This window comes from Cryptosporangium japonicum (assembly GCF_039524755.1).
Lineage (GTDB): Bacteria > Actinomycetota > Actinomycetes > Mycobacteriales > Cryptosporangiaceae > Cryptosporangium > Cryptosporangium japonicum.
Window position 1 is genome coordinate 86,709 of record NZ_BAAAGX010000001.1, and the last position, 52,277, is coordinate 138,985.

Below are 52,277 nucleotides of genomic sequence, written 5' to 3' on the forward strand. Positions count from 1 at the left end.
GATCTCGCGCTGGCTCGGCAGCGTCGTCCTGGGCGGGCCGCCCACCAGCCCACTACCGGACGCCGGCGGCGTCCATGCCGCGTAGTTCCTTCTTGAGTTCGCCGATCTCGTCGCGGAGGCGGGCCGCGAGTTCGAACTGCAGCTCGCGCGCGGCCGCCAGCATCTGGTCGTTGAGCTGCTGGATGAGGTCGGCCAGCTCGGCCCGCGCCATGCCCTCGCGGTGCGCACCGACGCCGACCGTGGTGGCCTTCGACTTCAGCCCCGGCACCGGCGACTTGCCCCGCGACTGCTGCCGGCCGGAGCCGCCGATCAGCTCGCCGGACTCGTTCTCGGCCGCCTCGCGGTAGATGTCGTCGAGGATGTCGACGATCTTCTTGCGCAGCGGCTGCGGGTCGACGCCCCGCTCGGTGTTGTAGGCGATCTGCTTCTCGCGGCGCCGGTTGGTCTCCTCGATCGCGCGCGCCATCGACGGCGTGATCTGGTCGGCGTACATGTGCACCTGCCCGGACACGTTTCGGGCGGCCCGGCCGATGGTCTGCACGAGCGAGGTCTCGCTGCGCAGGAACCCTTCCTTGTCGGCATCCAGGATGGACACCAGGCTGACCTCGGGCAGGTCGAGCCCTTCACGCAGCAGGTTGATGCCGACCAGCACGTCGAAATCGCCCTTGCGCAGTTCACGCAGCAACTCGACCCGGCGCAGCGTGTCGACCTCGGAGTGCAGGTAGCGCACCCGGATGCCGAGCTCGAGCAGGTAGTCGGTGAGGTCTTCGGCCATCTTCTTGGTCAGCGTGGTGACCAGCACCCGCTCGTCGCGCTCGGCACGCAGCCGGATCTCGTGCACCAGGTCGTCGATCTGGCCCTTGGTCGGCTTGACCAGCACTTCCGGGTCGACGAGGCCGGTCGGCCGGATGATCTGCTCGACGAACTCGCCCTTCGCGCGGCCCATCTCGTACTTGCCCGGCGTCGCCGAGAGGTAGACGGTCTGGCCCACCCGGTCCTGGAATTCCTCCCAGCGCAGCGGCCGGTTGTCCATGGCGCTGGGCAGGCGGAACCCGAAGTCGACGAGGGTGCGCTTGCGTGACATGTCGCCCTCGTACATGCCGCCGATCTGCGGCACGGTACCGTGCGACTCGTCGATGACCAGCAGGAAGTCTTCCGGGAAGTAGTCGATCAGGCAGAAGCCGGGCGAGCCGGGCTCCCGTCCGTCCATATGGCGGGAGTAGTTCTCGATGCCCGAGCAGAAACCGACCTGGCGCATCATCTCGATGTCGTAGGTGGTGCGCATGCGCAGCCGCTGCGCCTCCAGCAGCTTGTTCTGCCGCTCGAGCTCGGCGAGCCGCTCCTCCAGCTCGGCCTCGATGCCGCGGATCGCCCGCTCCATGCGCTCCGGACCGGCCACGTAGTGGGTGGCCGGGAAGACGTGCAGCTCGGTCTCCTCGTTGACGACCTCGCCGGTGAGCGGGTTGAGGTGGTAGAGCTTCTCGATCTCGTCGCCGAACATCTCGATGCGCACCGCGAGCTCGTCGTAGGCCGGGATGACCTCGACCGTGTCGCCGCGGACCCGGAACGTGCCCCGGGTGAAGTTCAGGTCGTTGCGCGTGTACTGCACGTCGACCAGCCACCGGAGCAGCTTCTCCCGCTCGATCTCCTGCCCGACCTTCAGCGGGATCGACCGGTCGATGTACTCCTGCGGGGTACCGAGGCCGTAGATGCAGGACACGGTGGCGACCACGATCGTGTCGCGCCGGGTGAGCAGCGACATCGTGGCCGAGTGACGCAGCCGCTCGACCTCCTCGTTGATCGAGGAGTCCTTCTCGATGTACGTATCGGTCTGCGGGACGTACGCCTCGGGCTGGTAGTAGTCGTAGTACGAGACGAAGTACTCGACCGCGTTGTTCGGCAACAGTTCCCGGAACTCATTCGCCAGCTGCGCCGCGAGCGTCTTGTTCGGCGCGATCACCAGCGCCGGCCGCTGCAGCCGCTCGATCAGCCACGCCGTGGTGGCGGACTTACCGGTACCGGTGGCCCCGAGCAGCACGACGTCGTTCTCGCCGGCCTTGACGCGCCGCTCGAGCTCGTCGATGGCGGCCGGCTGGTCACCCGCGGGGTCGTACTCGCTGACCACCTCGAACCGGCCGGGACGCCGGACGATGGCCGTGGTCGCGCCGTGGGCGACGTCGTCGTCACGCAGGCCTTCGGGCGCGTTCGGACCGGCGGAGGGGCGGGCTGACGGGCTCATGGTTCAACGGTACGTCGGGGGTCCGACAATTAAGTCCGGGCGGCGCGGCGGGCGTCGCGGGCCTTTTCCCAGTGCTGCAGGATCTCTTCCATCTCCGACTGGATGAACGCGTAGAACGCACGCATCTCGTCCAGCCGGTGCCCCGCGACACTGTCCTCCCCCACCGTCTCCACCCCGTCACCGGCCAGGTCGATGATCTCCTGGGCCATGACGCGGTACTTATGCATCACGGTGTCGTACCAGCCGTTGTCGGCGATCCGGAAGTGGTCCCGCCTGCTCCCGGGCGCCGGCACGCGCTCGACCATGCCGATCGTCGTCAGGGTCTTCACCGCACCGGAGATGGCTCCGGCGCTGGCCTGGAGGGACTCGGCGAGCTCGGGCATCGTCGTGGTGGGCGATTCGGCCACCATCAGCGCGGCGTAGACGCGGGCCACCATGCGCTGCATGCCGAAGTTCGTCAGCACCAGCGCGAAGCGTTCGCGGTAGTCCGCCAGCCGCGGGTCAATGACCGGTTCCGTCACCCGTTGCTCCTTTCAACCGGTTCTCATCGTGCCATGCCGTTGTGTATCTCGCCAATGTTCACAAAGTTGTGAAAGCTCGATACCGTCAGAACTATGCTGACGAACGCGATTGAACTGGCCGGGGTGGTCAAGCGCTTCGGGTCGGTCCGGGCCCTCGACGGGCTCGATCTGTCGGTGCGGGCCGGTGAGGTGCACGGCTTCCTCGGGCCGAACGGCGCGGGCAAGACCACGACGATCCGGGTGCTGCTCGGCCTGTTGCGTGCCGACGCGGGCGAGGCCCAGCTGCTCGGCGGCGACCCGTGGAGAGACGCGGTGGCCCTGCACCGGCGCCTGGCCTACGTCCCCGGTGACGTCAACCTGTGGCCGACGCTCACCGGCGGCGAGGTGATCGACCTGCTCGGCCGGGTGCGCGGGGGGCTCGACCCGCGGCGACGCCGGGACCTGCTCGAACGGTTCGAGCTCGATCCCCGCAAGAAGGCCAGGACCTACTCGAAGGGCAACCGGCAGAAGGTGGCGCTGGTCGCGGCCCTCGCGTCCGACGTCGAACTGCTGATTTTGGACGAACCGACGTCCGGCCTCGATCCGCTGATGGAGGCGGCTTTCCAGGAGAGCATCCGCGAGGAGCGGCGCACCGTGCTGCTCTCCAGCCACATCCTGGCCGAGGCCGAGAAACTCTGCGACCGGGTGAGCATCATCCGCTCGGGCCGGGTCGTGGAGACCGGCACGCTCGCCGAGCTGCGCCACCTCACCCGCACGTCGATCGACGCCGAGCTCGAGCGGGTGCCGGACGGGCTCGCCGACCTGCCCGGGCTGCACGACGTCACGATCTCCGGCACCCGGTTCGCCGGCCAGGTCGACCAGCAGTCGCTCGGCCCGCTGCTGGCCCGGCTCGAACCGTTCGGGATCCGGAGCCTCACCAGCCAGCCGCCCACGCTCGAGGAACTCTTCCTGCGGCACTACGCCGGGACGGTCGCGTCATGACCGCGGTGCTCGCCACTCGGACCCGCACGCCGGCGGCGGCGAAGGGCGGTGAATTCACCGGCACGGCGAGCCTCTTGCGCCTGGCGCTGCGCCGCGACCGGGTGCGCGCCACCGCGTGGGTGCTCGGCGTCGCCGTCTTCGTCTACAGCCAGGCCGCGCCGCTCAAGAACCTCTACCCCACCCAGGCCGACCTGGACGACCTGGCCCGCGCGTACGGCAGCGGGGTGAACCCCGGCCTGGTCGCGATCACCGGTCCCCCACGCGCGCTGAACACCTACGGCGGGGCGACGGCCTGGCAGGTGCTCACGTTCGCCGCGGTGCTGCTGGCGCTGATGAGCTACCTCCTCGTGCTGCGGCACACCCGCGCCGAGGAGGAGACCGGCCGGTCCGACCTGCTCGACGCCGCTCCGGTGGGCCGGTACGCCCGGCTGGCCGCCGCCCTTCTCCACGTCGGGCTGCTCAACGCGCTGATCCTGGTGCTCGGGCTCGCGGCGCTGCTGAGCGTCGGCGGCATCCCGTTCGGCGGCTCGCTCGCGCTGATGGCCGCCTGCGTCTCGGTGGGGCTGGTGTTCGCCGCGGTCGGCGCGGTCGCCGCGCAGCTCACCGAACACGCCCGGTCCGCCGGGGGGATCGCCGGCGCGGTCCTGGGCGCGGCCTTCCTGCTCCGCGCGGCCGGCGACTCGGCCGCGGTCAACGGTTCGTCCGGACGGTGGCTCTCCTGGTTGTCGCCGATCGGGTGGGCCGAGGAGGTGCGGCCGTACGCGGGCGACCGGTGGGCGGTGCTGCTCGTTCCGGCCGTCGCCGTCGGGCTGCTGCTGGTCGCCGTCGGTGTGCTGCGCGCCCGGCGGGACGCGGGGGCCGGCGTCGTCCGGTCGCGACCGGGTCCGGCGGGCGCGCCATCCACGTTGAGCGGTCCGCTCGGGCTGGCGTGGCGGCTCCAGCGCGGCAGCATCCTCGGCTGGGCGATCGGCGCCGCGATCGGCGGTGCGGTGTTCGGCGGCCTCGCGCAGGACATGGTCACCGCGGCGAACGACGACCCGAACACCGCGGAGATGCTGCGCGAGTACACCGGGGCCGGTGGCAGCCTGGCCGACGTCTACCTCGGGATGATCTACCTGGTGATGGGCATGGTGGTCGCGGGTTACGCGGTGGCCGCGGCGCTGCGTCTGCGGACCGAGGAGGAGTCGCACCGGGCCGAGCCGGTGCTCGCGACCGCGGTCAGCCGGGTGCGGTGGGCCGGCGCGCACGTGGTCTGGGTGGTGGTCGGATCGGCGGTGATCCTGGCGTCGTCCGGGCTGCTGGCCGGACTCGCCCACGGGTTGCGCACCGACGCGGTCGGCACCGAGGTGTCCCGGCAGCTCGGTGCGGCGCTCGCGCAGTTGCCCGCGGTGCTGGTACTGGCCGCGGTCGCCGTGGCGCTGTTCGGAGTGGCGCCGCGGTTCACGCTGCTCAGCTGGGCGGTGCTGCTGCTGGCGATCGTGATCGGACAGTTCGGGGAGATCCTGCGGCTCCCGTCGGCGGTCATGGATCTTTCGCCGTTCACCCACCTGCCGAAACTGCCGGGTGCCGACGTCACGGCGACGCCGTACCTGGGGCTGCTGACGCTGTCGGCGGCTCTCACGGCGGCCGGCCTGGCCGGTTTCCGCCGCCGCGACCTCGGCTGACGAGCCCACCCGACCGGCGCCGCGGCCCGATCGGCGGCGGTCAGGTGCCGGGGACGAGACGCAGGCGGGCCGGGTTGCCCGGGTCGGCGGAGCGGGCGGAGGTGGCATCCGGGCCCACGATCCAGCCGGATCCGGCCAGCGCACCGGCCACCGATCGCACCTCGTCGGCGTCGGCGAGGAAGGCTTGGAGCTCGGACCCGTCGGACTCGACGCGCAGGTCGGGGCGGTGCAGCCAGCTGCGCAGCCGGGCCGCGGCGCGGGCGACGTCGGCGTCGGTCACCGTTCCCGGGGTGACCGGCGCGGGCACCCCGTTGGCGATCCCGGCCGCGTACGGCACGAGCCGGTCCGCCCAGAGCGCGTCCACGGCCGCACGCAGCTCCGCCAGCGCACCGGAGTTGTCCAGCAGGACGTCGGCGGCGGCGATCCGCTGCTCGTCGGTGGCCTGCGCGGCGATCCGGGCCCGTGCGTCCTCGACCGGCATGCCGCGCAGCTCGGTGAGGCGGTGCAGCCGGATCTCCTCCGCGGCCATCACCACGACCACGAGGTGGAAGCCCGCCCCCGAGCCGCCTTCGACGATCAGTGGGATGTCGTGCACGACGATCCCGTCGGGCGGCGCGGCGGCCGCACGCTCGGCGGTCAGCGCACCGATCCGCGGGTGCAGGATGCCGTTGAGCCGCAGCCGGGCCGCCTCGTCGGCGAAGACGATCTTGCCGAGCTTCGGCCGGTCCAGCGAGCCGTCCGCGGCCAGCACGTCGGGGCCGAACGCCTCCACGACCGCGGCCAGGCCCGGCGTGCCCGGTTCGACCACCTCACGGGCGAGCCGGTCGGCGTCGACGACGACCGCACCCAACTCGGCCAGCCGCGCCGACACCGCGCTCTTGCCCGCCCCGATCCCACCGGTCAACCCGATTCTCAGCACGAATCCATGTTCTCATCCGAGCGGTCCGCCCCCGCCCCTGTTCAGCAGAATGAGTTAACTTTCTTGAAACCATGGTGCAGGAATTTCGTCACATCATCGCTGGCCGAACAGTTGACTGCGAAGTGTCCATTCGCTGTCCGAACGACCAATAATGCCATCACAGCCATACGACGAGCGGACATTTCGGAGCACTACTCAATCCGCCGCCGCCAGTTCCGGACGCGGATAAAGCTGCGGATCAAATCCATTCGGTCGGGAAAGTCGCCGATCGGTCGAATGTGGTCACGGTGAAGTTCATGCACAGCACCAACGAGCCGGTCCAACCGGTCAGACGTTCAGTTTTCGCATCTCAGAAATCCCACACACTCCGCAAATAGGGCCGGGCGGGTCGTTCGTACATCTCTTTTTCAGAGCAGTTGATCGCCCTCCCGAGTCACGACGTCGGCGTTGATCCACGATTCTTGACCCCTTTAAGGCTGCCCTCAGGAAGCGTTCCGCTTCGTGTATGGTTCGTAGCCGTCGGTGGCGATGCAAAGCCGGCCCGACGACGTCGTTACGACGAAAACAGGCTTCACACTGTAATCGCCGAGAATCTGCAGAAAGCGTGCAGGCGGGACAGGGGCGTCTCCCGCACCACCGCGTACAGGTGCAGTCATTGACTCTTTCCCTGGGGGGAACGTGTTAACACCCGAACGGGCGCCGCGTCAGCGCCCGTCGATTTCCGTGGTCATTCCGACTCGGAACGAAGCACGGAACATCGGTCCGGTACTCGCCGCTCTGCCATCCGGCCTGGAGGAGGTGATCGTCGTCGACGGGAACTCCGTCGACGGCACCGTCGAGGCCGCCCGCCGTGTACGACCGGACATCCGCGTCGTGAGCCAGGGGAGGCGCGGCAAGGGCAACGCCCTCGCTGCGGGGTTCGCGGCCGCGACCTGCGACTACATCGTGATGATAGATGCCGACGGCTCGATGGACCCAGCCGAGATCCCGTCCTTCGTGGAGCATCTCGATCGCGGGGCTCACTACGTCAAGGGCACCCGCTTCGCCGCCGGCGGCGGAAGCACGGACATCAGCCGGCTGCGCCAACTCGGTAACTGGGGCCTCAACACCCTCACGAACGTGCTGTTCGGCACCGCCTACACCGACCTGTGCTACGGCTACAACGCCTTCCGTCGGGAGTGCGTCGCCGTGTTCGACCTCCCACCCGCCCACGAGCAGGGCCAGACGCGCTGGGGAGACGGCTTCGAAATCGAAACACTCATCAACATCCGGGTGGCCCGGGCTCGGCTGCGCATCGCCGAAGTGCCGAGCTTCGAATCGGAGCGGTGCCACGGCGAGAGCAACCTCCGCACGTTCCCGGACGGTCTGCGGGTTCTCCGAACCATCCTGCGGGAACGCGTACGGCGGCGCGCGCTGCCCGCCCTCGAGGAGGCGTCAACCGCGTTGCTGCCGACAATACGCCCGGCCGAGCCGCGCACCGACACGCTCGCCTCATGACGGTCGAACAACCTACGTTCGGCGTCGTCATCTGCGCTTACACCCTGGCCCGATGGGGCGCGGTACGCGCCGCGATCGCGTCGGTCCGCGACCAGCTCCAGACCGGCGACCGGCTCTTCGTCGTCGTGGATCACAACCCTGAGCTGCTCGCCCGCCTCCGTACCGAGCTGGCGCCCGGTCCGGACCTGGTGGTCGTCCCGAACGGGGAGGCCCGTGGACTCTCCGGCGCACGCAACACCGGGCTGCGCGCCAGCAATCACACCGTCGTCGCGTTCCTCGACGATGACGCGATCGCGCGTCCGGGCTGGCTGGAGATCCTGCGTGAGGCCTTCACCGACGAGGAGGCGGTGACCGTGGTCGGCACCACGGTCGAGCCGAACTGGGAGGGCGGCCGTCCGCCCCGGTGGTTCCCGGCCGAGTTCGGTTGGGTGGTCGGGTGCGGATACCGCGGTCTGCCGGTCGACCGCACTCCGATCCGCAACCCGATCGGGGCGGCGATGGCGATTCGCCGCTCGGCGTTCGCCGTCGCCGGGGAGTTCTCCGAGCTCGTCGGGCGCGTCGGCGCACTACCGGTCGGCTGCGAAGAGACCGAGTTCTGTATCCGGGTCGCACGGACGATCCCCGGCTCGGTGGTCCTGCACGAGCCGAGCGGCACCGTGGACCACCTCGTCCCCCGGTCACGCCAGACCCTGCGGTACTTCGTCCGCCGCTGCTTCCACGAGGGACGCTCCAAGTGGGCGGTGACACGGCTGGGCGGAGCGCGAGCTGGTCTGTCGGCGGAGCGCCGATACGTCCGTGTCGTCCTGCCCTCCGCCGTGGCCCGGGGGCTCGGTTCCGGGCTCCGCCGCGGCGACGTCCACGCGTTGCTCCGGTCGGTCGTCGTCCTGCTGGGGCTGGGCGTCACCGCGACCGGATTCGCGACCGCCGCGGTCAGCGGCCGACGGGCTTAAGGAGATAGCGGTGCTCGAGTTCAGCGTTGTCATCCCGACGTTCAATCGCCGCGACCTGCTCGTCGACACCCTGACCGCGCTCGGCGAAACGGAACGTCCGTGGCCCTGCGAGCTGATCGTCGTCGTCGACGGGTCCACCGACGGAAGCACGGAGGCCGCCCGTGCGCTCTCGCTTCCCCTGCCGCTCCGGGTGATCGAGCAGCCGAACTCGGGAGCGGCGTCCGCCCGCAACCGCGGGGCCGAGGCGGCCCGGGGTCGATACCTGCTCTTCCTCGACGACGACATGATCGCCGACGGGCGCTTGCTGGTCGAGCACGCCGCCGTCCTGGCCGGTGGAGCGGACGCCGTCGTCGGAACCATCCCCATCCACCCGGACGCGCCGGCCTCGCTGCTCCGGGAAGGGGTCGAGCGGTGGGCGCGGCTGCGTCACGAACGCCTCTCCCGCACCGGCGGGCAGCTCACCCTGCCCGACCTGATCACCGGGCAGCTCTCCGTCCGCGCCGAGGCGTTCCGGCGGATCAGCGGCTTCGACACCGAGTTCACGGCGGGCGGCACGTTCGGCGCCGAGGACACCGACTTCCTCTACCGGTTGCTCAACGAGGGCCTGGTGGCCCGGTACGCCCCGGGAGCCGTCTCCCACCAGCGGTACGTGGTCACGCCCGAGCACAACCTCCGGCAGTGGCGCCAGGCCGGTCGCGCCGACGCCGCCCTGACCCGCAAACACTCGGGGCTCGCGCCGATGGTCGCGCGTGCGCACGGCAGCCGTACGGTCAAGGGCGCCGTTCTGCGCCGAACAGCCGGGCGCTTACCCGGGGCACTGGAGCGGGCCGCCACCCGCGCGGTGCTGGCGCGCGCGTCCGCCGCGCGCACCGACCTGGCGACGCAGTGGGCGTTCACCCTGCTGCGCGACGCCCAGTACTGGCAGGGAGTCCGCGAGGGCGGTGGGATGACCGACGCGCCCGGCAGCCCGAGAGTACTGGCCTACCATGCCGTCGACGACGTCACCGACCCGCGGTTGCGTCAGTACTCGGTGACGCCAGACCAGTTCGAGCAGCAACTGGACGCGCTGGGTTCGGCCGGGTTCGCGTTCATCGGTCCGCAGGATCTGCTCCGTAAACTCGACGGCGAGCCGGTACCGGAGCGATCGGTGCTGGTCAGCTTCGACGACGGCTACGTGAGCAACTACGACCACGCCGCGCCGGTGCTCGAGAAGCACGGAATTCCCGCGATCCTGTTCGCCGTGACCGGCGAACTCGGGCGGTGGAACGCCTGGGACACCGCGTCCGGTGCGACGCGGCTCCCGCTGATGACCGCGCGACAGCTCACCGAGCTGACCGATCTCGGGTGGGAGATCGGTACCCACACCCGGGCGCACGCCCACCTGTCGCTGCTGCGGCCCGCCGCGCTCGCCGGAGAGCTGGTCCGGCCGCGCGACGACCTGGCTTCGCTCGGATTACCCCGGCCGCGGCTGCTGGCCTATCCGTACGGCGAGCACAACCTCCGGGTGCGTCGGGCGGCAGCACGAGCCGGATATGCGGCGGCGTTCGCGCTGAGCGGTGCACGCACCACCATGGACCGCGGCAACCGGTACGCGATCCCGCGGATCGAGGTCACCCGCGACCTGTCCCCGGAGGCGCTGGTGCGGCTCGCCCTCGATCCGCCGCGCCGGCGCTGGCAAGACGTCCGGCGCGAAGTCCGTGGTCTCGGCCGCGCCGCCGCCACCTCGGTCCTCCCCGAAAGGCGTTCCCGCCGTGCCTGCTGATCTCGACACCCGCGTCGGTACCGGGCAGTTCGAGCTGTCCGATCCGGTGCTCACGATCCCGCCGTCCTACCGCCGCGTCCGTCTGCTCGTGCGCTTCCACGGCGAGGTGCTCGGCTACCTGGAGGAAGAGGCGCCGGCCGGGGGCCTGGACGCCGCCGACGTCCGTGCGCGCTGCGTCGAGCGATACCGCACCCGGATCACCGAGCACCTGCGCGCCGAGGGCCTGCCGCCGCTCGGCGACGGGTTCCCGGCCGCCACGACGGCCTGCCCGACCCGCCCGACGACGCACCCGGGGGTCACGCTCGTCGTCTGTACCCGTGACCGCGCGTCGGCCCTCGGCGACTGCCTCGCCGGGCTCCGCGCGCTCGACTACCCGCACCTCGAGATCGTGATCGTCGACAACGCGCCCTCCGACGACTCCACCCGGCTGGTCGTGGCCGACCTGGCCGGGGACGATCCACGTTTCCGCTACGTGGTCGAGCCCCGGCCCGGGCTCTCCCGCGCGCGCAACCGCGGAGCCAGGGAGGCGACCGGCGAGATCATCGTCTACACCGACGACGACGTGACGGTCGAGCCGGACTGGATCACCGCGGTCGTCCGCGGGTTCGAGCGCGCGCCCGGCGTCGGGTGCGTGACCGGGCTGGTCGCCACCGCGGCGATCGAAGGCCCGGCCGAGCGTTACTTCGACGCGCGCGTGACGTGGGCCAAGAACTGCGTACCCAAGCTGTACGACCTCGACCGGCACCGGGACACCAATCCCCTCTACCCCTACTCCCCCGGCATCTTCGGCACCGGAGCGAACTTCGCGTTCCGCGCCCGGGCGCTGCGCCACGTCGGTTACTTCGACGAGGCGCTCGGAGCGGGAACCCTGACCCGGGGCGGCGAGGACCTGGACGCATTCGTCGCGGTGCTCCGGACCGGCTGGGTGCTCGCCTACGAGCCCAACGCCGTGGTCTGGCACCACCATCGCGCTGACCCGGAGGCCCTACGGGGACAGATGTACGGGTACGGCACGGGGCTGTCCGCGTTCGTCACCAAGCACCTGCTCGATCGCCGGTCGCTGCTCGACGTCGTACGGCGGCTCGTCCCCGGTGCGCTCCGGCTGGCCACGGCGCTCCGCGCAGCGTCGGACGCGCCCGCGCACGCACCGGCGGAGACCGCGCCCCCCGGGGTGGTACGAGCCGAGATCCGTGGGCTGCTCGCCGGCCCGTTCCTCTACGTGCGTGCCCGCCGGAAGGCACGCACGTGACCGACACGGTGACGGCGCGCTGGACGGACCACCTGGCGGTGCCGCTGTTCCGCAACGCATACGCGTTGGTGGCCTCCGGCGTGCTCACCACGCTGCTCGGCCTGGCGTTCTGGGCGTTGGCGGCCCGCTACTACCCCGCCGCCGAAGTGGGGCGCGCATCGGCCGCGGTCTCGGCGATGACGATGGTGGCCGCGCTCCTCCAGCTGAACCTCAACAGCGGCCTGATGCGGTTCCTGCCGGACGCTGGACACGCCGGCCGGAACCTGCTGCTGCGGGCCTACGGCATCACGACCGTCACCACCACCGTGGGCGCGCTCGTTCTGGTGCTGGTCACCGAAGGGAACTCGTTCCTCGCCGACCTGGGGCCGGACGCGTGGACCTTCCTGCTCCTGTTCGTCCTGGCCGTGCCGGTCTGGTCGCTGTTCGTCATGCAGGACGCCGCACTCATCGGCCTGCGTGCCGCGGTCTACGTCCCGGTGGAGAACCTGATCTTCGCGGTCGCGAAGCTGGGGCTGCTCGTGGTGCTGGCGAGCTGGTCCACCGGCGGGCTGCTGGCCGCCTGGATCCTTCCGGCGGCGGTGCTGATCGTGCCGGTGACCTGGCTGCTGCTCGCTCGTCTGCTCCCGGCGTACGCGGACCGCGTCGGCGTCGTCACCCGCTGGGGTCAGGTTCGCACCTACCTGGCTCAGGACTTCTCCGGATCCTTCCTGGAGACGCTGACCGCGGCCGCGGTACCGATCATCGTCACGTGGCGCCTGGGCTTGGTGGAGAACGCCTATTTCTACACCAGCTGGGTCGTGCTCGTCGGCATCGAGATGGTGCTCAACAGCATTGGCTCGTCCTTGACCGTGGAAGGTGCGCACGACCGTTCGGCGCTGGGCGGCCTGCGCCGCTCCGCCGGAAAGCTGACCGCACTCTTCGTCGGCGTCACGGTGCCGGCCGGTCTGCTCGCCGCACCGTTCCTGCTCGGGATCATCGGCCCCGACTACGCCGAGGAGGGAACCACGCTGTTCCGTCTCCTGCTGCTCGGCATCCCGTTCCGCGCACTTGTCGTGTTGCGCCTGTCCGCCGCCCGCGTCGAGCGTCGCGGCAGCACGATCATGGCCTATCAGGCCACCTACGCGGTCGCGATGTTCGGCGGCTGCTGGATCGGCCTCGCCACCCTCGGCATCGACGCAGTGGGCTGGGTTTTCCTCGTCGTCCAACTAGCACTGGCCGCTGTGGTCCTCGCGCGGCGCGCGTGGCGATCCGGTGGCACGAGGAGGTCCGCGTGAGCGGGTCCGGCTTACCGCCCGGAAACGTCGTCCGCTTGTTTCTCCGGTTCCTCGGGCAGGACATCGCCTGGGGTCTCCGCGACCTGCTGGTCAACACGATCGCGGGCCACCTGCTGGTGCCCCGCGCCGTGCGCTACGTGCTCTATCGCTTGACGGGGATGGACGTCCGCACTCCGAACGTCTACCCGCACTGCCGGTTCCTCGGCGACGGCCGGATCCGGATCGGAGAGCAGTCGTTCGTGAACCGGGAGTGTTACTTCGAAGCCGTCGGCGACATCTCGATCGGAGCGCAGACGGCGGTGGCGATGCAGGTGCTGTTCGTCACCAGTACCCACGAGTTCGATGCCGACGGACGATTCTCGGTGCAGTCGTCGGGCCGGTCGATCGTCGTCGGTGACCGGTGCTGGCTCGGGGCCAGAGTCACGGTCTGCCCCGGGGTGACGATCGGCGACGACGTCGTCGTAGCGGCCGGATCGGTGGTCACCAAGAACCTCGCGCCGGGCGCGCTCTACGCCGGTGTCCCGGCCGTCCGGATCCGCGACCTGCCGCGGGGAAGCCGTTCCGATCCCCCGGCGGCCGGGTCGTCGCGGGTACCGGAGCCGGCCGTCGGGAGCGAGTCGTGAGCATCGTGTTCTTCGCCGCTACCGCACTGGCGCTGACCCTGGTCGCCGTGATCGGGGTGGCCGGGTTACGGGGACGCGCGCACTCGCGGGTGCCGATACCGGCCGGGCACACGACGCGCGGGGCGATCCTGATGGGGTTCGCGACGGTCACCGCGCTCGGCCCGGCCCTGACCGAGCTGCCGACCGCGGTCCGGGCAGTCCCGACCGCCGCGGTCGCACTGCTCGCCCCCGGGCTGGCCCTCCTCGGGTTCGCCAGAATCCGCGACCCGTTCACCGAGGTGGTGCTCTCCCTGGCGATCAGCGTGGCGAGCCTCGTCCTCGCGTCCCAGCTGATGCTTCTCGTCGACACCTGGCGCCCGGTTGCGCTCTTCGCGGTGACCTGCCTGACCGCGGCGCCGGTCCTCGCGTGGCACGGCGCGAACGGCCTCGACCCGGCCGACCGAGCCCCGAGGAACCGCGATGTCATCGTCTAGCCCGGTGCTCGACCGTGCGCCAGTGCTCCCGACGCGTCCGCCGCGATCGTCGACGGTTCGCCACGTCGGGCTCGTGCTGATCGCGCTCACCGCGTGGTTCGGCTCCTTGCCGTTCGTCGACCTCGGCGGTCTGGACGACTACGGCCTGCTGTTCCGGATGCCGCCGACGTTCCTGCTCGCGGTCGGGCTGCTGCTCGCCGGTTTCGCGGTCGCCGCCCGCGAGGACTCCGAGCGGGCCGGCCGGCTGATGCTGATGTACTGCCTCGCGCTCGTCGTGGTGCTGTACGCGACGATCCCGACGCTCTACGACGAGCCCCGGTACGCGTTCGTCTACAAGCACATCGCGGTCATCCACTACATCGAGGAGCACGGGGCGGTCGACCGGGGCGTCGACATCTACCAGAACTGGCCGGGCTTCTTCGCGATGAACGCGGCGTTGTCAGAGATCACCGGGGTCGACGCGCTGCGCTACGCGAACTGGAGCCAGGTGCTCTTCCCGGTCGCGGACCTGCTGGCGTTGCGCTTCCTCTTCGGCGGCTTCACCGACGACCGGCGCCGGATCCACATCGCGCTGCTGTTCTTCCTCGTCGGCGCGTGGGTGGAGTACAGCTACCTGGCGCCGCAGGCACTGGGGCTCTTCGCGACGCTGATGATCCTCGGTCTGGCGGTACGGTGCCTGCGGCCCCATCCGGAGCAGTGGCACCAGCGGCTGCTCGCCGTGGTGAGCCGCCGACGCCCACCCGCACCCCAGCCCTTCCCCGTCCCGGCGTGGGCGGCCGTGGCCCTCATCCTCGCGCTGAGCGTCGTCGTCGTCACCAGCCACCAGCTGACACCGTTCTTCCTGGTCCTGAACCTCGCCCTCCTCGTGCTCGGACGCCGGACCAGCGGCTGGTGGCTCCCGATCGCGATCACCGTCCTGTTCGTGGCCTGGACGGCGTTGAGCTGGGACTACCTGGCTACTCACTTCCCCACGCTGCTCGGTGGCAGTCCGGTGGAGAACGCGCAGCCCACCACGCACTCCAGTCCGGGCGAGCCGTCGGCGGGCGTCCAGTTCGTGGGCACCGCCGCCCGTGGCCTGTCGGCCGTGCTGGCCGTGCTGGCCGCGGCCGGCGCGTGGCGCGAGTTCCGGCGAGGACGCCCGCCCGTGCTGCTGGCGATGCTCGCCGCCACACCGGCGCTGCTGATCTTCGTCCAGTCCTATGGCGGCGAAGGCATCTACCGCATCTACCTGTTCATGACGCCCTGGCTGGCGTTCCTCGCCGCCGCGCTGTTCACCGGCCCGCGGCTACGGACGAGCGCCGCGCGAGCGACGGCGCTACTGGCCGCGGCCTCGGTCTCGGCTCTACTCTTCCTGACCGCCTACTACGGCTTGGAACAGGAGAACCACCTGAGTTCCGACGAAGTCGCGGTCACCCGCTGGTTCGACCGGAACACCCCGTCCGACAGCGTCCTGATGCTGGTCATCTCGAACCACCCCTACCCGATCAGCGGAGACTACGACAAACACCTGGCGCCCTTCGGGCACTACTCGCTCGAGGTGCTCACCGACGACGCCTGGGTCAACCGCCCGCTCGGTACCGCGGACGTGGACCGGCTCCACGAGTACGTGGCCTCCTCCGGACCCACGACGTACCTCCTGCTGAGCCCGGCCCAGATCGCCTACGCGGAGAACCACGGCTACGCCCGTCCGGGCGACCTCCCCCGGTTCTTCGCCGACGTGGTGCGGAGCCCGCGCTTCGAGGTCGTGCACCGCGACGGGGAGAGCTACCTGCTCCGCGCCCGCTAGAACGGAACGCCCCCGTGCCAGACGGAGATCGGGCCGACTCTCATCGACCGGGGGAACGTCGTCGCGGTGGGATCCCCGCCGCCGATCGCGACGTTGAGCAGTAGGTACTGGGGCTTTCCGAACGGCCAGGTGCGCCCGGAGATCCGGGCGTCGTCGGCCCAGAGTGCCATGCGTTCCCGGCGATCGACGTAGAAGCGCACGGTCCGGGAATCGAAGTACACACCGAAGCGATGTGACCGCTGGTCCAACGGCGCGCCCAGGTCGATGGTGCCGCCGGGCTCGTTCCATCCGTACGGCTGGTCCCTGAGCGGATCAGCGGCACTGGCCAGATGGACCGCGCTGTGCGCGACCGTCGGCTGAGCACCGATGGCCTCTAGGACGTCCAGTTCACCGGCGGCCGGCCAGCCGATCCGGTCGATGTCGGCCCCGGCCAGCCAGAACGCCGGCCAGACCCCGGTGCCGACCGGGGCCAGGATCTCCGCCTCGACGTACGAGCGGGCCGGCACCGTGACCCGGTCCTTCGTGGTCAGGCGGGCGCTGCTGTACGCACGCACGACACCGTCGGGTCCGACCGTGCGCTCGCGCCGTGCAGTGATCACGAGGTGGCCGGCGCCGTCGAGCACCGAGTTCTCCGGCTGCTCGGTGTAGCTCTGCAACTCGTCGTTGCCCCAGCCGTGCCCTCCGACCTCGTGCGTCCACTGCCGGGCGTCCGGAGGTGACCCGGCCGGACCGTCGAACGCCACCACCGTGTCCGCCCGACGGCTGACCCGCGCCGGGGCCGGGGCGTCCACTTGGCGGACGCTCGCCCGGGTGACCTGCCAGTGCAACCCGGCCCCCGGGGGAAGCGCCAGGTAGAACCCGGTGCCGGGACCGCCGGGGCTGGTGACGACGAAGGTGCGCGAGAGCCGGTGCCACTGCCGGTCGGAGAAGTCGGCGTAGACGCTGGCGCCGGTCGGACGCTGGGCGTACCGATGGTCGGCCAGCAGCATGCCGATTCGCGCACCGGAGGCGGCGAGGTCACGGACGTACACCTCCATCCGATAGATGCGTCCGACCGTGAAGAACCGCTGGGGGTCGCGGAGCCGCGCCAGGACGAGCGACCAGTCCCCACCCGCGTCCGCTCGGCTGATGTCCACGACCGAATTGCCGTACACCCACTTCCGGCGGAGCTCGACCCGGCCACGATCGGACTCGGCCGACCACGTTTCGAGGCCGCCGGACGCTGTTCCGTCGAGAACGCCCTCGCCGGCGAGGCGCGCCGGTGCGGACGAAACCAGTACGAGCGTGCACGCCGCCAGGACCACGACGCTCGCGGCCGTGGCCACGACACGCCAAGGGCGCCGCGAACGAAGTCGCGGCGCCCTTGGCGTACTGCTCGTGCTACGGCTCAGCTACGGCCGCCGGCCAGCTTCTCGCGGAGCGCGGCGAGCGCCTCGTCGGTCGCGAGCGTTCCCGTCGCGGCCGAGTCGTCGCGGCTGCTGCTGCTCGAGCTGCTGCTGCCGCCGCCACCGGTGGTGGCGGAGTCGGACGAGTACGAGGTCTCCTCGGCAGCGCTCGCCTCGGCCGCGCGGGCCTCGGTGATCTGCTTCTGGTGCGCCTCGAAGCGCGTCTGCGCCTCGGAGTACTGACGCTCCCACTCTTCGCGCTGCTTCTCGTAGCCCTCGAGCCAGTCGTTCGTCTCCGGGTCGAAGCCCTCCGGGTAGACGTAGTTGCCCTGCTCGTCGTACGTGGCCGCCATGCCGTACTGAGTCGGGTCGAACGAGTCGGGGTCGATGGCCCCTTCGTTGGCCTGCTTCAGCGACAGCGAGATCCGGCGACGCTCGAGGTCGATGTCGATGACCTTGACCATGATCTCGTCGCCGACGTTGACGACCTGCTCCGGGATCTCCACGTGGCGCTCGGCCAGCTCGGAGATGTGGACCAGACCCTCGATGCCCTCGTCCACGCGGACGAACGCACCGAACGGCACCAGCTTGGTGACCCGGCCGGGAACGACCTGGCCGATCTGGTGCGTGCGGGCGAACTGACGCCACGGGTCTTCCTGGGTGGCCTTCAGCGACAGCGAGACGCGCTCGCGGTCCAGGTCGACGTCGAGAACCTCGACCTCGACCTCCTGGCCGACCTCGACGACCTCGGACGGGTGGTCGATGTGCTTCCAGGAGAGCTCGGAAACGTGCACCAGACCGTCGACGCCGCCCAGGTCGACGAAGGCACCGAAGTTGACGATCGACGAGACGACGCCCTTGCGGACCTGGCCCTTCTGCAGCTTGTTGAGGAACTCGCTGCGGACCTCGGACTGGGTCTGCTCCAGCCACTGGCGGCGGGAGAGAACCACGTTGTTGCGGTTCTTGTCGAGCTCGATGATCTTGGCTTCGAGCTCACGGCCGACGTACGGCTGCAGGTCGCGGACGCGACGCATCTCCACCAGCGAGGCGGGGAGGAAGCCGCGGAGGCCGATGTCGAGGATGAGACCACCCTTGACGACCTCGATGACGGTGCCGGTGACGACGCCGTCCTCGTCCTTGATCTTCTCGATCGTGCCCCAGGCCCGCTCGTACTGAGCGCGCTTCTTGGAGAGGATCAGACGGCCTTCCTTGTCCTCCTTCTGGAGGACGAGGGCCTCGACGTGGTCACCCACGGAGACGACCTCGGCCGGATCGACGTCGTGCTTGATCGACAACTCGCGCGAGGGGATGACGCCCTCGGTCTTGTAGCCGATGTCGAGCAGAACCTCGTCGCGGTCGACCTTGACGATCGTGCCCTCGACGATGTCGCCGTCGTTGAAGTACTTGATGGTCTCGTCGATAGCGGCGAGGAAGGCCTCTTCCGAACCGATGTCGTTGACCGCTACCTGCGGGGTGGTCGGCTGGGCCTCGGTGCTGCTCGTCATGTGGGCGGTTGCTCCGGATTGGGACAATGGGTCGTGCCGCGCGTCAAGGGCCCGCCGCGTACGCGGGTCGAAACACTCCAGCCACACCCCGGTGCCAATCGGGCGCGACTCGGGCGCACTCAGACCCGATCACGCATACGGCTGCGAGCCTGCTCCCTACTGAGGCACGGTCAGCCCATAACGCGTTCTCAAGCCTACCGTGCAGGCGGGCTTAAGGTCCAACGCGAGGTGCGGTGCACCGTCGCGTGCTGAGCAACAGCCGATCCGCGAGCGCTATTCCGCCTCCCGTAACCGGAATTCCGGGTATCAGGCACCCGCACAACCGACGCGATGCGTCGATCACACTGGGCACGTGCAGAACACAACGGAGACGGACGACGGCCCGGAGAAGTTCACCGCCGTCCAGACGCTCGGCACCACCGGCATCACCCACCGCGCGGTCGGGCCGACGGAGAGCCGGTCGGCCAGCCGGCTCTGGTGGGACGCGGACGCCGACGACTACCAGGCCGCACACGGCGACTTCCTCGGCGACGTCCGGTTCCGCTGGTGCCCCGAGGGCCTCACCGAGGACACGGCCGGGCTGCTCGGCCCGGTCGCCGGCCGGGACGTGCTCGAGGTGGGCTGCGGCGCGGCGTCCTGCTCCCGGTGGCTGGCGACGCAGGGCGCGCGGCCGGTGGCGCTGGACCTCTCGGCGGGCATGCTGCGTCACGCGGCCGAGGCGAACGCCCGGTCCGGGGTGTCGGTGCCGCTGGTGCTGGCCGACGCCGGCGAGCTCCCGTTCCCGGACGCGAGCTTCGACGTGGCCTGCTCCGCGTTCGGCGCGGTGCCGTTCGTCGCCGACTCCGCCGCCGTGATGCGCGAGGTGCACCGGGTGCTGCGGCCCGGCGGCGCCTGGGTCTTCGCCACCACCCACCCGCTGCGGTGGGCGTTCCCGGACGACCCGGGCCCGGAGGGGCTGACCGTCTACCACTCGTACTTCGACCGCACCCCGTACGCCGAGTTCGACGACGACGGCCGGATCACCTACGTCGAACACCACCGGACGCTCGGCGACCGGGTCCGCGAACTGGTCGCGGCCGGGTTCGCGCTGACCGACCTGGTCGAGCCGGAGTGGCCGGACGGCCACCAGGAGGTCTGGGGCCAGTGGAGCCCGCTGCGTGGCGCGCTGGTGCCCGGTACCGCGATTTACGTGTGCCGACGGCTATGACGACGAATGGGTGCCACCCCGGGCCGGGGCGGCACCCATTCGTCTCGGTACGAACCCGTACCGCAAAAACTACGATTTCACCGGAGTCCGGGTGTCGGACGGCTTCGTGGTGCGAAACGACGATTCCGGCTGTCCGCCCCGGCGCAACACCAGGAACAGTCCGACGACGATCAGGATCACGCCCAGAATTCCGATCACGATCGGCGCCACCGTGCTCACGATCGTGATCTGCGAGATCGAATCCTTGGCCAGGCTGACGGCCTCGTTGACCGTCTGGTCGTCGAACGTCAGCGTCGCCGCGAAGAGCGTCACCTTGTCGGCGCCGGCCGCGTCGCGCAGCGTCTGCGACTGCTTCTCCTGGCCCTTGAGGATGATGCCGGTCTTCGGCTCCACCCAGACCGTGCGGGTGTTGGAGTAGTACCGGTCCGCGTTGACCGACGGCTCGGTGCTGCCCACCAGTTCACCCGGCACCTCGAGCGCGCCGATCTTGGTGGCCGGCACCTGCATCTCGTACTTGTACGCCTCGAGGCCGTTGACGTCCTCGCTGGTCACGTACTTGGCCTCGTACGTCTTCTTGGTGGTCGTGTCGAAGTAGTCGTACGACTTCTTCTCCGCGCCGAACGGCCACTTGTAGATCAGGCCCTCGTGCTCGGTGGCCTCGTCGTCGACCGCGGCGTCGAAGCCCGGCTGGGCCTCCGCGGTGCGCCGGTCGAGCCCCACCCGGTCACTGGTGAACGTGATCTGCTTGCCGTCCCTGGCGTCCTGGAGAACGAGGAACGCGTCGAACACGACGACGTCGTCGGTGCTCTTCTCCGGATCGGCTCGAACCGTGCGAGTCGCTTCGACCGGCACGTTCTGCTGCTCGGTGAGAGTGGCAACGTCGAATACGGTTGCGTTGTCGGACGTGGCCACGCTGACCGTGTACTGGTCGAGTGGCGTTTTCACCAGATTCCCGGCCACGTAGGTGGGCAGCAGAATCGCTGCGACCACCAAGAAGCTTCCGAGTGCCAAAACCACGGCACCCACGGTGCGACGCATGAGGTTCCTCCCAGGAGACCTGCACTTCAACGCTGTTTCCCCGAGCGATCCCGGAGAGGTTACCAGTGAGTAAACTCCCCGTGGGCGCAATCGCATGGTTCCCTCGAGGCAGTTTTCCGGCGCCATCTCCGCAGCTCCAGGACGGTGTGTGAGGACATGACGACGTACTCGCCGACGGCTCCGGCGCGCAAGCGCCCGGGGTCAGGGGCCGGCGGGAAACGCGGGTTACGGCCGTGGACGCTCGCCGTCGGGGCGATCATCGCCCTGCAGGGCGTGGTGATCGGCGCACTGGCGCTGAACGGCTACTTCTACCTCGACGACCTGGACATGAGCGCCGAGGCCGCGAAGCACCCCTTCGGCTGGGACTACGTCACGCTCGCCCTCAACGACCACCTGACGCCGGGCCTGCGGACGTTCTACTGGCTCAGCGCCCACCTGGCCCCGTACGACAACACCTCGACGGTGGTGGTGCGGCTGCTCGCCCAGGCGGTCGCCACCGGGCTGATGGGGTACCTGCTGGCGCAGCTGGTGGGCCCGGGGAAGGCGGCGCTGCTCGGGCTCGGGCTGTACGCGTTCTCACCGCTGCTGGTGCCGTCGCTGCTCTCGCTCTCCAGCGGCGTCAACCTGCTGCCGGCGCACATCGGCATCCTGCTGCTGCTCGTGATGCACGTGCGCTACGAGGCCACCCGCGAACTGCGCTACGCGGTGTTCGGTGCGCTCGGCGTCCTGCTCGCGCTGGTGTTCTGGGAGAAAGCCGTGCTCAGCGTGGCGCTCGCGCCGCTGCTGACGCTGCTCTACCTCAACGGCGGCGGGTTCCGGGCGGTGTGGCGTTCCTGGCGGGCCTGGCTGGCGTACGCGACGCCGGTCGTCGTGTTCTTCGCGTTCTTCGTCCTCGGCGACTACGCCAGGTCCGGGTCGACGCCGAAGGTCGGTGACATCTGGAACGTCTTCTGGGACGCGTGGATGCACTCGCTCGCGCCCGCGCTGTTCGGGGGGCCGTGGAACTGGTACTCGGCCGAGATCATCTACTACAGCGCGGCGCACCCCGGCCCGGTGACGACCGTCGCCGGCCAGTTGACCGCGATCGTGCTCAGCGCGGTGGCCGTGCGCCGCAACGGGTACCGCGCGCTCCGGGCCTGGCTGCTGCCGTTCACGGTGCTGCTCGGCACCGCGGTGCTGCTGGCCGCCGGGCGCTTCGAGTACGTCGGCGTGATCCTGGCCCGCAACTTCCACTACCTCTCCGAGCTGACGATCCCGCTGGTGCTCGCCGCCGTCCTGCTGCTCGTGGTGCCGGACCGGGAGGCGGTGGCCGAGCGGGGGCGCTCCGGGCTCTGGCCGGACTCCTCGCCGAACCAGGCGCCGGCATCGGTCGGCATCGGGCTCGTCGCGGTGCTGCTCCTGTACGCGGTCAGCTACGGCATCACGGTCCGCGGGTTCGAGGAGCGCTGGGTGGAGAACCCGATCCGCGACTACCTCACCACCGGGATCCACGATCTCCGGACGAACGCCGCGGACCGGCCGATCGCGATCGTCGACAACACCGCGCCACCGGCCGTCGCGACGCTGTTACAGGTCAACCGCCGGGTCTCCGATATCTTCCGGCCGATCGAACGGGGTTTACCGACCGCCGTCCGATGGGACGATGCATCTCGACCGCTGTACATGTTCGACCAGGGAGGCCACCTGCTCCGGGCCCGTCTCGTGGAGGAGGCCACCAGTGCTGATCAGCCAGGCGTGTTCTGCGCGCATCCGTTACGCGGGGTCGGGTCGGTGACCGTGACGTTGAGCAAACGCATTACTCGTCCGGATTCGTTCGTCCGGTTGGACTATTTGTCGCAGTTACCGTCCACGGTGTCGGTCCGGCTGGCCGACGGGGACCGCACGTTCGCGCCGCGCCGGTTCGCCACCCCGACGCTGACCGCGGGCAAGTACTCCTCGCTGCTGCTCGGCACCCCGGGCAAGGCGTACGACCGGGTCGTGGTCTCCACCACCGATCCGGACGCCTCGATCTGCCTGGCCGCGAAGGCCGGTCACGCGGAGCCCGTCTCATGAGCACCACCAAGGCCGGCGGGCACCTCGACGTCCTGGACGGTGTCCGTGCGCTGGCCGCGTTCGCGGTCGTCGGCACCCACGTCGGTTTCCAGACCGGCCGGGCGGTCGAGGGGTTCTGGGCCCCGTTCCTGGCCCGTCTCGACTTCGGCGTGACGCTGTTCTTCCTGCTGTCGGGCTTCCTGCTCTACCGGCCGTTCGTGGAGGCCGCGCTCGACCTGCGTCCGCGGCCGCAGACCACGGCGTTCCTGTGGCGGCGGTTCGCCCGCATCTTCCCGGCCTACTGGGCCCTGCTCGTGCTGACGATGCTGATCCGGCCGTGGGAGCACGACGTCGGCTTCACGGTGCAGAAGACCACGTGGACCGACTGGATCGAGTACGCGACGCTCACCCACATCTACTTCGGTGACAACCCGCACCAGGCGCTCACGCACATCTGGAGCCTCACCGTCGAGATGTCGTTCTACCTGGCGTTGCCGCTGATCGCGGCGGTGTCGCTCAAGGGCAGGCGGCCGCGGCGGATCATGCGGCGGCAGACGGTGGCGCTCGCGGTGCTGTTCGCGATCGGCCCGCTCTGGGGGCTGGTCATCCACCAGATCCCGTCGATGCGTGACCAGCTCGCGCTGCAGTGGCTGCCCGCCTACCTGGACTGGTTCGCGCTCGGCATGGTGCTGGCCTGCCTGCCCTCGGCGGCGTCGGTCGACGCGTGGCCGCGCCTGCGCCGGCTCGCCGAGGACCTGGCCACCGCGCCCGGCACCTGCTGGATCATCGCCGGCATCCTGTTCGCGCTCTCGATGACGCCGGTCGCGGGGCCGTACACGCTGGAAGCGGCGACCACCTCGCAGTGGCTGGCCAAACACCTGCTCTACGGCGCGACGGCCTTCTTCATGCTCTTACCGCTGGTCTCGCCGGCGCCGCGGACCCACCCGCTGCGGATCGCGCTCACCGACAAGCGGGTGCGGTGGCTCGGAGAGATCAGCTACGGCGTCTTCCTGTTCCACCTCGTGCTGATGTTCACGCTCGTCGACGCGCTGAACCTGGAGCTGTTCCGTGGCGGCTTCAGCACGTTGTTCCCGCTGACGGTGCTGGCGGCGATCGTCGTCGCGGCGATCAGTTACCGGGTGCTGGAGCGGCCGGCGCAGGCCTACGTCCGGCGGCGTACCCGGCGTGGGGCGGCGGACATCCAGGCGTCCGACGCGGTCGTCCCGGCGCCGGAGGCCCCGGCGGCACCGGCCGAGCCGGCCGGGGTGCCGGAGCCGAGCGTGCCGTGGGACTACGACCAGCCGGTCCAGCTCGGCCCCTGGGTGCCGGAGTCGGCCACCGACGAGCGCACCACCGAGCCGATCCCCCACCTGCCCCCGCCGTCGCCGCTGCCCCCGCCGCCGATCGAGTGGCCGACGATCCCGCACGGATCACCGGCCTCCCAGCCGGTCCCCCCGGCCCAGCGGCGACCGTCCGACTGATTCCCGGGCCTACGACGGCTTCCCGGGCCTACCGCGCGCCGCGTAGGCCCGAGAACCCGTCGAGGGCCTAGTCGTCGCCGGTGAGCTTCTCCGGGGCGTCCCCGGGTGACGTCGGGTGCACGGCCACGACGGCCACGATGACGACGGCGGCCAGGCCGAGGGCCTGCACCGGCCACGAGTCGGCCCACGGCTCGTGGTCGCCGGCGAACGGGCGGTACGCGCTCGCGATCCCGGCCGCCACCAGCGCGGCGCCACCCACCAGCGGCAACCACCGCACCAGCACGGCGCCCCAGCGCAGTCTCCGCACGACGAGCCAGAGCACGATCGTGCCGATCAGCCCGGGTAGCCCACCGATCACCGCGGGCAGCACCAGCGGCAACCGCCGGGCGAGCGGCGTCCGCCCGGCCCCGACCGGGGTCAGCGCCTCCGGCGAGCCGGGTTCGGCGGTCGCCGGCGTCGTCCGGCCCAGCGGCCGGCCCCACCGGGCCAGGGCCAGGAGGGCGACGACGGCGAGCAGCCCGGCGAGCAGACCACCCCAGTAGATCCACTTCGGCCGGTAGCTGAGCTCGACCGTGCCCCCGGCGCCGGCCGGGACGATCCACGCCTGCTGCCAGCCGTCGACCCGGATCGGCACCAGCTTCTCCCCGGCGAGCGAGGCGACCCAGCCCTCGTTGAAGTTCTCCGGCACGACGAGCACGCTGGGCCGGTCGGACGGGCCGAGGTCGACGCTGCGCGAGGTCGACCCCCAGTCGCGGACGTCGGCGGTGCGCTGCGCGGAGCGGATGCCGGTGGCACCCAGCGGCGCCATCATCACCGACACCGGCCGGAGGTTGTCGGTGCCGACCAGCTGCAGGCGGTGCTCGCCGGCGCCCAGCGCGAGGTCGGCGCCCGCGCGGCCGCCGTCGGAGCACGGCTCGATCTTGACCGGCCGCTCCTCCAGGAGGTCGCCGACGGTCAGTGGCCGCTGCTTGGCCGCGCCTTCGAGCTGGGTGTCGGCACGCGTGCTGGTGGCCGGGCCGACGACCCGGGTCGGCACGGTGCGGCCGTCGATGCGCAGCGTCGGTCCCTTACCGCAGGGCAGGTCGACGACGGTGTCGGCGGGCACCGACTTCACCGTGTCCTCCGCGCCGACCAGGCGCAGCTCGGCGATGCCCGGCGGCAGGAGTTCCTGGAACCCGTTCGCCGCGTTCGTCGTGGCCACCGGCGCGGTCTCGACCATCGTGACGTCGAACTTGGTGCCGGTCAGCGGCTTGGCGAACCGCACCGAGCCGGTGACGCCGTTGGGGAGCACGGTGCCGAACTGGGTCTGGCCGGTGTCGCTCGTCACCTGGATCGTGCGCGGCGGCGCGGCGGTGGCGGTGCCGTCGAGACGCACCGTCAGCCCGGTGATCCGGCGACGCTCGGGCAGCGTCACGGTGAGCTTCGGCGCCTGGATGCCGGGCGCGGCGATCCAGACCGTGTCCGGGTCGCCGTCGAACACCGCCTGCGGCCGGGTCCTCGGGTCGTTGTACCCGGTGTCCTCGCTGGACGCGATCGCCGCGTCGTCCTCCTCCGGCGCGAGCAGGGCGTCGAGCGCGTCGCCGGAGATCGGTTGCCCGGCGATCGTCACCGCGTAGTCGGCCTGCGCCGGCAGCGTGAACGTCCGGTCGATGCCGGTCGGCTCCTCGGCCGGCGTGGACAGCCCCGGCAGGCAGACCGGGCGCTGGTCGTACGTGAGGCAGTCACCGTGGCCGCTGGTGGCCGCACGGAACACGACGATCGCCGGGTTGGTGCCGGTCACCGGCGGGGTGACCAGGGTGCGTGTCGGCCGGATGCCCGGCACGGTGATCTCGGAGATCGCGACACCACCGGCCTTCGCCGGGTCCCCGTCCACGTCCCGCACGGTGAGGCGGAGCGTGCGGGTCGGCCCGGCCGGGACCTCGATCCGCTGCGCGTCGCCGTTGGGCCGCACGTCCACCGAGCGGCTGCCCTGGTCGGTGGTGACCTCCAGCCGCGTCGGCATCGGTCCGAGCTTCAGCGCGGCGTCGAACTGCACGGTGATCGACGTCAGATCGACGTCGTGGTCGAAGTGCAGTTCGAGCCACTGACCGACGGCTCCGGGTGAACCGGTCGCCCAGCTGCTGCGCGGGTCACCGTCGACCGCGAACCAGGGCGCGTGGGCCGCGTCGTGCGAGACCGCCGCGTCGACGTCGGACCCGGAGGACGACGCCCGGAACCCCGACACGCCGCTGTAGCGGGCGACGGTGAGCAGCGAGGGGTCGTCGCTGTTGAGGTAGTCGTGGGCGGACCGGTCGGCGATGAACGGCTCGTCCTTGGTCATCGTCGCCGAGACGTTGTGTCTGACCTCGCCGAAGTTGACCTCGCGTCGGCGGAGCGTGTCGGTGACGACCGGCGTGCCGACCCCGTCGCCGAGCCGCCGGTCGTCGCCGGCCAGCACCGAGGGCCGGCCGACCTGGAGGCCCTGTTCGGCGAGCGAGAGCGTCGCCTCGGGGCCGCCGGCCATCCGCAGGACGTTCTCCAGCGGCACGCTGCGTACCGTCGCCGGGACGCCGGTGACCCGGTAGATCTCCACCGCGCGGTACGCGGCGACCTTCGGGTCGTAGAGCTTGCGGTCGACCAGGTCACCGGCCACCGTCAGCTCCGGCCCGAACGTCTTCACCCGCTCCAGGCCGGGGGAACCGTCGAGCGCCTCGTGCACGAGTTCGGGCCGGGTGGCGCGCCCGCGGCGCCAGTCCAGGTCGTTGCGGACGACGACGTACCCGATGCCGGCGCCGGCCAGCGCGGTGGCCAGGCCCGCGGACGGCTGTCCGTCGGCCAGCAGCTGGTCGAACGCGTCGAGCAGCCGGATGTTGCCGGCCGAGCTCAGCGGCACGCCGTCGCGCACCAGCCAGCCACTCTCGGCCAGCGGCTGGAGGACGTCGTCGTTGGTGCGCCCCCAGTAGTAGAGGCCGAACGGGGCGCCGGGAACGACCAGCCCCCGGCTCTCGCCCGCGTTCTCGGCGAGCCAGTCGGCGGTCTCGGCCCAGTACGTCGGGTACTCGACCGGCCGGGACCGGTTGACCAGGTCGCCGCTGACCGCGGGCACGGCGCTCACCAGCAGCATCGCCGCCACCGCGACCCGGACCAGCGCGGCCACCGGCAGGTCGCGCCACTGGATGCCGCGCAGCGGGCGGATCGCGGCCAGCAGGTGCGCCAGGCCCACGCTGAGCATCAGCCGGATCACCGGGTCGAACTTGTGGATGTTGCGGAACGGACTGAGCGGCCCGTCGAGCAGGTCCTGCGCGAACGGCGCCCACGGCGGGGCCAGCGGCCCGGTGTGGCCGAACGTGATCAGCGCGAGGCCGATGACCAGGCCGCCGCCGAGGAACAGGCGGTGCGGGTTGCTCCGCTGCACGGCGCCGACCAGCCCGACCGCCGCCACCAGGACGGTGGCGATGATCGCGGCCGGCGCGGTGAGCAGCACCCAGCCGGCGGTCCACTCGGGGCCGTCCGGGCCGGCGATGCGCGCCACCCACTGCGTGGTGCCGCGCCACGACTCGATCAGGCTGGTGGCCGACGTCGTGAACGCGCTCGACTCGATCCAGTCGAGGAACGGCGGGCTGTAGCGGCCGAGCACGAGCAGCGGCACGACCCACCAGAGCGACGCCAGCCCGATCGCGAGCACCCACCAGCGGATCAGCTGGTTCTTGCGCTGTCCTTTCGCGCGGGTCAGCAGCCACCACGCCGGGAGCGGCAGGATCGCGATCGCCGCGGCCGCGTTGACCCCGCCGGCGAACAGGAACGCGACGCCGGAGGCCGCGGCCGCCCGCCGGGGCGACCCGCGCCGGGCGCCGAGCACCAGCGGCGTGAGCACCCAGGGCGCGACCGCGAACGGGATCACCTCGGCCGAGATGCCGCCCAGCTCGGTGAGCATCCGCGGCGCCAGCGCGTAGGTGAGCGCGGCGATCACCCGGACCGTCGGGGTGCCGATGCGCAGCGCGTTGAGCAGCCGGTAGGTGCCGCCCCACGCGCCCACCAGCAGCGCGGCGAACCAGAGGCGCTGCACCATCCAGGCGTCGATGTGCAGCAGGTCGCCGAGGGCGAAGAACGACCCCATCGGGAACAGGTAGCCGTAGGCCTGGTTCTGCAGCTGACCGGCGTAACCGGTCGGGTCCCAGAGCCCGAGGGCCCGCCCGAGGAACGCGAACGGGTCGACGACGAGGTCGAGCTTCGTGTCCGCGGCGATCTCGCCCGGCTTCTGCAGGAAAGCCAGCACGACGAGCGCCAGTGCGACGCCGATCAGCCGCACGCGGCGGACGGTAGGACTGGTTCGCCCCGGCCCCGGGCGATCCTCGAGGTGTTCGTCGGACGTGTCGTCAGGACCGGTGACCGCGGTGGCGGTCACCGAACCCTCAGCACGAGCACGAGGTTCCACGTCACGAGCTCCCGCACACCAGGCACGCGGACCACCCACTTGGCGCCGTCGGGGTGGTAGCGCGGAACGACGTCGAGGAGGTCGAACCTACCCGCCGAGCGGCCCCGCTTGGCCCACCGGATCATCCGGCCCGCGGTGATTCGGAAGAGGCTCTCACCGAAGACGTTCTTGGGCTGATGACCCTGTTTTCGGGCGTAACGGCGCGCGGCGTAGTCACCGCCCAGGTAATGCCAGGGCGACGTCTCGTGGCCGCCGTGCGGACCCCACCACAGCATGTACGACAGGAACACCGTGCCGCCGGGCCTGGTCACGCGCACCATCTCGTCGGCCATCAGCTCGGGGCGGTCGACGTGCTCGAGCACATTGGACGAGTAGCAGACGTCGATCGAGCCGGTGCGGATCGGCAGCGCCATGCCGCTGCCGAGCACCGTGCCCGGCCCCGGCTCGGTGCGCGCCGCGAGTTCTCCCAGGTCGGCGTCGATCCCCACGTAGTTCGCGCCGGCCTTGCGGAACGCGTCCGCGAAGTAGCCCGGGCCACCACCGACGTCCAGCACGGTCTTCCCGGCCAGCTCCGTGTAGCCGGCGACCTGTCTGGCCGAATCGGCCGCGAGCATCCCGTAGAAGAGGTCGGGATCGGTCTGCTCGACGCGGAACGCGCGGAACAGCGCGATCGAGCGGCGGAGCGTCCCGGGCGGCGGCACGATCAGCTGGCGCCCGTCGGCGGCGGTGCCGGTCGAGCTCCCTGAAACGTCGATCAACGCGATTCGTCCCTCCGGACGGGCCAAGTGTCGTACGGTGTCGCGGCAAGGTTACTGATTGGTAGGGAGATGCGTGGTGGAAACCGCCGCTCTACCCGCCGTACTCATCTTGAACTGGCGGGATTTACGTAATCCCGAGGGCGGCGGCTCCGAGTTGTACGCGGAGCAGGTCGCCGCGGCGCTGGCCCGTCGTGGTCATCCGGTGACGATCATGTGCGCGGCGCACGCGCACGGAGCGCCGGAGGAGACCACCGATTCCGGCGTGCGGATCGTGCGCCGCGGTGGGCGTCACACGGTGTACGCCCGGGCCGCCTGGGAGTACGTGCGCGGTCGGCTCGGGCGCCCCGGGGTCGTGATCGACGTCCAGAACGGGCTGCCGTTCCTGTCCCGGCTCTACGCCCGGACGCCGGTCGTGCTGCTCGTCCACCACGTGCACCGCGAGCAGTGGCGGGTCGTGCTCGGTCCGGTCGCGGCCCGCTTCGGCTGGTGGGTGGAGTCCTGGCTGTCCCCCCGCGTCCACCGCGGCTGCCGGTACATCGCGGTCTCGGAGTCGACGCGCGACGAGCTGACCGAGCTGGGCGTCGACGCCGGGCGGATCACGATCATCCACAACGGCACGCCGCCGCCGCGGTACCTGTCCCACGCGCGGGCCGCGGTGCCGACGCTGCTGGTGCTCGGCCGCCTGGTACCCCACAAGCGGGTCGAGGTGGCGTTACGGACCGTGCAGCGGCTGTCGGCCGCTCATCCGGACATCCAGCTGGTGGTGGCCGGGCAGGGCTGGTGGCTGGACCCGTTGCGCGAGGAGGCGGCCCGGCTGGGCATCGCCGACCGGGTGCGGTTCGCCGGGTTCGTCGACGAGGACGAGAAGCAGCGGCTGCTCGCGTCGGCGTGGGCCATGCTCGTGCCGTCGTTGAAGGAGGGCTGGGGCCTGTCGGTCATCGAGGCGGCCGCACACGGCACCCCCGCGGTCGCGTTCCGCACGGCCGGCGGGGTCGCGGAGTCGGTCGTCGACGGCGAGACCGGGTTCCTGGCCGACGACGAGGAGGAGTTCCTCCAGCACTGCGAGCACCTCGTCCGCGACCAGGAGTTACGCGGCGTTATGGGCGAGGCCGCGCGGGCCCACGCCGGGCGTTTCACCTGGGACGAGACCGGCAAGCGATTTGCGGCACTAGTGGACGACGTCACGGGCTGAAAACGCCGCTTTCGTACCGCGCGCTCCCGGTTGGGACCGCGCGGTACCGCCGTTTTTTATTAGGTACTCAAAAGGGCGCGTAATCGATCGCGCAAAATTGTCATGCCCCGCGCAAAAAATGAGCGGGTCGTTACGGCCCGGAACGCACGAAGTCGGCGTGGTCGTAGTCTCTCCGACTACGACCACGCCGACCTCGGCCGTGATCAGCCGCCGCCCCGCGAACGGCAGCGGTAACTCAGCGGTGCCCGTACTGGACCAGCGGCTTGCTCACCGCCGGCGTGTTCTCGGGCGACTGCTTGCTGACACTCACGATCCCGACAGTGGTCGCCACCGCCAGTACGACGCCGATGACGGCGGCGACGATGATCGAGAGAAACGAGCTCATGGGGGCTCCCTCCACGTACGAAGCGGGGATGACGTTACCAAGCAGTAGCTTGGTAGGGGAAGTCTTGGAGTGAATACCCTGGCGCGATACCGGAAAACAGATCTGGGCGCCTACTCAGATCGTTCGACGTGCCTCCGCGACCGGGTGAGCGCCCATGATGCCAAGGCGCCGAGCAGAATGCCAACGGGAACGGCGTATCCGACCACAACCGTTACCACCCGGACCGTTTCAGAATCTCCCGGCGACTCCGCAGCTGGGCCGCCGCGGTAGAGCCGGAGGTGCCGGCCCTCCCAGAACGTCTGGTAACCGGCCAGGGCGCTGTCCGGCACCGCACCCGGGGTGCGGCGCTCGACCACGACCCAGCGGATACCGACGGTGGTGAGCGACCGACCGTCGGCCAGCGCCTCGCGGACCGCCGCCGCGCGGGGACTCTCCCCGCTGATCGTGACCCCGTCGACGATCAGCGAGTCCTCGGTGATCACGTCGACCGGGAAGTAGCGCGGCGCCGGATCGAGCGTGGTGCGCCCGCCGTTCCAGGTGAACGCCCGGAACGTGGAGAACGGGAGGACCGCGAGCTCACCCCGGGGGTCGGCGGCGATCTTGTCGTTGACCCACGCCCAGTCGTCGGGGTACCAGGTGGTGGCGAGCCGGCCCGCGCCACCCCAGGCCAGGTCGGGTAGTGCGGCGATCGGGAACAGCAGCGCCGCCACCCCGACCGCGCCGGCGGCCACGCCGGCTTTCCTGGTGCGCAGTGCGCTGGTGATCCGCTCGACGCCCAGCGCGAAGGCGAGCGCGGTGAGGAGGGCGAAGGGGGCGAGGAACTTCTGCCCGTCGCGCAGGAGACCGGCCCCGGGCACGTGCGCGACGAGCGCTTCGAGGAGGCGGTCCCCGCCCGGGACGGTGCCGAGCAACGCGACCACCACCCCACCCAGCGCGACGACCGCCAACGCGACGAAGCCGGAGGGGGTGCGCATCGCGGCGGGACCGCGCAGGAGTGGGCGCAGGCCGAAGGCCGCGACGAGGAGAACCAGCACCGTGAAGAACGGGGCCGCGGCGAGGGTGCGGCTGGTGGGCACTACCTCGGCGTTCCAGATGCCACCGAGGCCGAGCACGGCACCGAGCGGGCCCGACCAGTTCTCCGCCCGCGCCGCGAAGGCCGCGACCCCGTCGGGGTCGGACACCGCGCTCACCCGCGCCACCGCTCCGGCCGCCACCCAGGGCGCGTTGAGCGCGGTCACCAGCACCGCGAGCACGACGCGCCGCCGCCGGTCCGGGCCGGACGGGCCGCGCCGGGCGTCGGCGGAGCGGGGCGCGGGCCAGAGGAGCACCGCGGACGCGGTGACGGCGGCGATCACCCCGCCGGTGGGGGTGAGCGCCGCGAGCGCGCACCACGCCAGCAGCGGCGCCCCCCGCCCCAGGGTGGCGACGATCCCGGACCTCCCCGCCGGCACGCCGAAGCGCGCGCGGTGGGCGGCGACGACGATCCAGGGCAGGGCGGCGTAGGCGAGCAGCAGACCCCAGTGGCCGATCAGCAGACGTTCGGCGACGAACGCGTTCCACCCGTAGGCCGCGCCGGCCACCAGGCGCACGACGAGCCGGTCGCTCGGCACCGCGCGCGCCGCCCCCACCACGGCCAGCCACACCACCGCGAACAGCGCGACCAGCTGCACGATCCACCCCGGCACCACCGTGGTGAGCACCGCGAGCACCGCGTCCTGCGGCACCGCGCGCGGCAACCCGTCGCCCCAGCCGAGCGTCGAGGCCGTGAACGGCACCCGGGGGGTGGCCACCATGTCGTAGCTGAGCACGTACCCGGGCCACAACACCGGCGCGAACACCAGCAGGGCCAGAACGGCCGCGAGCCCGTGCTCGGCCGCCGCCCCGCGTCGGCGCATGCACCCTCCCGATTCCGAGCCCGAGCTACCGATGAGTAGCTAGGCTGAGCCACCTCACCGTATCGAGTGCGAGGTAGCGCATGTCCGAGCCGCAGCCGACCGGCGTCTCCGGGCCCACCACCGCGGCCCGGTTCGCGGCCGGGGCCACGCTCGTCGCGGTCGCCGCGATGGCCGCGAACGTCCTCGCGTACGGGCTCCGGCTCGGCGGCAACTGGCTTCTCGACACCGACGAGAACGGCGCGCTCGGTGCACTGATCGCACTGCTCACCGTGTCGTCGGTGCTCCAGGTCGGCACCCAGACGGTCGCCGCGGTGCGCACCGCGAAAGGCGACAGCGACCCCGAACGCCTGGTGACGATCGGCGTGCGGCTCTCGCTCGCGTCCTCGGCGGTGCTGCTGGCGGCCTCGCCGGTGCTGGTGGCCGTGCTGCACCTGCCGAGCCTGTGGCCGGCCGTGGCGCTGGCGGCGGCGGTGGGGCCGCTCAACGCGATCGGCATCCACATGGGGCTGCTGCAGGGCTCCGAGCGGTTCGGGCGGCTCGCGGTGGTGACCGCGGTGGCCGCGGTCGGCCGCTCCGGTGGTGGGCTGATCGGGCTGCTGATCGGGCGCAGCGCGTTCTGGACGCTGCTCGGCGTCGCGGTCGGCGGAGCGCTGGCGCTGGTGGCCGCGTACGTGTTGTCGCGTCCGGTGCGACGCGCGTCGGGGGCGGGCGCGCCGCGGATCGCCGAGGTGCTGGGGGCGTGCAGCGCGATGCTGGCGATGCTCGCGCTGGTCAACGCCGACCTGCTGCTGGCGCGGGCGGTGCTGCCGGCCGAGGTGAGCGGCGAGTACGCGGTCGGCGCGATCCTGTCGAACGCCGCGTACTGGGCGCCGCAGGTGGTGGCGGTGGTGGCGCTTCCCCGGCTGGCGCAGGGGCAGCGGCGGGCGCTGGTGGTCGGTGCGCTGGTCGTGGGCACGACCGGGCTGATCGGGGTGCTCGCGACGCTGGTCGCGGGCGATCTAGCGGTGAGCGTGGCCGGCAAGGGCGACTACGCCGGGCTGGCCGACGAGGCGTGGCTGTTCGCCGCGGCCGGCGCCGGGTGGGCCCTGGTGAACCTGTTCCTCACCGCCCGGATCGCCGCCGGTTCGCGCTGGGTGGCGGCGCCGCTCTGGGGGGCGGCGCTGGTCGAGGCGCTCGGTGTGCTCGCCTGGCGCCCGTACTCCCTGACCCACACCGCCACCGTCGCGCTGCTCACCGCGGCCGGCAGTGTGGTGGTTGCGCTTCTCCTGACGCGTTCGCGTACGGGCGCGGCTCCTCGCGTGCCCGTACGCGCCGCCGGCGTCAGCACGGGCTGACGTCTTCCCGGGCCTACGGCGACTTCCCGGGCCTACCGGCGCTCGCGTAGGCCCGGAGACCTGTCGTAGGCCCGAGGACTAGTCGCGCTCGGGGTCGGCGGGCCAGGGGCCCGGAGCGAACAGCGGATCAAAACCCGACGCCTGCGCCGTGCCCCGCATCAGGATCGCGACGTCGACCGGCGACGGTCGCGCCCCCGTACGCACCCAGCGGTTGAGGTTCGTCACCGCGCCGACCCGTTCGTCGGTGGTGAAGTTGCAGTGCCCGGCACCGTACGGCGCCCCCGTCCCGGTGTACTTCGTCGGCGGCGTCGTGAAGAGCTGCATCAGGTCACCGGTGCGCCCGGTCGAGCGCAGCGCCCGGTTCGCGAACACTGTCTCGTTCTGCACGATCGCCGTCGCGTCGTAGCCGGTGTGCAGGGTGAGCGTCGGTACCCGCAGCGCGCCGGTGGGGTCGCCGAGCAGGTCGGCGCGCTTGCGCGCGGCCGGGTCGGCGGTCACCCGGGGTGCCCGGGCCAGCGCGGCGAGGTGCCCGGCCAGCCCACCCGGGTCCACGAACTGCATCTCCCGCTTCTCCCGGGCGGAGATGCGCTGGTCGTAGCGCGCCCCGGTGTTCGACGACGGGTTGCCGAGCACCCGCTGCTCCAGGTCGTACCGGACGACCGTGGCGTAGGCCATGACCTCGAGCAGGATGTCCAGGCCCGCGTCGATCCGCGATCGGACCGTCGCGTCGTCGTGATCGCGTGACTTCCAGACCTGGTTACCCAACGCGCTCACCAGCATCAGGCGCCCCAGCTGGTCGGGGCCGCCGGAGAGCGCGGCCGTCGCGCGCCGCCGCACCTGCGTCCACACCGCCCTGGCCTCGGCGTAGCTGGTGTAGCCGGTCAGCTTCATCTCCGGGTACAGCAACGTCTTGAACGCGAAGGCGACGTCGAGCGCGAGATCGAAGTTCGCGTTCGTACCGGCGAGCGTGGCGCACATCGGGAGCGCACCGTCCACCCAGTCCTCCTGCTCGGCGAGCAGTTCGCTGACGACACCGCCCAGCGACTCGCCCCACACGTAGGTGCGCTCGGGCGCACCGACCGTCTCGTGGAAGAACCAGTAGAGGTTCCGGCCCGCCTCGACCCCTTCGCGCAGCGCGTACCCGTCGTGGTCGCGGGTGGTGCCGGCGAGGGCGTAGCCGGCCTCGAGCAGCGCGTTCGCGGTCCGGTCGTCACCGGCCACGGGTGCGTCGGTGCGGGGTGGCGTGAACGCGGGCGGGAACGGGTCGGCGGCGCGGAACTCGTGCGCGTAGAGGAGCAGGGTGCCGTTCCAGACCTGGGGTAGGCGGATCTGGTACTTCACACCGTTGAGCTCGCCGGTGCAGGCGACGTCCTCGCAACTACGGAACGACGGTGGCTCCCCCTCGTCGCGGCGGGCGCACCCGGCCACCGCGAGCACCAGCGCGAGACCGGGCGCCAGCACCTTACGCGCGAGTAAGGACATGGGCGTGAGTGTCGCACGGTCCACAGGGTTCAGTGCCGGATCGTGGGGTACAGGGCTGGTGAGACGCGGTGCTCATCGCGTCGAGACTCTGTCCGGGAGCACACGATGACCATCCCCGTCGGGCCGTCCGCCGGCTCACCCGTCAGCGCGAACGACGTCGACCGGACCCTGCTCGCCAGCTACGGCGACTACCTGTCCGCGCAGCGTGCGGTGGACTACCTCTCCGACCAGAAGTTCCCCGTCGAGCACACCACGATCATCGGGAGCGACCTGCGGCTGGTCGAGCAGGTGATCGGCCGGATGACGTTCGGCAAGGCGGCCGCGGCCGGTGCCGGTTCCGGCGCCTGGTTCGGTCTGTTCTTCGGCCTGCTGCTGGGCCTGTTCAGCGACGACAGTTTCGGTTCGTGGATCGCGCTGATCCTGACCGCGATAGTGATCGGAGCGGTGTGGGGCGCGATCTTCGGCCTCGTCGCCCACTCCCTCACCGGCGGCCAGCGTGACTTCGCGTCACGCAGCTCTCTCGCCGCCGGCCGCTACGACGTGCTGGTGAGCAGCGCCCACCTCGGCGACGCCCAGCGCCTCCTCGAGGGCATGCGCTAACCGTGTTTTTGGTGTGAACCTGGAGCCCGCCCACGTCTTAGTGGGCGGCGTCGTCCCAGGTGCGGCCGCTGCCTACGCTCACGTCGAGGGGGAGGTCGAGGGGGTAGGCGGCGCCCATCGCGTCGCGGACCAGGGCCTCGAGGGCCTCGCGCTCACCGGCCGCGGTCTCGAACACGAGCTCGTCGTGCACCTGCAGCAGCAGACGTGAGCGCAGCCCTTCCTCGCGCAGCCGCTTGTCGACCGCGAGCATCGCGACCTTGATGATGTCGGCCGCCGAGCCCTGGATCGGGGCGTTGAGCGCCATCCGTTCGGCCATCTCGCGCCGCTGCCGGTTGTCGCTGTTGAGGTCGGGCAGGTACCGCCGCCGCCCCATGATCGTCTCGGTGTAGCCCTCACCGCGGGCCCGCGCCACCACCGCGGACAGGTAGTCGCGCACGCCGCCGAACTGTTCGAAGTAGTCGGTCATCAGCGCACGCGCTTCCTCGGTGGTGATGCCGAGCTGCTGGGAGAGCCCGTACGCCGAGAGCCCGTACGCCAGGCCGTAGTTCATCGCCTTGATCTTGCTGCGCTGCTCGCCGCTGACCGCGGTGGGCTCGACGCCGAACACGCCGGCGGCCGTCGCGGCATGGAAGTCGTGCCCGGACGTGAACGCCTCGATCAGCGTCGGGTCGGCCGAGAGGTGCGACATGATGCGCATCTCGATCTGGCTGTAGTCGGCCGTGAGCAGGGTCTCGTACCCCTCCCCCACGACGAACGCCTTCCGGATCGTCCGCCCCTCCTGGGTGCGCACCGGGATGTTCTGCAGGTTCGGGTCGGTGGACGAGAGCCGCCCGGTGGCCGCGATCGTCTGGTTGTAGGTGGTGTGGATGCGCCCGTCGTCGGCGACGGTCTTGAGCAGGCCGTCGACAGTGGTCTTCAGCTTCGCGACGTCCCGGTGGCGCAGCAGGTGCTCGAGCAGCGGGTGCTCGGTCTGCGCGTAGAGCCACTGCAGCGAATCGGCGTCGGTGGTGTAGCCGGTCTTGATGCGCTTGGTCTTGGGCAGCCCGAGCTCGTCGAACAGGATGCCCTGCAGCTGCTTGGGCGAGCCGAGGTTGAACTCGCGCCCGATGACGCCGTACGCGGCCTGCTGGGCGGCCTTCACCTCGGCGGCGAAGTGCGACTCCAGGTCGGCCAGGTGCGCGGTGTCGGCCGCGATGCCGACCCGCTCCATGTCGGCCAGCACCCGCACCAGCGGCAGTTCGACGCCGGTGAGCAGCGCCGTGCCGCCCCGCTGGTCGAGCTCGGCGACCAGGGCCTCGGCGAGCTCGAGGGTGGCTTGCGCCCGCTCCATCAGGTGGTTCTTCTCGGCGTCCTCGTCCAGCCCGTCGAGCGAGAGCTGCCCGTCGCCCGCGCCACCGGCACGCAGCTCGCGGCGCAGGTAGCGCAGCGCGAGGTCGGTGAGGTCGTAGGTGCGGTTGTCGGGCTTGACCAGGTAGGCGATCAGCGCGGTGTCGGCGGTGACGCCGTTGAGCGTCCAGCCCCGCGCGGTGACCGCGAGCAGCGGGCCCTTCAGGTCGTGGACGGCCTTGGTGCGGTTCTCGTCGGCGAGCCAGGCCGCCACCGCTGACTCGTCGGCGCCGGTGAGCTGCGACGGGTCGAACCAGGCCGCCGCGCCGTCGGCACCGGCCACGCCGATGGCCTGGATCTCACCGGTGCCGCGGCCCCAGGTGCCGTCGAACGCGACGCCGGTGCGGACGCCCTCCGGCGCGTGCGCCGCGAGCCACGGCCCGACCGCGTCGGCCCCCAGCAGCTCGCCGGTGACCTCGATCGTCGAATCGGCCTCCGGCTCGGCGGACTCCAGCGTGGCGTAGAGCCGGTCGCGCAGGACGCGGAACTGCAGCGTGTCGAAGACCTGGTGGACCTTCTCCCGGTCCCACGCGCGGCGCTCCAGGTCGGCCAGGTGCAGCGGCAGCTCGAGATCGGTCATCAACGCGTTGATCTGATAGTTGCGCAGGACGTCGGCGAGGTGGGTGCGCAGGTTCTCACCGGCCATGCCCTTCACCTCGTCGACGTGCTCGACCAGGCCTTCCAGCGAGCCGTACTGGGTGAGCCACTTGGCCGCGGTCTTCGGGCCGACCTTCGGCACGCCGGGCAGGTTGTCGCTGGTTTCGCCGACCAGCGCGGCCAGGTGCCGGTAGAGCTCCGGCGGCACGCCGTAGCGCGCGACGACCTCGGCCGGGTCGACCCGGGCCAGATCGGAGACGCCCTTGCGCGGGTAGAGCACCGTGGTCTTGTCGTTGACGAGCTGGAACGCATCCCGGTCGCCGCTGCAGATCAGCACCTCGGCGCCGGCGGCGTTGGCCTCGGTGGCCAGCGTGGCCAGGATGTCGTCGGCCTCGTAGCCCTCGAGGGTGAGGAACGGGATCTGCAGCGCGTCCAGAATTTCCTGGATCAGGCTGACCTGGCCCTTGAAGTCCGACGGGGTCTCGGAACGACCGGCTTTGTACTCCGCGTACGCCTCGGTGCGGAATGACGTCCTGGAGACGTCGAACGCCACGCCGAGATGCGTGGGCTTCTCGTCGCGCAGCACGTTGATCAGCATCGACGTGAAGCCGTACACGGCGTTCGTCGGCTGCCCGGTGGTGGTGGAGAAGTTCTCCACCGGCAGCGCGAAGAACGCCCGGTACGCCAACGAGTGGCCGTCGAGCAGAAGCAGGCGGGAGGCGGTCTGGCTCACACCCCGAGCCTAGTCAAGACCACCGACAAAACTCGCGCCTAGTCTGGACGCCATGTTCACCAGCGATGATCTCGGCCCGTTCGCCAAATTCCTCGGGCTCGAGCTCGAGACCGTCACACCGGACGAGATCTCCGCCTCCTGGACGGTACGGGCCGATCTGCTGCAGCCCTACGGCATCCTGCACGGCGGCGTCCACTGCGCGGTGGTGGAGAGCCTGGCCAGCACCGGAGCGGCCGTCTGGCTCGGCGAGCGCGGCAAGGTGGTCGGCGCGACGAACACGACCGACTTCTACCGCCCCACCACCGACGGCACCCGCCTCACCAGCACCGCCACGCCGGTGCACCGCGGCCGCTCCCAGCAGGTCTGGCTGGTCGAGACCCACGACGAGGACGGCAAACTCGTCGCCCGCGGCCAGGTGCGCCTGGCCAACCTAGGGAACGACCCGCTCCACAGTGCCCGGTAGCCCACCGGCCGGGCGCAGCGTGATCGCCGCGTGCAGCGCCATCCGGTGACCCGGGTCCACCCGGAACGACCAGCGCCGGGCCAAGACAGCGAGCGCCAGCACCGCCTCGGTCCAGGCGAACGACTCCCCGATGCAGATCCGGGTGCCGGCGCCGAACGGGTACCAGGCGCCCCGCGGCACCCCGGGGTTGTCCTCGCTGAACCGCCCGTCCGGATCCAGCCACCGGGCCGGGACGAAGGAGTCCGGCGAGGGCCAGAACCGGGGGTCGCGGTGGAGCACGAACTGCGACGCGAGCACGGTCGACCCGATGGGAACCGGCCAGCCGCCGAGGGAGAGGTCCTGCTCGAGCTCCCGCTCGAGGATCCAGGCCGGCGGGAACAGCCGGAGCGTCTCCGCGACCACCGCGTAGGCGTAGTGCAGTTTCCGCAGGTCGCCGTAGCCCGGATCGCCGTCCGGCAACGACTCGCGTAACGCGGCGGCCTCGGCCGGGTGCTGGGCGAGCAGCCAGAACGCCCAGGTCAACGCGAGCGCGGTGGTCTCGTGCCCGGCGAGCATCAGGTTCATCGTCTCGTCGTGCATCGCCGCGTCGTCGAGTGCGGCGCCGTCGTCGCGGGCCTTGCGCATCTCGGTGACGACGCTGTCCGCGGTGTCCCCGGCGAGCACCCGCCCCACCACGGCGTGGAGGTTGTCGGCCGCCGCCCAGAACCGGCGGGGCGCGTCCAGCGGGAGTTTCAGGTACCAGGCTCCGCCCGGCACCATCAGCGCCTCCCAGCCGCGCATCGCGATCGTGAGTTCCCGGCCCACGTGCTGCCAGTCCAGCTCGGCACCGAGGACGGTGCGGCCGATGATGTCCAGCGTGAGGCGCGACATCTCCCGGCTGAGATCCACGTGCGCGCCGTCCCGCCAGCGCGCGTCGGTGGCGCGGGCGGCGTCGAGCATGCCGGCGGCGTAACCGGCCATCCGCGCGTGGGCGAACGCCGGGTTGACCAGGCGGCGCCGCGGCAGGTGCCGGGCACGGCGCGCGGTGATCAGGCCTTCGCCGAGGACGATGTTCGCCGTGCGCAGCGCCTCGCCCTTGTCGACCTTGCGGCCGTCGGTGACCAGCACCTGGCGGACCAGGTCCGGGTCGGAGACGAGGTACAGGTGCCGGCCGGGCACACCCAGGTAGGCGACGCCCGGCCAGCGCCGGGCGACCGCACGCATCGTCCACGGCATGGTCTCGCGGCGGAAACCGGCCAGCCGATCCAGCGAGAAGCCCGGCCCCGGCGGGAGCGGCAGCCCGCGCCGGGTCGTGGCGCGACGCCGCTCCCGCGGTTCGATCTCCGGTCCGATACCCATGGCGCGGACGCTACCATTCGATAATGGTCACAACACCTTCGAGAGGAACGACTTGGTGCGTTCGTGCTGCGGGTTGTTGATGACCTCGCGTGGTGGGCCCGACTCGACCACCACCCCGCCGTCCATGAACACCAGGCTGTCGCCGACCTCGCGGGCGAACCCGATCTCGTGGGTGACGACGACCATCGTCATGCCGTCCTCGGCGAGCGCCCGCATGACGTCGAGCACCTCGCCGACCAGCTCCGGGTCGAGCGCCGACGTGGGCTCGTCGAAGAGCATCAGCTTCGGACGCATCGCGAGCGCACGGGCGATCGCGACGCGCTGCTGCTGGCCGCCGGAGAGCTGCGCGGGGTAGTTGTCCACCTTGGCGCCCAACCCCACTCGGTCGAGCAGGGTGCGGGCGCGATCGCGGGCGTCGGCCTTGCGCTCCTTCTTGACCTGCACCGGCGCCTCGATGACGTTGTCGAGCACCGTCTTGTGCGGGAACAGGTTGAAGCGCTGGAACACCATGCCGATGTCCCGCCGCTGGGCCGCGATGTGCTTCTCGGACAGCTCGTGCAGCTTGCCGCCGCGCTCCTGGTAGCCGACCAGCTGACCGTCGACCCAGAGCTTCCCGGCGTTGATCTTCTCCAGGTGGTTGATGCACCGCAGGAACGTCGACTTGCCGGACCCGGACGGGCCGAGGATGCACATCACCTCGCCGGGATCGACCTTCAGGTCGATGCCCTTGAGGACTTCGAGGTGGCCGAACGACTTGTGGACGTTCTCCGACAGCACCATTGGAGTGCTCATGCGCCCCCCGCTCCCCCGCGAATGCCCAGCCTCCGCCGGCGCTGCTGAGTACCGAAGCCGCGGCCGAAGTACCGCTCGAGGAAGTACTGGCCGATCATCAGGATGCTGGAGAGCGCCAGGTACCACAGGCAGGCGGCCACCAACATCGGGAACACCTGGAACGTGCGGTTGCCGATCGCTTCGAGCTGGAAGAACAGCTCGTTGGTCACCGGCACCGCGACGAGCAGCGAGGTGTCCTTCAACATCGCCGTCACTTCGTTGCCGGTCGGCGGCACGACCACCCGCATGGCCTGCGGCAGGATGATCCGCCGCATGGTGGCCGCGCGACCCATGCCGAGCGCCTGCGCGGCCTCGTTCTGGCCCGGGTCGACCGACTGGATGCCGGCCCGGACGATCTCGGCCATGTACGCGCCCTCGGAGAGCGCCAGCCCGATCAGACCGGCGGTGAAGCCGGTGAGGAACGTGTTGGCGTTCAGCCCGAAGATCCGGGCGCTGAAGTCGATGCCGAGCAGGTCGGCGATCTGGTGGTCGAACGGCAGGCCGAACTCGAACCGGGCGTAGAGGATGCCCAGGTTGCCGAACAGCACCAGCAGCACGTACCGGGGCACGGCACGGAAGAACCAGGTGTAGAGCCAGGCCGCGGTCGAGAGCACCGGGTTCGGCGACAGCCGCAGCACGGCCGCGACGATGCCGAGCAGGATCCCGACGAGCATGGCCAGCACGGTCATCACCAGCGTGGTGCGGACGCCCTCGATGATCGGCGACCGGAACATGTGGTTGACCATGAACGACCACTGGAACGCGGGGTTCGTCACCAGCATGTGCACGAACATCGCGACCAGCACCACGATGACCGCCACCGCGACCCAGCGGCCGGGGTGGCGCACGGGCACTGCCTTGATCGGCTCCGGGCGAACCCGCTCGGCGGGCGCTTCCGCGCCCGCCGAGGAAGGCTCGGACATCAGGGGTTGACGGCCGGGTCGGTGATCGCGCCAGCGTCGACGCCCCACTTCTCCAGGACGGTCTTGTAGGTGCCGTCCGCGATCAGCGCCTTGGTGGCGTCGGCGATCGCCTGCGCGAAGTCGGTCTGGTCCTTCTTGACCACGTAGCCGTACGGCGCGGCGTCGTAGATGTCGCCGGCCAGCTCGAGCTGCCCGTTCGACTGCTCGACGGCGTACGCGGCGATCGGCGAGTCGGCGAGCGTCGCCGCGTCCTTACCGGACACGACCGACGCGGTGGCCTGGTCCTGGCCCGCGTACTGGTCGATCGTGATCGCCTTCTTGCCGGCGTCGGTGCACTTCTTCGACCGGGCCGTGATGTCGTCGACCTGGACCGTGCCCTTCTGCACCGCGATCTTCTGGCCGCAGACGTCGTCCGGGTTGATCTTGGTGCCCTTCTTCGTCGCCCACTGGGTGCCGGCGTTGAAGTAGCTGACCATGTTGACGGTCTGCTTGCGCTCGTCGTTGATCGTGAACGAGGAGACGCCGATCTCGTACTTGCCCGAGCCGATACCGGGGATGATGTCGTCGAAGCCCGCGGTCACGAACTCCGCCTTCAGCCCCAGCTTCTGGGCCACCGCGGTGAACAGGTCGATGTCGAAGCCCTTGATGGTCTTGCCATCGGTGTCGAGGAACTCGTTCGGCGCGTACGACGAGTCGGTGCCGACCAGGATCTTGCCGTCGGACTTGATCGCGTCCGGAACCTTCGAGGCGAGGTCGGTGTCGGCCGAGGCGCTCGGCGCGGGGGACGACTCGGACGAGGTGTCGCTGGGGTCGTCACCACAGCCGGCCAGACCGGCGGCGACCGCGGCGAGCACGGCCACGGTGGCGAACATTCGACGGCCACGGCCGACAGGGAGCGAGCGCATTGGAGTTACCTCCCGGTAAATAACTGCCGCCGGGTCGGGGGACTTCGGCGGAACCGCCCCGCGGACCGGCCTCTGCGCTGAGCCGGCCCGCGGGTACTGCGTGAGTTACGCGACGCCCAGGTAGGCGGCCTTGATCGCGGGGTCGCCGAGCATGTCACGTCCCTGCCCGCTCTTGACGATCGAGCCGGTCTCCAGGATGTAGGCGCGGTCGGCGATCGAGAGCGCCTGCTGGGCGTTCTGCTCGACGACGAGCACCGTGGTGCCCTGCTCGTTGATCTCCTTGATGATCCGGAAGATCTGCGCGATGAGCATCGGCGCCAGCCCCATCGACGGCTCGTCCAGGAGCAGCAGCCGCGGACGCGCCATCAGGGCCCGCCCGATCGTGAGCATCTGCTGCTCACCGCCCGACATCGTTCCCGCGACCTGGGTACGCCGCTCGGCCAGACGCGGGAACAGCGTGAACACGCGCTCCAGGCCTTCTTCGCGGGCCCGGCCACGCAGGTCCTTGCGGGCGTACGTGCCCATGTCGAGGTTCTCGGCCACCGTCATGCCGGCGAAGATTCCCCGGCCCTCCGGCGCCTGCGAGATGCCCCGCGTCACGCGCAGGTCCGCGCGCAGCGTGGTGATGTCCTCGCCGTCGAACACGATGCTGCCGCGGCTCGCCGGCCGGAGACCGGAGATCGCGCGCATCGTCGTGCTCTTCCCGGCGCCGTTGGCGCCGATCAGCGTCACGATCTCGCCCGCCTCGACCTGGATCGAGATCCCGTGCAGTGCCTCGATCCGCCCGTAGGCGACCGCGAGGTCGTTGATCTCAAGCAACATCGGTCGGCTCCTCCTCCGGCACACCGAGGTAGGCGGCGATGACCGCGGGGTTGTCGCGGACCTCGGCCGGCGTGCCCTCGGCGATCTTCTTGCCGAACTCGAGGACGACGATCCGGTCGGTCACTCCCATGACCAGCCGCATGTCGTGCTCGATCAGCAGCACCGTGTACCCCTGGTCGCGGATCGCCCGGATCAGGTCCATCAGTTCGGCCTTCTCGGCCGGGTTGAAGCCGGCGGCCGGCTCGTCCAGGCAGAGCAGCGTCGGCTCGGTGGCCAGCGCCCTGGCGATCTCCAGACGACGCTGGTAGCCGTAGGGCAGGTTGCGTGCCGACGAGTGCGCCTGGTCGGCGATCCCGACGAACTGGAGCAGCTCCATCGCCCGGTCGCGACCGTCCTTCTCCTCGCGGAAGTGCCGCGGGGAGAGCCGGAAGACCGCGCCGGGGACGCTCGTCTTGTGGCGGGCGTCGGCCCCCACCATGACGTTCTCCAGCGCGCTCATCTCGGGGAACAACCGGATGTTCTGGAACGTCCGGGCGATGCCGAGCCGGGTGATCTGGTACTTCTTGCGCCGGCCCAGCTTCTTGCCGTCGAACCAGACCTCACCGTCGGTGGGCTGGTAGACGCCGGTCATCACGTTGAAGCACGTGGTCTTGCCGGCGCCGTTGGGCCCGATCAGACCGAGGATCTCGCCCCGGTTGATCGCGAAGTCGACGCCGTTGAGCGCGGTGACACCGCCGAAGCGCAACGTGACGTCACGCATCTCGAGCAGCTTCTCACCGACGCTGACGTGCGCTTCGGGCTCCGGCAGGTCGACGCTCTCGTCGACCGCCGGCGGCGGCGCGTCCGGCACGACGCCGTTCGTCTCGGGGGCGTTCTCAGGCGTTGACACCGGCCGCCACCTCCTTCTTCCGGTCGGCGAGTTCGGTCGCGCGGCGCCGGTTGGGCAGCAGACCCTGCGGACGGAACACGCTCATCACGATCAGGGCGATACCGAAGGCGAAGTACCGCAGCGCCTGGACGCCGTCGCCGATCTCGTCGAACACGTACGGGGCGATCGCCCCGAGCAGCACGGTGACGAAGGCTCCCAGGAAGAGTGCCACGGCCTTGGGCCCGTCGCCCGACGCGAGGCCGATCAGCCGGGTCAGCACGATGCCCGCGATCGCGACCAGGACCAGGGCCCCGACCAGCAACCGGGTCGGGTTGTCGGTGCCGACGTCGGTCACGATCGAGTGCAGCTGGGTGCCGACCGACACCGCGACCACGAACCCGAGCAGACCGCCGACGATCGTCGCGATCGCCCTCGCCGTGCTGCTCAGCAGCTTCTTCCGCTGCGAGATCAGCGCCACCAGCAGCGCGACGATCAGCACCACGAACCAGGCGCCGAACAGCGACTCGTCGAAGCCGCGCAGCCGCTCCGGGACGTAGACGACGATGACCGCGCCGAGGATGACGCCGAACTTGTTGCCGGAGCCGCCGATGACGACCGCGGCCAGGAACAGGATCGAGGTCAGGACGTCGAACGTGTCCGGGTTGATGAAGCCCTGCCGGCTGGCGAAGATGCCGCCGGAGATGCCGCCCACCGCCGCGCCGATCGCGAACGCCCAGAGCTTGAAGCGGAACGTCGGGACGCCCATCAGCTCGGCGGCGTCCTCGTCCTCGCGGATCGCGAGCCAGGCGCGGCCGACGCGGCTGCGCTCCAGGTTCGAGATCAGCACCAGGATGACGATGATGAACGCCAGGATCAGCCAGTAGAACGGCGTGATGTCGACGACGCCGAACAGCTTCGAACCGTCGGCCTTCTCGCCGGGCGGCTTCGGGATGTTCGAGATACCCGACCGGTTGCCGAGCCACGACGTGTTGACCGCGGCCAGCCGGACGATCTCACCGAAGCCGAGCGTCACGATCGCCAGGTAGTCACCGCGCAGACGCAGCGTCGGACCACCGAGGATGACGCCGGCGACCATCGCGATCGCGATGCCGATCGGCACGCAGATCAGCCACGGGTACGCGGTGGCGAGGTCGCTGGACGGCGACCCGAACACCGAGACCGTGTAGGCGCCGACCGCGTAGAAGCCGACGTACCCGAGGTCGAGCAGACCGGCGAAGCCGACCACGACGTTCAGGCCGATCGCGCAGAGCGCGAACGCGCCGACCAGGAACAGCACGCCCGAGAAGCTCGTGTTCGGCGTCCCGATGACCGGGATGCCGGAGCCGGTGGACGAGCGCAGGTTCTTGTCCCAGACCGGGAGGAGCACCAGCACGATCAGCAGGATCGCGGCCGGCACGTACCGGGCCGGGGTGGGCAGCCGGCCGAACCGCGACCGGAACGACCCCATCGCCGCGGACCGCCGGTCGGCGATCGCGTCGGCGACCCGGAGCAGCGGCGACCCGGTGGTGGGCGCCGGCGGAGCCAGAGTGTCCTGAGTCATGCGCGGGCCCTCCCCAGCGACTCGCCGAGCAGACCGGTCGGCCGGAACATCAGGACCAGGATCAGGAAGACGAACGCGATGACGTCACGCCACTGCGACCCGATCACCGCCTGCCCCCAGTTCTCGACCAGGCCCAGCAACAGCCCGCCGAGCAGCGCGCCGCGCAGGTTGCCGATACCGCCGAGCACCGCGGCGGTGAACGCCTTCAGGCCCAGCAGGAAGCCGGCGTTGAACTTCGTGACGCCGAACTGCAGGTTGTAGAGCACCGCGGCGACACCGGCCATCAGACCACCGAGCACGAACGTCCACGCGATGACCCGGTCCTTGTTGACGCCCATCAACGCGGCGGCATCGGGGTCCATGGCCACCGCCCGGATACCGCGGCCGAGCCGGGTCCGGTTGATGATCGTGTCGAGCAGGATCATGACGCCGAACGCGGCGACGACCACCAGGATCATCTGGTTGGTGATCGACGCGCCGAACAGCTCGAACTGCGTCGAGGGCTCGATCAGGTTGCCCACCGGCACGTTGTCGCGGCTGTAGAAGACGCCGAACGCCTCCGAGATCGCGATCGACGCACCGATCGCGCTGATCAGGAAGACCAGGGGCGGCGCGTTGCGCTTACGCAGCGGGCGGTACGCGATCCGCTCGACGACGAGCGCGGTGGCACCCGACGCGGCCATCGCCGCGACCATCGCCGCGAGGATCACCGCGATCACGATCGCGACGCTCGGCACCGCCTCGTCCGCGCCGACACCCACCAGTCGAAGGGTGAGGATCGCCGCGAAGGTGCCGGTGACGAACACCTCGGAGTGCGCGAAGTTGATCAGGCGCAGGACGCCGTACACGAGCGTGTACCCCAGGGCGACGAGCGCATAGATCGCCCCCTGGGTGAAGCCGGTCGCTGTCAGCTGACCGAAGTTATCGAATAGTGCAGAGAAGTCCATCTGCCAAAGTTCCAACCGGTGGGTTCGAGGGGCTACAGGGTGACGCGGCCGTTCGTGGCGGCAACGCCTGGCCTTGCACGACGAAGGGCGGGCGCCGGTCGGTGCCGGCGCCCGGCCTCGTCGTTACTCAGGAGGGGATCAGGCGGGCCGGAAATACCATCCGGCCCGGCGAATTACTTGATCTCCTTGAGCGCGACGATCTTGCCGCCCTCGAACTTGTAGGCCCAGACGCCCTTGTCGGCGACCTCACCCTTGTCGTCGAACTTGACCTGCTTCGTGATGCCCTGCTTGTCGTACGAGTTCACGAACTCGAGCATCTCGGCGCGGGTCTTCTTGCCGTCGGCGATGCCGTCGAGGAAGACGGTCGCGGCGTCGAACGCCTCGGCCGAGTAGGTCGACGGGTCGGCGCTGAAGGCCTTCTTGTAGTCGTCGAAGAACGTGCCCGGGGCCTTCTCCGGCGGGAGGCACGGGCAGGTGACGATCGTGCCCTCGGCGGCGGCCGCACCGGCACCGTCGATGAACTTGACGTCCTTCACGCCGTCACCGGCGATCATCGTGATCGACTGGCCACCGGCCTGGCTCAGCTGCTTGCGGAGCAGACCGGCCTCGTCGTAGTACCCACCGAAGTACACGGCGGTGGCACCGGACGAACGGATGTCGGTGACGACCGCGGAGAAGTCGGTCTGACCGTCCTGGATCGTCTGCGACTTGACCACGGCGCTGCCGAGGTCCTTCTTGACGATGTCGGCGAGGCCCTTGCCGTACTCGGACGCGTCGTCGACGACGTAGACCTTGCTGGCCTTCAGGTCGTCCTTGATGTACTTCGCGGCCTGCGGGCCCTGCGCGTTGTCGCTACCGAGAACGCGGTGGAAGATCTTCCAGCCGTTCTCCGACAGCGCCGGGTTCGTCGCCGAGGCGGAGATGATCGGGAGACCGGCCTCCTCGAACGTCGGGCCGGTCGCCTTGGTCTCACCGGAGAACGCCGGGCCGACGACGCCGATGATCTTCTCGTCCTGGACGACCTCGGGGACGACCGTCGAAGCCTTCTCCGGCTTGCCCTCGGAGTCGAACTTCTTCAGCGTGACCTTGCAGTCCGCGTTCTTCTCGTTGTACTGGTCGACGGCCAGCTGCGCACCGTTCGAGATGTTGATCCCGAGCGCCGCGTTGTCACCGGTCTGCGGTCCGACGAACCCGATGATCAGGTCGCAGGCCTTGTCGCCGCCGCTGGCGTTCGACCCGCCGTCGTCGTCACCGCCGCTACTGCAACCGGTGATAGCGAGCGCGACAGCGGCACTGACAGCCGCCACGCGCGCGAGGTTGCGAAGACGCACGAGTAAACCTCCACTAAACGTGGGCATGCCGTCCGTCACCGCGCTCGGCACGAATCCGCATCCCCCTGTGTGGGAGGGACTATAGAAGTGCCGTCACTGCTCTGACCAGCCTTGTTGGACGTCGTAACAGCAAAGTGATCAGAAGAAAGCTCGCGTTGGGGCGAAATCCGCACGTCGTGCGTCCGACCAGCGGAGAGTGACAACCCGGCCGTTACCCAATTGGGACGACCGGGTGCCCGAAAGGACTACTGCAACATCAACTACCGGCTCGTTGCGTCTGCGTTTCCACGATGGTTTCGGCAACCAGCTTCATCGTGGTGCGGCGGTCCATCGCCGTGCGCTGGATCCACCGGAACGCCTCCGGCTCGCTCATGCCCTGTTCCTGGAGCAGGCCCTTGGCCCGCTCGATCACCTTGCGGGTGGCCAGGCGCTCGGTGAGGTCGGTGACCTCCTTCTCGAGCGCGGTGATCTCGGCGAAGCGCGAGACCGCCATCTCGATGGTGGGCAGCAGGTCCTTCTTCTGGAACGGCTTCACCAGGTAGGCCATCGCGCCCGCGCTGCGGGCCCGCTCGACCAGATCGCGCTGGCTGAACGCGGTGAGGATCACCACCGGGGCGATGCGGTCGCCGGCGATGCGTTCGGCGGCGGCCAGGCCGTCGAGCACCGGCATCTTGACGTCCAGGATCACCAGGTCGGGGCGGAGCTCCTCGGCGAGCTCGATCGCCTTCTGGCCGTCGCCGGCCTCACCGACCACCTCGTAACCCTCTTCGACCAGCATCTCCTTCAGATCGAGGCGGATCAGCGCCTCGTCCTCGGCGATGAGGACGCGTCGCGTCGTAGCGGCGGTTTCGGCGGCGGCCGAAGCCGGGTTGGACGCCGGAGACTCAGCCATGGGGCCTCCTCTGGGTTGACGTGGAGCCGGGCGCGCGCACCCCGGGTCGCGGAGTGCCGGATGCCGACGGCTGATGGTGCCTGCTGGCGAGCAGCGTACCGGGCTAAGCTGTCAGAGCTTCCGTGCGCGGGCCGTGAACCGGCTGCCGGTCTCTTCCGGCTGCCCGATTCACAGTGCGCAGATGTTGCGGAGGCAGGCTGCGCGGTGGTAACTCATGCTCACCACCCCGCCGGGATGGAGGAATGGCAGACTCGGACGCCTCAAAAGCGTCTGCCCGAAAGGGCGTGCGGGTTCGAATCCCGCTCCCGGCACCACGAGAAAGAGCCTGGCCGCGGCTGCGGCCAGGCTCTTTCTACTGAATGGGTTCAGCCGAGCGACCCGATCCGGTGGACGCGGACGGTGTTCGTCGCGCCGGCCTGGTTCGGCGGCGTACCCGCGACGATGACGACGCTGTCGCCCGGCGAACACCAGCCGGCCTCCTGCAGCAGCGTGTCGACCTGCTTCACCATGTCGTCGGTGTGCTCCACCGACGGTGAGAGAAACGTCTCGACGCCCCAGGACAGCGCCAGTTGGTTGCGGACGCTTTCGATCGGCGTGAACGCGAGCAGCGGCAGCTGGGTGTGCAGGCGGGCGACGCGGCGCACGGTGTCGCCGGTGAGCGTGAACGCCACCAGCGCCTTGGCCTCGATGACCTCACCGATCTGACGCGCGGCGGCCGAGATCGCGCCACCCTGCGTCCTGGGCGCGTGCTGCAGGGCCGGGACCGGCGTCTTCGACTCCTCGACCGTCTCGATGATCTTGGCCATCGTGCGGACGGTGAGGATCGGGTACCGGCCGACGCTGGTCTCGGCCGAGAGCATGACCGCGTCGGCACCGTCGAGGACGGCGTTCGCGACGTCGGACGCCTCGGCGCGGGTGGGCCGGGAGTTCTCGATCATCGAGTCGAGCATCTGGGTGGCGACGATCACCGGGCGGGCGTTCTCCCGCGCCAGCTGGATCGCGCGCTTCTGCACCAGCGGCACCTGCTCGAGCGGCAGCTCGACGCCCAGGTCACCGCGGGCGACCATCAGCCCGTCGAAGGCCAGCACGATCTGCTCGAGGTACTCGACCGCCTCGGGCTTCTCGATCTTCGCGATGACCGGGACCCGGCGGCCCTCCTCGTCCATGATCGCGTGGACGAGCTTGATGTCGTCGGGCGAGCGGACGAACGAGAGCGCGATCATGTCGGCGCCGAGGCGGAGGGCGAAGCGGAGGTCCTCCGCGTCCTTCTCCGAGAGCGCCGGGACGCTGATCTTCACGTTGGGCAGCGAGAGGCCCTTGTTGTTGCTGACCGGGCCGCCCTCGAGGACCAGGCAGCGGATGTCGTTGCCCTCGACGCCGGTGACCTCGAGGGCCAGCTTGCCGTCGTCGATGAGCAGCCGGTCGCCGATCGCGACCTCGTTGGCCAGCTTGCGGTAGGTGGTGGAGACCCGGTCGTGATCGCCGACGATGTCGTCGGTGGTGATCGAGACGACCTCGCCGGTCTTCCACTCGACAGGGCCCTCGGCGAACTTTCCGAGGCGGATCTTGGGTCCCTGCAGGTCGGCGAGAACGCCGACCGCCTTGCCGGTGGCCTCGGCGGCCTCCCGGACCCGTTGGTAGACCCCTTCGTGGTCGGCGTGTGCACCGTGGCTGAAGTTCAGCCTGGCGATGTTCATACCGGCGTCGACCAGCGCGCGGAGGCGCTCTGACGACGCGGTCGCCGGTCCGATGGTGCACACGATTTTGGCTCGACGCGTCATGAGGTCAAGGTAGCCCTCCTAGTGAACCGATTCACATCCCTCCCGTGGCTGATTGATGTCAACTAGGGTGCTATAGCTGAGGGGACGTGTGCCGGGGCGGCGTTATCGTGGTGTCCGTGGCTGCCTATGAGTACCGCTGTCGGGAGTGCCGCACCGTCTTCGAGGTGCGACGTTCGGTGCACGAGAGCACCCCGTCCTCAGTTCCCTGCCCCGCCGGCCACGCCGAGACCACACGGGTGTTCTCCGCGCTCTCG

40 protein-coding genes, 1 tRNA gene and 1 pseudogene are annotated in these 52,277 nt (G+C 70.5%); 19 read left to right on the plus strand and 23 right to left on the minus strand.

Going from position 1 to position 52,277, the window contains the following annotated elements:
* Positions 1–52 precede the first annotated feature (52 nt).
* Positions 53–2,239: an excinuclease ABC subunit UvrB gene (gene uvrB, locus ABD437_RS00425; protein ID WP_344646677.1), complete on the minus strand. Its 2,187-nt coding sequence runs from the start codon at positions 2,237–2,239 to the stop codon at positions 53–55.
* A gap of 29 nt (positions 2,240–2,268) precedes the next feature.
* Positions 2,269–2,760: a GbsR/MarR family transcriptional regulator gene (locus tag ABD437_RS00430; protein WP_344646678.1), complete on the minus strand. Its 492-nt coding sequence runs from the start codon at positions 2,758–2,760 to the stop codon at positions 2,269–2,271.
* 96 nt (positions 2,761–2,856) lie between these two features.
* Here ABD437_RS00430 and ABD437_RS00435 point away from each other — a divergent pair, with 96 nt between their 5' ends.
* Complete coding sequence (locus ABD437_RS00435) at positions 2,857–3,741, plus strand: ABC transporter ATP-binding protein (RefSeq protein ID WP_344646803.1); 885 nt, start codon at positions 2,857–2,859, stop codon at positions 3,739–3,741.
* Positions 3,738–5,405 carry an ABC transporter permease gene (locus ABD437_RS00440; RefSeq protein WP_344646679.1) on the plus strand — a complete coding sequence of 556 codons (1,668 nt, stop codon included), beginning with the start codon at positions 3,738–3,740 and terminating at the stop codon, positions 5,403–5,405. Before ABD437_RS00435 ends, ABD437_RS00440 begins: the two co-directional genes overlap by 4 nt.
* 40 nt (positions 5,406–5,445) lie before the next feature.
* Here the strand turns inward: ABD437_RS00440 and coaE are convergent, their stop codons facing one another.
* Positions 5,446–6,324 (minus strand): dephospho-CoA kinase, encoded by an 879-nt coding sequence (coaE, locus tag ABD437_RS00445; protein ID WP_344646680.1) that lies wholly within the window; start codon positions 6,322–6,324, stop codon positions 5,446–5,448.
* A gap of 654 nt (positions 6,325–6,978) precedes the next feature.
* Here coaE and ABD437_RS00450 point away from each other — a divergent pair.
* Genes ABD437_RS00450 through ABD437_RS00485 form a run of 8 tightly spaced genes read left to right on the plus strand, consistent with a single transcriptional unit; the run spans position 6,979 to position 15,938 of the window.
* A complete protein-coding gene (locus tag ABD437_RS00450; RefSeq protein WP_344646804.1) occupies positions 6,979–7,821 on the plus strand; it encodes a glycosyltransferase family 2 protein in 843 nt (280 codons plus the stop codon).
* Positions 7,818–8,771 carry a glycosyltransferase family 2 protein gene (locus tag ABD437_RS00455; RefSeq protein WP_344646681.1) on the plus strand — a complete coding sequence of 318 codons (954 nt, stop codon included), beginning with the start codon at positions 7,818–7,820 and terminating at the stop codon, positions 8,769–8,771. Before ABD437_RS00450 ends, ABD437_RS00455 begins: the two co-directional genes overlap by 4 nt.
* Before the next feature lie 10 nt (positions 8,772–8,781).
* Positions 8,782–10,533 carry a glycosyltransferase gene (locus tag ABD437_RS00460; RefSeq protein ID WP_344646682.1) on the plus strand — a complete coding sequence of 584 codons (1,752 nt, stop codon included), beginning with the start codon at positions 8,782–8,784 and terminating at the stop codon, positions 10,531–10,533.
* Positions 10,523–11,782, plus strand: coding sequence for a glycosyltransferase family 2 protein (locus ABD437_RS00465; protein ID WP_344646683.1), 1,260 nt, complete (start codon positions 10,523–10,525; stop codon positions 11,780–11,782). The genes ABD437_RS00460 and ABD437_RS00465 overlap by 11 nt, the downstream gene beginning before the upstream one ends.
* Positions 11,779–13,056, plus strand: a complete 1,278-nt coding sequence (locus ABD437_RS00470; protein ID WP_344646684.1) for a lipopolysaccharide biosynthesis protein — start codon at positions 11,779–11,781, stop codon at positions 13,054–13,056. The genes ABD437_RS00465 and ABD437_RS00470 overlap by 4 nt, the downstream gene beginning before the upstream one ends.
* Positions 13,053–13,679, plus strand: a complete 627-nt coding sequence (locus ABD437_RS00475) for an acyltransferase (protein WP_344646685.1) — start codon at positions 13,053–13,055, stop codon at positions 13,677–13,679. The genes ABD437_RS00470 and ABD437_RS00475 overlap by 4 nt, the downstream gene beginning before the upstream one ends.
* Positions 13,676–14,152, plus strand: a complete 477-nt coding sequence (locus ABD437_RS00480) for a hypothetical protein (RefSeq protein WP_344646686.1) — start codon at positions 13,676–13,678, stop codon at positions 14,150–14,152. Before ABD437_RS00475 ends, ABD437_RS00480 begins: the two co-directional genes overlap by 4 nt.
* Complete coding sequence (locus ABD437_RS00485) at positions 14,139–15,938, plus strand: hypothetical protein (protein ID WP_344646687.1); 1,800 nt, start codon at positions 14,139–14,141, stop codon at positions 15,936–15,938. Before ABD437_RS00480 ends, ABD437_RS00485 begins: the two co-directional genes overlap by 14 nt.
* On the opposite strand, the gene ABD437_RS00490 is transcribed toward ABD437_RS00485, so the two are convergent.
* The gene (locus ABD437_RS00490; RefSeq protein ID WP_344646688.1) at positions 15,935–17,263 is read right to left on the minus strand and encodes a glycoside hydrolase family 16 protein; all 1,329 of its coding nucleotides are present in this window, start codon (positions 17,261–17,263) and stop codon (positions 15,935–15,937) included. The genes ABD437_RS00485 and ABD437_RS00490 overlap by 4 nt on opposite strands.
* Positions 17,264–17,325: 62 nt before the next feature.
* On the minus strand, positions 17,326–18,828 hold the full coding sequence (rpsA, locus tag ABD437_RS00495) for a 30S ribosomal protein S1 (RefSeq protein WP_344646689.1): 1,503 nt from the start codon (positions 18,826–18,828) through the stop codon (positions 17,326–17,328).
* Positions 18,829–19,180: 352 nt separating this feature from the next.
* On the opposite strand from rpsA, the gene ABD437_RS00500 reads away from it, so the two are divergent.
* Complete coding sequence (locus ABD437_RS00500) at positions 19,181–20,035, plus strand: class I SAM-dependent methyltransferase (protein ID WP_344646690.1); 855 nt, start codon at positions 19,181–19,183, stop codon at positions 20,033–20,035.
* A gap of 69 nt (positions 20,036–20,104) precedes the next feature.
* Here ABD437_RS00500 and pgfA read toward each other — a convergent pair whose 3' ends face one another.
* Positions 20,105–21,199, minus strand: a complete 1,095-nt coding sequence (pgfA, locus tag ABD437_RS00505) for a cell envelope lipid trafficking protein PgfA (protein ID WP_344646691.1) — start codon at positions 21,197–21,199, stop codon at positions 20,105–20,107.
* 30 nt (positions 21,200–21,229) lie between these two features.
* Here pgfA and ABD437_RS00510 point away from each other — a divergent pair, with 30 nt between their 5' ends.
* Both ABD437_RS00510 and ABD437_RS00515 read left to right on the plus strand, forming a co-directional pair.
* A complete protein-coding gene (locus tag ABD437_RS00510) occupies positions 21,230–23,125 on the plus strand; it encodes a hypothetical protein (protein ID WP_344646692.1) in 1,896 nt (631 codons plus the stop codon).
* Complete coding sequence (locus ABD437_RS00515) at positions 23,122–24,585, plus strand: acyltransferase family protein (protein ID WP_344646693.1); 1,464 nt, start codon at positions 23,122–23,124, stop codon at positions 24,583–24,585. The genes ABD437_RS00510 and ABD437_RS00515 overlap by 4 nt, the downstream gene beginning before the upstream one ends.
* 67 nt (positions 24,586–24,652) lie before the next feature.
* Here the strand turns inward: ABD437_RS00515 and ABD437_RS00520 are convergent, their stop codons facing one another.
* Together ABD437_RS00520 and ABD437_RS00525 are read right to left on the minus strand one after the other, a co-directional pair.
* Positions 24,653–28,873, minus strand: coding sequence for an alpha-(1->3)-arabinofuranosyltransferase (locus ABD437_RS00520; RefSeq protein ID WP_344646694.1), 4,221 nt, complete (start codon positions 28,871–28,873; stop codon positions 24,653–24,655).
* 92 nt (positions 28,874–28,965) lie between these two features.
* Entirely contained in the window at positions 28,966–29,670 is a 705-nt protein-coding gene (locus ABD437_RS00525; protein ID WP_344646805.1) for a class I SAM-dependent methyltransferase, read from the minus strand.
* A gap of 160 nt (positions 29,671–29,830) precedes the next feature.
* Between ABD437_RS00525 and ABD437_RS00530 the strand changes: the two genes are divergently transcribed.
* Positions 29,831–30,949, plus strand: a complete 1,119-nt coding sequence (locus ABD437_RS00530) for a glycosyltransferase family 4 protein (RefSeq protein ID WP_344646695.1) — start codon at positions 29,831–29,833, stop codon at positions 30,947–30,949.
* Between the two features lie 235 nt (positions 30,950–31,184).
* Here ABD437_RS00530 and ABD437_RS00535 read toward each other — a convergent pair whose 3' ends face one another.
* Together ABD437_RS00535 and ABD437_RS00540 are read right to left on the minus strand one after the other, a co-directional pair.
* Positions 31,185–31,334 carry a DUF2613 family protein gene (locus ABD437_RS00535; protein ID WP_344646696.1) on the minus strand — a complete coding sequence of 50 codons (150 nt, stop codon included), beginning with the start codon at positions 31,332–31,334 and terminating at the stop codon, positions 31,185–31,187.
* Positions 31,335–31,444: 110 nt separating this feature from the next.
* On the minus strand, positions 31,445–33,229 hold the full coding sequence (locus ABD437_RS00540; RefSeq protein ID WP_344646697.1) for an MmpA family trehalose lipid delivery protein: 1,785 nt from the start codon (positions 33,227–33,229) through the stop codon (positions 31,445–31,447).
* An 80-nt stretch (positions 33,230–33,309) separates the two neighbouring features.
* On the opposite strand from ABD437_RS00540, the gene ABD437_RS00545 reads away from it, so the two are divergent.
* On the plus strand, positions 33,310–34,563 hold the full coding sequence (locus tag ABD437_RS00545; protein ID WP_344646698.1) for a polysaccharide biosynthesis protein: 1,254 nt from the start codon (positions 33,310–33,312) through the stop codon (positions 34,561–34,563).
* Between the two features lie 78 nt (positions 34,564–34,641).
* On the opposite strand, the gene ABD437_RS00550 is transcribed toward ABD437_RS00545, so the two are convergent.
* Positions 34,642–36,045 carry a hypothetical protein gene (locus ABD437_RS00550; protein ID WP_344646699.1) on the minus strand — a complete coding sequence of 468 codons (1,404 nt, stop codon included), beginning with the start codon at positions 36,043–36,045 and terminating at the stop codon, positions 34,642–34,644.
* A gap of 105 nt (positions 36,046–36,150) precedes the next feature.
* On the opposite strand from ABD437_RS00550, the gene ABD437_RS00555 reads away from it, so the two are divergent.
* Positions 36,151–36,645: a YflT domain-containing protein gene (locus tag ABD437_RS00555; protein ID WP_344646700.1), complete on the plus strand. Its 495-nt coding sequence runs from the start codon at positions 36,151–36,153 to the stop codon at positions 36,643–36,645.
* Between the two features lie 37 nt (positions 36,646–36,682).
* Here ABD437_RS00555 and polA read toward each other — a convergent pair whose 3' ends face one another.
* Positions 36,683–39,361, minus strand: a complete 2,679-nt coding sequence (polA, locus tag ABD437_RS00560; RefSeq protein ID WP_344646701.1) for a DNA polymerase I — start codon at positions 39,359–39,361, stop codon at positions 36,683–36,685.
* Between the two features lie 52 nt (positions 39,362–39,413).
* On the opposite strand from polA, the gene ABD437_RS00565 reads away from it, so the two are divergent.
* Complete coding sequence (locus tag ABD437_RS00565; RefSeq protein ID WP_344646702.1) at positions 39,414–39,824, plus strand: PaaI family thioesterase; 411 nt, start codon at positions 39,414–39,416, stop codon at positions 39,822–39,824.
* On the opposite strand, the gene ABD437_RS00570 is transcribed toward ABD437_RS00565, so the two are convergent.
* The 10 genes and pseudogenes from ABD437_RS00570 to ABD437_RS00615 all read right to left on the minus strand — a co-directional run bounded on the left by ABD437_RS00570 (position 39,792) and on the right by ABD437_RS00615 (position 50,242).
* Positions 39,792–41,162, minus strand: coding sequence for a cytochrome P450 (locus ABD437_RS00570; protein ID WP_344646703.1), 1,371 nt, complete (start codon positions 41,160–41,162; stop codon positions 39,792–39,794). The two genes, ABD437_RS00565 and ABD437_RS00570, sit on opposite strands and share 33 nt — an antisense overlap.
* A 27-nt stretch (positions 41,163–41,189) precedes the next feature.
* Positions 41,190–41,954 carry an amino acid ABC transporter ATP-binding protein gene (locus ABD437_RS00575; protein ID WP_344646704.1) on the minus strand — a complete coding sequence of 255 codons (765 nt, stop codon included), beginning with the start codon at positions 41,952–41,954 and terminating at the stop codon, positions 41,190–41,192.
* Positions 41,951–42,916 (minus strand): amino acid ABC transporter permease, encoded by a 966-nt coding sequence (locus tag ABD437_RS00580; RefSeq protein ID WP_344646705.1) that lies wholly within the window; start codon positions 42,914–42,916, stop codon positions 41,951–41,953. Before ABD437_RS00580 ends, ABD437_RS00575 begins: the two co-directional genes overlap by 4 nt.
* Positions 42,916–43,788, minus strand: coding sequence for an ABC transporter substrate-binding protein (locus tag ABD437_RS00585; protein ID WP_344646706.1), 873 nt, complete (start codon positions 43,786–43,788; stop codon positions 42,916–42,918). Before ABD437_RS00585 ends, ABD437_RS00580 begins: the two co-directional genes overlap by 1 nt.
* Positions 43,789–43,926: 138 nt before the next feature.
* Complete coding sequence (locus tag ABD437_RS00590) at positions 43,927–44,643, minus strand: ABC transporter ATP-binding protein (RefSeq protein ID WP_344646707.1); 717 nt, start codon at positions 44,641–44,643, stop codon at positions 43,927–43,929.
* On the minus strand, positions 44,633–45,532 hold the full coding sequence (locus tag ABD437_RS00595; RefSeq protein WP_425558059.1) for an ABC transporter ATP-binding protein: 900 nt from the start codon (positions 45,530–45,532) through the stop codon (positions 44,633–44,635). Before ABD437_RS00595 ends, ABD437_RS00590 begins: the two co-directional genes overlap by 11 nt.
* Before the next feature lie 406 nt (positions 45,533–45,938).
* Positions 45,939–46,979: pseudogene (locus tag ABD437_RS00600) on the minus strand (branched-chain amino acid ABC transporter permease); the annotation flags it as partial.
* Between the two features lie 89 nt (positions 46,980–47,068).
* Positions 47,069–48,019, minus strand: coding sequence for a branched-chain amino acid ABC transporter permease (locus ABD437_RS00605; protein WP_344646709.1), 951 nt, complete (start codon positions 48,017–48,019; stop codon positions 47,069–47,071).
* A gap of 173 nt (positions 48,020–48,192) precedes the next feature.
* Positions 48,193–49,326, minus strand: a complete 1,134-nt coding sequence (locus tag ABD437_RS00610; RefSeq protein ID WP_344646710.1) for a branched-chain amino acid ABC transporter substrate-binding protein — start codon at positions 49,324–49,326, stop codon at positions 48,193–48,195.
* Positions 49,327–49,606: 280 nt separating this feature from the next.
* Positions 49,607–50,242 carry an ANTAR domain-containing response regulator gene (locus ABD437_RS00615; RefSeq protein ID WP_344646711.1) on the minus strand — a complete coding sequence of 212 codons (636 nt, stop codon included), beginning with the start codon at positions 50,240–50,242 and terminating at the stop codon, positions 49,607–49,609.
* A 228-nt stretch (positions 50,243–50,470) separates the two neighbouring features.
* On the opposite strand from ABD437_RS00615, the gene ABD437_RS00620 reads away from it, so the two are divergent.
* Positions 50,471–50,556, plus strand: a tRNA-Leu gene (locus tag ABD437_RS00620).
* Positions 50,557–50,607: 51 nt separating this feature from the next.
* Here ABD437_RS00620 and pyk read toward each other — a convergent pair.
* The gene (pyk, locus tag ABD437_RS00625) at positions 50,608–52,023 is read right to left on the minus strand and encodes a pyruvate kinase (RefSeq protein WP_344646712.1); all 1,416 of its coding nucleotides are present in this window, start codon (positions 52,021–52,023) and stop codon (positions 50,608–50,610) included.
* 116 nt (positions 52,024–52,139) lie between these two features.
* Between pyk and ABD437_RS00630 the strand changes: the two genes are divergently transcribed.
* The coding region (locus tag ABD437_RS00630; protein WP_344646807.1) for an FmdB family zinc ribbon protein at positions 52,140–52,277 on the plus strand (138 nt) is incomplete at its 3' end.

Coding starts and splice junctions, on each gene's coding strand:
- uvrB (WP_344646677.1), bottom strand. CDS start 2,239: ATGAGCCCGTCAGCCCGCCCCTCCGCCGGTCCGAACGCGCCCGAAGGC.
- ABD437_RS00440 (WP_344646679.1), top strand. CDS start 3,738: ATGACCGCGGTGCTCGCCACTCGGACCCGCACGCCGGCGGCGGCGAAG.
- ABD437_RS00455 (WP_344646681.1), top strand. CDS start 7,818: ATGACGGTCGAACAACCTACGTTCGGCGTCGTCATCTGCGCTTACACC.
- ABD437_RS00485 (WP_344646687.1), top strand. CDS start 14,139: ATGTCATCGTCTAGCCCGGTGCTCGACCGTGCGCCAGTGCTCCCGACG.
- rpsA (WP_344646689.1), bottom strand. CDS start 18,828: ATGACGAGCAGCACCGAGGCCCAGCCGACCACCCCGCAGGTAGCGGTC.
- pgfA (WP_344646691.1), bottom strand. CDS start 21,199: ATGGCGCCGGAAAACTGCCTCGAGGGAACCATGCGATTGCGCCCACGG.
- ABD437_RS00510 (WP_344646692.1), top strand. CDS start 21,230: ATGACGACGTACTCGCCGACGGCTCCGGCGCGCAAGCGCCCGGGGTCA.
- ABD437_RS00515 (WP_344646693.1), top strand. CDS start 23,122: ATGAGCACCACCAAGGCCGGCGGGCACCTCGACGTCCTGGACGGTGTC.
- ABD437_RS00535 (WP_344646696.1), bottom strand. CDS start 31,334: ATGAGCTCGTTTCTCTCGATCATCGTCGCCGCCGTCATCGGCGTCGTA.
- ABD437_RS00540 (WP_344646697.1), bottom strand. CDS start 33,229: ATGCGCCGACGCGGGGCGGCGGCCGAGCACGGGCTCGCGGCCGTTCTG.
- ABD437_RS00545 (WP_344646698.1), top strand. CDS start 33,310: ATGTCCGAGCCGCAGCCGACCGGCGTCTCCGGGCCCACCACCGCGGCC.
- ABD437_RS00550 (WP_344646699.1), bottom strand. CDS start 36,045: ATGTCCTTACTCGCGCGTAAGGTGCTGGCGCCCGGTCTCGCGCTGGTG.
- ABD437_RS00555 (WP_344646700.1), top strand. CDS start 36,151: ATGACCATCCCCGTCGGGCCGTCCGCCGGCTCACCCGTCAGCGCGAAC.
- ABD437_RS00565 (WP_344646702.1), top strand. CDS start 39,414: ATGTTCACCAGCGATGATCTCGGCCCGTTCGCCAAATTCCTCGGGCTC.
- ABD437_RS00570 (WP_344646703.1), bottom strand. CDS start 41,162: ATGGGTATCGGACCGGAGATCGAACCGCGGGAGCGGCGTCGCGCCACG.
- ABD437_RS00575 (WP_344646704.1), bottom strand. CDS start 41,954: ATGAGCACTCCAATGGTGCTGTCGGAGAACGTCCACAAGTCGTTCGGC.
- ABD437_RS00580 (WP_344646705.1), bottom strand. CDS start 42,916: ATGTCCGAGCCTTCCTCGGCGGGCGCGGAAGCGCCCGCCGAGCGGGTT.
- ABD437_RS00585 (WP_344646706.1), bottom strand. CDS start 43,788: ATGTTCGCCACCGTGGCCGTGCTCGCCGCGGTCGCCGCCGGTCTGGCC.
- ABD437_RS00590 (WP_344646707.1), bottom strand. CDS start 44,643: ATGTTGCTTGAGATCAACGACCTCGCGGTCGCCTACGGGCGGATCGAG.
- ABD437_RS00605 (WP_344646709.1), bottom strand. CDS start 48,019: ATGGACTTCTCTGCACTATTCGATAACTTCGGTCAGCTGACAGCGACC.
- ABD437_RS00615 (WP_344646711.1), bottom strand. CDS start 50,242: ATGGCTGAGTCTCCGGCGTCCAACCCGGCTTCGGCCGCCGCCGAAACC.
- pyk (WP_344646712.1), bottom strand. CDS start 52,023: ATGACGCGTCGAGCCAAAATCGTGTGCACCATCGGACCGGCGACCGCG.